The organism is Agrobacterium sp. DKPNP3 (assembly GCF_052686535.1).
This window is the reverse complement of record NZ_JBQYSN010000025.1, coordinates 1-52,965: the sequence shown is the minus strand read 5'-3', so window position 1 is coordinate 52,965 and position 52,965 is coordinate 1. Positions and strand designations below refer to the sequence as shown.

The 52,965-nt window shown below is 59.7% G+C and carries 46 protein-coding genes, 2 tRNA genes, 1 pseudogene and 1 riboswitch; of the genes and pseudogenes, 24 read left to right on the top strand and 25 right to left on the bottom strand.

Features of this window, described 5'->3' with window-relative positions; genetic code table 11:
- The 6 genes and pseudogenes from ACUTJJ_RS09705 to ACUTJJ_RS09680 all read left to right on the top strand — a co-directional run.
- A pseudogene (locus ACUTJJ_RS09705) lies at positions 1 to 206 on the top strand (pantetheine-phosphate adenylyltransferase); the annotation flags it as partial.
- Positions 207 to 234: 28 nt separating this feature from the next.
- Entirely contained in the window at positions 235 to 804 is a 570-nt protein-coding gene (locus ACUTJJ_RS09700; protein WP_209088201.1) for a peptidylprolyl isomerase, read from the top strand.
- 36 nt (positions 805 to 840) lie between these two features.
- Positions 841 to 1,350 (top strand): peptidylprolyl isomerase, encoded by a 510-nt coding sequence (locus ACUTJJ_RS09695; protein ID WP_445542006.1) that lies wholly within the window; start codon positions 841 to 843, stop codon positions 1,348 to 1,350.
- Positions 1,351 to 1,594: 244 nt separating this feature from the next.
- Positions 1,595 to 2,695 carry a tRNA preQ1(34) S-adenosylmethionine ribosyltransferase-isomerase QueA gene (gene queA / locus ACUTJJ_RS09690; protein WP_445542005.1) on the top strand — a complete coding sequence of 367 codons (1,101 nt, stop codon included), beginning with the start codon at positions 1,595 to 1,597 and terminating at the stop codon, positions 2,693 to 2,695.
- On the top strand, positions 2,695 to 3,825 hold the full coding sequence (tgt, locus tag ACUTJJ_RS09685) for a tRNA guanosine(34) transglycosylase Tgt (RefSeq protein WP_445542004.1): 1,131 nt from the start codon (positions 2,695 to 2,697) through the stop codon (positions 3,823 to 3,825). Before queA ends, tgt begins: the two co-directional genes overlap by 1 nt.
- 36 nt (positions 3,826 to 3,861) lie before the next feature.
- Positions 3,862 to 5,019, top strand: a complete 1,158-nt coding sequence (locus ACUTJJ_RS09680; RefSeq protein WP_445542003.1) for an aminodeoxychorismate synthase component I — start codon at positions 3,862 to 3,864, stop codon at positions 5,017 to 5,019.
- Positions 5,020 to 5,144: 125 nt separating this feature from the next.
- On the opposite strand, the gene ACUTJJ_RS09675 is transcribed toward ACUTJJ_RS09680, so the two are convergent.
- From ACUTJJ_RS09675 to ACUTJJ_RS09635, 9 genes are all read right to left on the bottom strand, one after another.
- Positions 5,145 to 5,948 (bottom strand): helix-turn-helix transcriptional regulator, encoded by an 804-nt coding sequence (locus tag ACUTJJ_RS09675; RefSeq protein ID WP_445542002.1) that lies wholly within the window; start codon positions 5,946 to 5,948, stop codon positions 5,145 to 5,147.
- A gap of 679 nt (positions 5,949 to 6,627) precedes the next feature.
- A complete protein-coding gene (locus tag ACUTJJ_RS09670) occupies positions 6,628 to 7,908 on the bottom strand; it encodes a type III PLP-dependent enzyme (protein WP_445542001.1) in 1,281 nt (426 codons plus the stop codon).
- The gene (locus tag ACUTJJ_RS09665) at positions 7,892 to 9,424 is read right to left on the bottom strand and encodes an AMP-binding protein (RefSeq protein WP_445542000.1); all 1,533 of its coding nucleotides are present in this window, start codon (positions 9,422 to 9,424) and stop codon (positions 7,892 to 7,894) included. Before ACUTJJ_RS09665 ends, ACUTJJ_RS09670 begins: the two co-directional genes overlap by 17 nt.
- Positions 9,421 to 9,684, bottom strand: coding sequence for an acyl carrier protein (locus ACUTJJ_RS09660; protein WP_296070205.1), 264 nt, complete (start codon positions 9,682 to 9,684; stop codon positions 9,421 to 9,423). Before ACUTJJ_RS09660 ends, ACUTJJ_RS09665 begins: the two co-directional genes overlap by 4 nt.
- A 98-nt stretch (positions 9,685 to 9,782) precedes the next feature.
- Positions 9,783 to 10,520, bottom strand: a complete 738-nt coding sequence (locus tag ACUTJJ_RS09655) for a hypothetical protein (RefSeq protein ID WP_445542007.1) — start codon at positions 10,518 to 10,520, stop codon at positions 9,783 to 9,785.
- A 306-nt stretch (positions 10,521 to 10,826) separates the two neighbouring features.
- Positions 10,827 to 11,954, bottom strand: a complete 1,128-nt coding sequence (locus ACUTJJ_RS09650; RefSeq protein ID WP_003495724.1) for an S-(hydroxymethyl)glutathione dehydrogenase/class III alcohol dehydrogenase — start codon at positions 11,952 to 11,954, stop codon at positions 10,827 to 10,829.
- Positions 11,955 to 12,104: 150 nt separating this feature from the next.
- On the bottom strand, positions 12,105 to 13,574 hold the full coding sequence (trmFO, locus tag ACUTJJ_RS09645; RefSeq protein ID WP_209088217.1) for a methylenetetrahydrofolate--tRNA-(uracil(54)-C(5))-methyltransferase (FADH(2)-oxidizing) TrmFO: 1,470 nt from the start codon (positions 13,572 to 13,574) through the stop codon (positions 12,105 to 12,107).
- 532 nt (positions 13,575 to 14,106) lie between these two features.
- Complete coding sequence (locus tag ACUTJJ_RS09640) at positions 14,107 to 14,250, bottom strand: DUF1127 domain-containing protein (protein WP_003515516.1); 144 nt, start codon at positions 14,248 to 14,250, stop codon at positions 14,107 to 14,109.
- 449 nt (positions 14,251 to 14,699) lie between these two features.
- A complete protein-coding gene (locus ACUTJJ_RS09635) occupies positions 14,700 to 14,846 on the bottom strand; it encodes a DUF1127 domain-containing protein (RefSeq protein ID WP_144574109.1) in 147 nt (48 codons plus the stop codon).
- 606 nt (positions 14,847 to 15,452) lie between these two features.
- Here ACUTJJ_RS09635 and ACUTJJ_RS09630 point away from each other — a divergent pair.
- Positions 15,453 to 15,535: transfer RNA gene (locus tag ACUTJJ_RS09630), tRNA-Leu, on the top strand.
- A gap of 227 nt (positions 15,536 to 15,762) precedes the next feature.
- Entirely contained in the window at positions 15,763 to 17,241 is a 1,479-nt protein-coding gene (gene tig, locus ACUTJJ_RS09625) for a trigger factor (protein WP_296070213.1), read from the top strand.
- Positions 17,242 to 17,375: 134 nt separating this feature from the next.
- Here tig and ACUTJJ_RS09620 read toward each other — a convergent pair whose 3' ends face one another.
- On the bottom strand, positions 17,376 to 18,365 hold the full coding sequence (locus ACUTJJ_RS09620; RefSeq protein ID WP_445541999.1) for a carbon-nitrogen hydrolase family protein: 990 nt from the start codon (positions 18,363 to 18,365) through the stop codon (positions 17,376 to 17,378).
- 437 nt (positions 18,366 to 18,802) lie between these two features.
- On the opposite strand from ACUTJJ_RS09620, the gene ACUTJJ_RS09615 reads away from it, so the two are divergent.
- Positions 18,803 to 19,453, top strand: a complete 651-nt coding sequence (locus ACUTJJ_RS09615; protein WP_445541998.1) for a hypothetical protein — start codon at positions 18,803 to 18,805, stop codon at positions 19,451 to 19,453.
- 246 nt (positions 19,454 to 19,699) lie between these two features.
- Here the strand turns inward: ACUTJJ_RS09615 and sthA are convergent, their stop codons facing one another.
- The 3 genes from sthA to ACUTJJ_RS09600 form a co-directional block, all read right to left on the bottom strand.
- Positions 19,700 to 21,103 (bottom strand): Si-specific NAD(P)(+) transhydrogenase, encoded by a 1,404-nt coding sequence (sthA, locus tag ACUTJJ_RS09610; RefSeq protein ID WP_445541997.1) that lies wholly within the window; start codon positions 21,101 to 21,103, stop codon positions 19,700 to 19,702.
- Positions 21,104 to 21,726: 623 nt separating this feature from the next.
- Entirely contained in the window at positions 21,727 to 22,260 is a 534-nt protein-coding gene (locus tag ACUTJJ_RS09605; RefSeq protein WP_445541996.1) for a DUF1003 domain-containing protein, read from the bottom strand.
- A gap of 110 nt (positions 22,261 to 22,370) precedes the next feature.
- On the bottom strand, positions 22,371 to 24,311 hold the full coding sequence (locus tag ACUTJJ_RS09600) for an LTA synthase family protein (protein WP_445541995.1): 1,941 nt from the start codon (positions 24,309 to 24,311) through the stop codon (positions 22,371 to 22,373).
- Positions 24,312 to 24,537: 226 nt separating this feature from the next.
- Here ACUTJJ_RS09600 and ACUTJJ_RS09595 point away from each other — a divergent pair, with 226 nt between their 5' ends.
- Positions 24,538 to 26,217 (top strand): NAD+ synthase, encoded by a 1,680-nt coding sequence (locus tag ACUTJJ_RS09595; RefSeq protein WP_445541994.1) that lies wholly within the window; start codon positions 24,538 to 24,540, stop codon positions 26,215 to 26,217.
- A gap of 281 nt (positions 26,218 to 26,498) precedes the next feature.
- On the opposite strand, the gene ACUTJJ_RS09590 is transcribed toward ACUTJJ_RS09595, so the two are convergent.
- On the bottom strand, positions 26,499 to 26,876 hold the full coding sequence (locus tag ACUTJJ_RS09590; RefSeq protein WP_445541993.1) for a glyoxalase superfamily protein: 378 nt from the start codon (positions 26,874 to 26,876) through the stop codon (positions 26,499 to 26,501).
- Between the two features lie 184 nt (positions 26,877 to 27,060).
- On the opposite strand from ACUTJJ_RS09590, the gene ACUTJJ_RS09585 reads away from it, so the two are divergent.
- Both ACUTJJ_RS09585 and bluB read left to right on the top strand, forming a co-directional pair.
- Positions 27,061 to 27,891 carry a TolB family protein gene (locus ACUTJJ_RS09585; protein WP_445541992.1) on the top strand — a complete coding sequence of 277 codons (831 nt, stop codon included), beginning with the start codon at positions 27,061 to 27,063 and terminating at the stop codon, positions 27,889 to 27,891.
- Between the two features lie 126 nt (positions 27,892 to 28,017).
- Positions 28,018 to 28,200, top strand: a riboswitch (cobalamin riboswitch).
- A 95-nt stretch (positions 28,201 to 28,295) separates the two neighbouring features.
- Positions 28,296 to 29,033, top strand: a complete 738-nt coding sequence (bluB, locus tag ACUTJJ_RS09580; RefSeq protein WP_445541991.1) for a 5,6-dimethylbenzimidazole synthase — start codon at positions 28,296 to 28,298, stop codon at positions 29,031 to 29,033.
- 183 nt (positions 29,034 to 29,216) lie between these two features.
- On the opposite strand, the gene ACUTJJ_RS09575 is transcribed toward bluB, so the two are convergent.
- Both ACUTJJ_RS09575 and ACUTJJ_RS09570 read right to left on the bottom strand, forming a co-directional pair.
- Positions 29,217 to 30,317, bottom strand: coding sequence for a DUF2865 domain-containing protein (locus ACUTJJ_RS09575; RefSeq protein WP_445541990.1), 1,101 nt, complete (start codon positions 30,315 to 30,317; stop codon positions 29,217 to 29,219).
- 135 nt (positions 30,318 to 30,452) lie between these two features.
- Positions 30,453 to 32,768: an NADP-dependent malic enzyme gene (locus tag ACUTJJ_RS09570; protein WP_445541989.1), complete on the bottom strand. Its 2,316-nt coding sequence runs from the start codon at positions 32,766 to 32,768 to the stop codon at positions 30,453 to 30,455.
- 229 nt (positions 32,769 to 32,997) lie between these two features.
- On the opposite strand from ACUTJJ_RS09570, the gene ACUTJJ_RS09565 reads away from it, so the two are divergent.
- Positions 32,998 to 33,837 carry a UDP-2,3-diacylglucosamine diphosphatase gene (locus ACUTJJ_RS09565; RefSeq protein WP_445541988.1) on the top strand — a complete coding sequence of 280 codons (840 nt, stop codon included), beginning with the start codon at positions 32,998 to 33,000 and terminating at the stop codon, positions 33,835 to 33,837.
- 298 nt (positions 33,838 to 34,135) lie between these two features.
- Here the strand turns inward: ACUTJJ_RS09565 and dgcA are convergent, their stop codons facing one another.
- Entirely contained in the window at positions 34,136 to 35,119 is a 984-nt protein-coding gene (gene dgcA / locus ACUTJJ_RS09560) for an N-acetyl-D-Glu racemase DgcA (protein ID WP_445541987.1), read from the bottom strand.
- Positions 35,120 to 35,262: 143 nt separating this feature from the next.
- Here dgcA and ACUTJJ_RS09555 point away from each other — a divergent pair, with 143 nt between their 5' ends.
- From ACUTJJ_RS09555 to ACUTJJ_RS09535, 5 genes are all read left to right on the top strand, one after another.
- Positions 35,263 to 36,423, top strand: coding sequence for an ABC transporter permease (locus ACUTJJ_RS09555; RefSeq protein ID WP_063948891.1), 1,161 nt, complete (start codon positions 35,263 to 35,265; stop codon positions 36,421 to 36,423).
- A 10-nt stretch (positions 36,424 to 36,433) separates the two neighbouring features.
- A complete protein-coding gene (locus ACUTJJ_RS09550; RefSeq protein ID WP_063948892.1) occupies positions 36,434 to 37,270 on the top strand; it encodes an ABC transporter ATP-binding protein in 837 nt (278 codons plus the stop codon).
- Positions 37,271 to 37,278: 8 nt separating this feature from the next.
- The gene (locus ACUTJJ_RS09545) at positions 37,279 to 38,649 is read left to right on the top strand and encodes an MCE family protein (RefSeq protein ID WP_063948893.1); all 1,371 of its coding nucleotides are present in this window, start codon (positions 37,279 to 37,281) and stop codon (positions 38,647 to 38,649) included.
- A 15-nt stretch (positions 38,650 to 38,664) separates the two neighbouring features.
- Positions 38,665 to 39,270: an ABC-type transport auxiliary lipoprotein family protein gene (locus ACUTJJ_RS09540; protein ID WP_063948894.1), complete on the top strand. Its 606-nt coding sequence runs from the start codon at positions 38,665 to 38,667 to the stop codon at positions 39,268 to 39,270.
- Between the two features lie 87 nt (positions 39,271 to 39,357).
- Positions 39,358 to 40,326 (top strand): alpha/beta hydrolase family protein, encoded by a 969-nt coding sequence (locus tag ACUTJJ_RS09535; RefSeq protein ID WP_445541986.1) that lies wholly within the window; start codon positions 39,358 to 39,360, stop codon positions 40,324 to 40,326.
- Between the two features lie 27 nt (positions 40,327 to 40,353).
- Here the strand turns inward: ACUTJJ_RS09535 and ACUTJJ_RS09530 are convergent, their stop codons facing one another.
- The gene (locus ACUTJJ_RS09530; RefSeq protein ID WP_063948895.1) at positions 40,354 to 40,791 is read right to left on the bottom strand and encodes a PACE efflux transporter; all 438 of its coding nucleotides are present in this window, start codon (positions 40,789 to 40,791) and stop codon (positions 40,354 to 40,356) included.
- A gap of 250 nt (positions 40,792 to 41,041) precedes the next feature.
- On the opposite strand from ACUTJJ_RS09530, the gene ACUTJJ_RS09525 reads away from it, so the two are divergent.
- The gene (locus ACUTJJ_RS09525) at positions 41,042 to 41,200 is read left to right on the top strand and encodes a hypothetical protein (protein ID WP_186376630.1); all 159 of its coding nucleotides are present in this window, start codon (positions 41,042 to 41,044) and stop codon (positions 41,198 to 41,200) included.
- Between the two features lie 152 nt (positions 41,201 to 41,352).
- A complete protein-coding gene (locus ACUTJJ_RS09520; protein WP_445541985.1) occupies positions 41,353 to 41,601 on the top strand; it encodes a hypothetical protein in 249 nt (82 codons plus the stop codon).
- Positions 41,602 to 41,720: 119 nt separating this feature from the next.
- On the opposite strand, the gene ACUTJJ_RS09515 is transcribed toward ACUTJJ_RS09520, so the two are convergent.
- The 3 genes from ACUTJJ_RS09515 to ACUTJJ_RS09505 all read right to left on the bottom strand — a co-directional run bounded on the left by ACUTJJ_RS09515 (position 41,721) and on the right by ACUTJJ_RS09505 (position 42,872).
- Positions 41,721 to 41,909 carry a hypothetical protein gene (locus tag ACUTJJ_RS09515; RefSeq protein ID WP_063948897.1) on the bottom strand — a complete coding sequence of 63 codons (189 nt, stop codon included), beginning with the start codon at positions 41,907 to 41,909 and terminating at the stop codon, positions 41,721 to 41,723.
- Between the two features lie 262 nt (positions 41,910 to 42,171).
- The gene (locus ACUTJJ_RS09510; protein ID WP_063948898.1) at positions 42,172 to 42,402 is read right to left on the bottom strand and encodes a hypothetical protein; all 231 of its coding nucleotides are present in this window, start codon (positions 42,400 to 42,402) and stop codon (positions 42,172 to 42,174) included.
- A 218-nt stretch (positions 42,403 to 42,620) separates the two neighbouring features.
- Positions 42,621 to 42,872, bottom strand: coding sequence for a hypothetical protein (locus ACUTJJ_RS09505; protein ID WP_296070260.1), 252 nt, complete (start codon positions 42,870 to 42,872; stop codon positions 42,621 to 42,623).
- A 323-nt stretch (positions 42,873 to 43,195) separates the two neighbouring features.
- Between ACUTJJ_RS09505 and ACUTJJ_RS09500 the strand changes: the two genes are divergently transcribed.
- Positions 43,196 to 43,594 (top strand): hypothetical protein, encoded by a 399-nt coding sequence (locus ACUTJJ_RS09500; protein WP_445541984.1) that lies wholly within the window; start codon positions 43,196 to 43,198, stop codon positions 43,592 to 43,594.
- 130 nt (positions 43,595 to 43,724) lie between these two features.
- Here the strand turns inward: ACUTJJ_RS09500 and ACUTJJ_RS09495 are convergent.
- Together ACUTJJ_RS09495 and ACUTJJ_RS09490 are read right to left on the bottom strand one after the other, a co-directional pair.
- Positions 43,725 to 43,800: transfer RNA gene (locus ACUTJJ_RS09495), tRNA-Lys, on the bottom strand.
- Positions 43,801 to 43,953: 153 nt separating this feature from the next.
- Complete coding sequence (locus ACUTJJ_RS09490; RefSeq protein ID WP_445541983.1) at positions 43,954 to 44,208, bottom strand: GlsB/YeaQ/YmgE family stress response membrane protein; 255 nt, start codon at positions 44,206 to 44,208, stop codon at positions 43,954 to 43,956.
- Between the two features lie 161 nt (positions 44,209 to 44,369).
- Here ACUTJJ_RS09490 and ACUTJJ_RS09485 point away from each other — a divergent pair, with 161 nt between their 5' ends.
- The 3 genes from ACUTJJ_RS09485 to ACUTJJ_RS09475 all read left to right on the top strand — a co-directional run bounded on the left by ACUTJJ_RS09485 (position 44,370) and on the right by ACUTJJ_RS09475 (position 50,667).
- Positions 44,370 to 46,997: a mechanosensitive ion channel family protein gene (locus tag ACUTJJ_RS09485; protein WP_445541982.1), complete on the top strand. Its 2,628-nt coding sequence runs from the start codon at positions 44,370 to 44,372 to the stop codon at positions 46,995 to 46,997.
- A gap of 162 nt (positions 46,998 to 47,159) precedes the next feature.
- Positions 47,160 to 49,673, top strand: a complete 2,514-nt coding sequence (locus tag ACUTJJ_RS09480) for a GcvT family protein (protein WP_445541981.1) — start codon at positions 47,160 to 47,162, stop codon at positions 49,671 to 49,673.
- Between the two features lie 160 nt (positions 49,674 to 49,833).
- Positions 49,834 to 50,667: a response regulator gene (locus ACUTJJ_RS09475; protein ID WP_063949114.1), complete on the top strand. Its 834-nt coding sequence runs from the start codon at positions 49,834 to 49,836 to the stop codon at positions 50,665 to 50,667.
- Positions 50,668 to 50,682: 15 nt separating this feature from the next.
- Here ACUTJJ_RS09475 and ACUTJJ_RS09470 read toward each other — a convergent pair whose 3' ends face one another.
- Both ACUTJJ_RS09470 and ACUTJJ_RS09465 read right to left on the bottom strand, forming a co-directional pair.
- Positions 50,683 to 52,239, bottom strand: a complete 1,557-nt coding sequence (locus ACUTJJ_RS09470) for a phospholipase D family protein (protein ID WP_445541980.1) — start codon at positions 52,237 to 52,239, stop codon at positions 50,683 to 50,685.
- Positions 52,240 to 52,329: 90 nt separating this feature from the next.
- The coding region (locus ACUTJJ_RS09465) for an NAD-dependent epimerase/dehydratase family protein (protein ID WP_445541979.1) at positions 52,330 to 52,965 on the bottom strand (636 nt) is incomplete at its 5' end.

Below are 52,965 nucleotides of genomic sequence, written 5' to 3'. Positions count from 1 at the left end.
GCACCGATCTCGACTATGAGATGCAGATGGCCGGCATGAACCGCCAGATGGCGCCCGATATTCAGACCGTGTTCCTGCCGGCAGGCACCTCGTCGCGACCCATTACAGCCACATTGGTCCGGCAGATCGCCGCCATGGGCGGCAATGTCGAAGCCTTCGTGCCGAAAGCCGTGCTTGAAGCCCTTAACGCCAAGCTGAAGCGCTGACTTCAGCCTTACATTTGGAGCCAATCCGATGAAACTCGTTCGATTTGCCTTTGCCGGCGCCCTGTTTGCCGGTGCGCTTGCCGCCAGCACCATCGCTTCGGCCGCCGAACTTCTGACCATCCAGCTGAAGGACGGCCCTGTTGTCATCGAGCTAGCGCCCGATGTTGCGCCCAAGCACGTGGCGCAGATCGAGGCGCTGGCCAAGAAGGGCGCTTATGACAACGTGGCTTTCCACCGCGTTATCGACGGTTTCATGGCACAGACCGGCGACGTCCAGTACGGTAACATGGAGAAGGGCTTCAACGCCCAGCGCGCCGGAACCGGCGGTTCCGACATGCCTGATATTCCGGCAGAATTCTCCAAGAAGCCCTTCACGCGCGGAACTGTCGGCATGGCCCGTTCCAGCGATCCGAATTCCGCCAATTCGCAGTTCTTCATCATGTTTGCCGACGGTCCGTTCCTGAACGGCCAGTACACCGTGGTCGGCAAGGTCGTGTCCGGCATGGAAGCCGTGGACAAGATCAAGCGCGGCGCCGGCGGCAACGGCGAAGTTTCCAACCCCGACCGGATGATCAAGGTCACCGTCGGCAAGAAGTAAGGTAGGGCAATAGAGCCCGAACAGAGGAGAATGACCATGGCCGAGATCAAGGATCCGGAAAACACCATCATCATGGAAACGACGACCGGCAAGGTCGTGATCCAGCTGCTTCCGGAAGTTGCGCCTGGCCACGTTGCCCGCATCAAGGAACTGGTATCGGAAGGCGCTTATGACGGCGTCGTTTTCCACCGCGTCATCGAAGACTTCATGGCCCAGACTGGCGACGTGAAGTTCGGCAAGAAGGGTTCGGAAAGCTTCAACCCGGCCCGCGCCGGCATGGGCGGTTCTGAAAAGGAAGACCTGAAGGCTGAATTTTCCGCCATTCCGCATGTGCGCGGCACCTGCTCCATGGCCCGTTCGCAGAACCCGAACTCCGCCAACTCGCAGTTCTTCATCTGCTTCACGGATTCCCCGTGGCTCAACAAGCAGTACACCGTCTGGGGCCAGGTCATCGACGGCATGGAAGCCATCGACAAGGTCAAGCGCGGCGAGCCTGTGAAGGATCCCGATTCGATCGTTTCGATGAAGCTCGCTTCGGCGGCTTGAGGAATACTGCATCACACCGCTCCGCAGGCGACTGCGGGGCGGTTCGAATGTTGAGACGGTGTCAAAACCTCTCCGCCGTCATCCTCGGGCTTGTCCCGAGGATCTAACGATCCCCGACGGCAACGTGGTTAGATCCTCGGGTCAAGCCCGAGGATGACGTCGAGGGGAGGAGGTCCCTTCACCAACAACGACCCGCCGGCAGTTTGCTGCGAGGCGGGTTTTGATATTTTCGAGAGCCCTTGCAATGCGTGTAGACCTGTTCGATTTCGACCTGCCCGAGGAAAATATCGCCCTTCGCCCGGCGAACCCGCGCGATAGCGCGCGCCTTCTGGTGGTCGATCCGAATGAAAATCGCATGGAGGACCATCGCGTCTTCGACCTGCCGTCCTTTCTGCGGCCCGGCGATGCGCTTGTCTTCAACGATACCCGCGTCATTCCCGCCCAACTGGAAGGCGTGCGCCTGCGCGAAGGTGCGCCGGAGACGGCGGTTTCCGCCACACTGCACATGCGTACCGATCAGTCCCGCTGGAAGGCTTTCGCCCGTCCCGGCAAGCGCATCAAGCAGGGTGACCGCATCCGTTTCGGTTACGGGCGCGACGTTGTTAATTCCTCCAGCGGGGCCTGCGGCCTTGCCCATCTCGAAGCCACCGTCGAGGAAAAGGGTGAGGACGGTGAAATAACGCTGCTGTTCGACGTGTCCGGCCCCGTTCTGGACGAGGCGATTGCCGCCGTCGGCCATATTCCCCTGCCGCCCTATATCGCGGCCAAGCGGCCGGAAGATGTGCGGGACCAGACCGACTACCAGACCATCTATGCCCGCGAGAAGGGCGCCGTTGCCGCGCCGACTGCCGGCCTGCATTTCACGCCGGAGCTGTTTGCCGCGCTCGACAAAGCCGGTATCGAGCGGCATTTCGTCACACTTCACGTTGGGGCAGGCACCTTCCTGCCGGTCAAGGCTGATGATACCGACGATCACAAGATGCATTTCGAAATCGGCCACGTCTCACAGGAAACCGCTGACCGGCTGAATGCGGTGAAGGCGCGGGGCGGGCGCATTGTCTGTGTTGGCACGACGTCGCTGCGCCTGATCGAAAGTGCTGCTGCCGAGGATTGCACCATCCAGCCGTGGTCCGACGCAACCGGCATCTTCATCACGCCCGGTTATCGCTTCCGCGCGGTCGATATGCTGATGACCAATTTCCACCTGCCGAAATCGACGCTGTTCATGCTCGTTTCGGCTTTCTGCGGTCTCGAAACGATGCGTGACGCATATAAGCACGCGATCGAAACGGGATACCGCTTCTATTCCTATGGCGATTCCAGCCTGTTGTTCCGGAAAAACTGATGCACGACAAATTCGTTTTCACCCTGAAAGCCACGAGTGGCGGCGCGCGTCTCGGCGAAGTCGCCATGCCGCGCGGCGTCATCCGCACGCCCGCCTTCATGCCGGTCGGCACTGTCGGCACCGTCAAGGCCATGTATCTCGATCAGGTGCGCGAGCTGGGGGCCGATATCATTCTCGGCAATACCTATCACCTGATGCTGCGGCCCGGTCCGGAGCGTGTCGCCCGCCTTGGTGGTCTGCATGAGCTTATCCGCTGGCCGCACCCGATCCTCACCGATAGCGGCGGTTTTCAGGTCATGTCGCTGTCCGGCCTGCGCAAGCTGGACGAGAAGGGCGTGACCTTCAAGAGCCATGTGGACGGTTCGCTGCATCACATGTCGCCGGAACGCTCGATCGAGATTCAGGGACTGCTGGATTCCGACATCCAGATGCAGCTTGATGAGTGCATCGCGCTGCCGGCTGAGCGCAAGGAAATCGAGCGCGCCATGGAGATGTCGCTGCGCTGGGCGGAACGCTGCCGCGTCGCTTTTGGCGAACAGCCGGGCAAGGCCATGTTCGGCATCGTGCAGGGCGGCGACCAGCCGGACCTGCGCATTCGTTCCGCCGAAGGGTTGAAAGAGCTTGATCTCAAAGGGTACGCCGTTGGCGGTCTTGCCGTCGGCGAGCCGCAGGATGTGATGCTCGGCATGCTCGATATCACCCTGCCGGTGCTGCCCACCGAGAAGCCGCGTTACCTGATGGGCGTCGGCACGCCTGACGATATCCTGAAATCGGTGGCGCGCGGCATCGACATGTTCGACTGCGTGATGCCGACCCGCTCCGGCCGCCACGGGCTGGCCTTTACCCGCCGCGGCAAGGTCAATATCCGCAATGCCCGCCATGCCGAAGATATGCGCCCGCTGGACGAACAATCCAACTGCCCGGCCTCGCGCGACTATTCCCGCGCCTATCTGCATCACCTCGTGCGCGCCAACGAGGCGCTGGGCGGCATGCTGCTATCCTGGCACAATCTTGCCTATTATCAGGAGCTGATGCAGGGTATCCGCAAGTCGATCGAGGAAGGCCGTTTCGCCGATTTTTATGCGGAAACGATCGAGATGTGGGCGCGCGGCGATATAGACCCGGTTTGACCCTTACCGCCCTTTCTCCTGTTTCGGACACTTTCCTTGGCACACGCGCCTTACGTTCTTTTCCGGGATGACACGACCGGCACGGTGACAGCCTTCACCGAGCCGGAGGAAATCATCGTCGCAGATGAGCCAGAGGCATTTTTTGCCGCGCTGAAGCGCATGGAAGAACTGCGCCGTGCCGGAAAATATTTAGCTGGCTATATGTCCTACGAGGCCGGCTTCCTGTTCGAACCAAAACTTGCGCCCTTTGCGACGGAACCCCGCAATGTGCCGTTCCTGAATTTCGGCGTCTTCTCCGGCCCGCAGCCGTATGAAGGCCGCTTTGCGCGGCCTGACGAGGTTCCGGACGCGGACGCGTTTCTCACCGATCCGGTACCGGCATGGACGCTTCCCGAATATCAGCAGCGTTTCGAGCAGTTGCACAACCATCTGCGCCGCGGCGACTGCTATCAGGGCAATCTGACCATGCCCGCTCATGCCCGCTGGAGCGGCGATCCGCTGACCGCCTTCTGGTCGCTGATCGAACGGCAGCCGGTGAAATACGGCGCGCTTGTCGATCTTGGCGGCCCGGTCATCCTGTCGCGCTCACCGGAACTGTTTTTCTCGGTTGACGGGCAGGGGTTCATCGAAACCCATCCCATGAAGGGAACGACGCCACGCGGGGCGGATGCGGAAGAGGACCGGGCGATCATCGCGGCGATGCTTGCCGATGAAAAGACGCTCGCCGAGAACCGCATGATTGTCGATCTGCTGCGCAACGATATTTCGCGCATCACCGAGGTCGGCAGCCTGCACGTGCCGCGCCTGTTCGATATCGAGACTTATCCAACGGTGCACCAGATGGTCAGCCACGTCAGGGCGAAGCTTCTGCCTGATGTGACGGTGGAAGACATCTTCGCCGCCTTGTTTCCCTGCGGCTCGGTCACCGGCGCGCCCAAAATGTGGGCCATGAAAATCCTACGGGACCTGGAAGCCACCCCACGCGACGCCTATTGCGGCGCCATCGGCGTGATATCGCCGAGCGGTGAGATGCGGTTCTCCGTGGCGATCCGAACGATGACGCTTTTCGATGACGGCCGCGCCACCTTCAACGTCGGCGGCGGCATCGTCTTCGATTCCGTCGGCGAGGCGGAATATGACGAGTGCTTGCTGAAATCCAAATTCGCGGTCGGGAACCGGCTGCTGCGGGAGTGACCGCGAAGGTTCTCTCTCATTCATAGAGTAATTTCAGCCGAAGCGTGTTTGCTTTGGCGTCGGACAATCCGGCAAAAACAAAAGAATGGAGCATTCTCGGTGGTCCTGTGATCACCGGAAACGGTCTAGATATCGAAGTGCGACAGAAACGCGATAAGGTCGGCTTGGTCATTGACGCCGATTTTGGAGAAAATCCGGCGGATATGGGTTCTTGCCGTCTCGTAGGAGATCGCCATGGTGGTTGCGATATCGCGCAACGATTGGCCGTGTGACAGCCTGGTTGCCAGGGCTTCTTCAGTGCGGGTCAGGCCGAAAAGCGCCTGCAGCGTGCCTTCCGCGGGTGTGCTTCTCTGATAGGGGTCGACTAGGATGACGTAGGTCTGGCATGAGGAGAACACGTCCTTTGCAATGCCGTGCGCGGGAGAAACATGGGCGACGATAGGGGTCGAGTTGGGCCTCCTCAACAAGACTGGACTGTTCATGCACTCTCCCGGTTGTGTGCATGCGCGATGAATGGCCTGTTCAAGCCGCGCCATGGACTGCCTGCATGTCGAAAAGATCCGGTTGCTTCGGATGCGAAGATCGTCGTCGAACAACCGGTCAGCTGCGCCGGTCACGCGGATGACGCCACCAAAACGATCCAGCATCACGACGGCTTTCCCGCCCAGCGAAAACGCTTCGAAAGCGGCATTGGACGCGCAGGAGGCCACATCGAGACTGAGAGCGACAGCGCTCGAGAGATCAGGGGAGAGGCGTAAGAGGCGCTTGATCTCCGCTTCCTGAAAAGGCCCCTCCGTCGCGGACCGGTGGAGTGAGAGCGTCCATTCGCGCGCGAATCCCTCAATTCGTAATGCGACGAACCACTTGAGACCGAAGGAACGGAGATTTTCCTGGTAGTAGGGGTTCCGTTCGATTTGCTCCGGCGTCATGAAATCCAAATCCGTCGCAAATCCCCTTTGCTGGATTATCGGGATCGAGGGCGAGCGTGCATCAATCTTGTGCCAGCTCTGTTGGACGTAGCGGTGGGCAATCTCCTGACACCCCGAACTCGCAGGCAGCGACGCAGCTGTTCCCTTAAGGGGCAGAAAGACTGCCCCCGTCGCGCCCGCCTGGCCGCACAGGTCGTCAAGTGCGGATTGCCACGTCCGGTGACCGAGGGCCGCTTCCGAGAGACATTTTCCGAGATGATCGCTTTCCCAAAAAGCGGACAAATCAACCACCAATAATAAAAGACAACATCAATAGTTTTTTGAATTTCTAGTCATTCGTTACGTACTCCATTTGGAGGACTTGGAGAACGCAAACGTTAAATAAGGTAATCTCAGAGAATATGTGGTTAAGTATTCTTAAATTCCATGTCTATCCTCACACGTTTCTGAGCTTCCGATTTGCATTATGCAGACAACCGCGCAGTTCCTGAAATTCCCTGAATCTTCAAGCGTAATATAAAATCAAGAAAAATATGAGAAATATCAGATCGAATTTATTCGTCGCCACATGTCTGATAGTTGCAGGCCTGTTTTTTATAGTCACGACGTCGATTTTATTAATTTCCGGTTTGTAGTAGAGTAAGTCATGTGGACGAACGCCGGGCGGACCGGATGGTGTTCAACCGCAGGCCCCAATCGCCTCGAACGCTCCATCCTCCACCAGCACCTCGGTTGCAGCCGGATGGCTGAGGAAGCCGGTGGGGCTGGCGCTGGCGCCGTAGGCGCCGGATTGCAGGATGGCGATGAGGTCGCCGGCTTTGAGGCTCGGTACGGCGGCGTTTCGGGCCAGTGTATCGAGTGGCGTGCAGAGCGGGCCGACGATGGTTACCGTCTCCTCATACGCCGCCTGCATCATGGCCGGTGCGACGATCGGGTAGTTGCGCTTGACGATCTGGCCGAGATTGCCCGACGCGGCGAGGTGGTGGTGCATCCCGCCATTTGTGACCGCGAACGTCGTGCCCCGCGATGTCTTTACCGAGTTCACTTCCGTCACATAGAGGCCGGCCGGGCCTGCGAGGAAGCGTCCGGGTTCAACGATGATATGGGCATCTGCAATCAGCGGATACGATTGAACGAGCGCCCTGAGGTCTGGGATGGCAGCGCCGACAGCCGCGAGGTCGAGCGGCGTTTCGCCGGCGAAATAGGGGATGCCGAGGCCCCCGCCGAGATCGATGGTTTCGAGCGGTTTGCCCAGGATGCCGGCCATGCGCGCCGCTAGCAGGATGGCGTGTCTCCATTGGGAGACAAGCATGTCGGCATCGAGGATCTGCGTGCCGCCGTAAATATGCACGCCGACGAGGTCGATATGGGTGTGGCTGAAGAGCTGCAGCACATTTTCGAGCTCTTCCTCGTCGAAACCAAAGGCGGTAGCCTTGCCGCCCATGCGCATGGCGCCGGCCTGGGCATCCGGCACCGGGTTGATGCGGATCGAAGCCTTGACGGGCTTTCCGATCGCTTCGATCCGGGCGATTTCCTCGGCGCTCTCGATGTGGATTTCACCGATGCCGCCCTCGATCACGTCGCGTAGCTCTTCTGTGCCTTTGCCGGGACCGGCGAAGATAATTTTTGCAGGTGCGACACCGGCCCTGATCGCGGCGCGGTATTCTCCGACGGAGGCGATTTCAGCACCCGCGCCTTCCTGCCGGAACAGCGAGATGATGGCAGGCAGGGGGTTGGCCTTCACCGAATAATAAATGTCGGCAAAGCCGCCGAGTGCTTCTTTAAGATCGCGATAGGCGCGACGCATGGCGCTGGCGTCATAAAGGAAGCACGGTGTGCCGGTCCTGGCGGCAATCTCCCTTACCGCCTGTCCGCCGATCATGAGATCGTTGCCGCTGATACCGAATTGCGCGGCCGCGAAGGCTGGGCCGTGGCTCTGGCTTTTATCCGTTGGTGCCATTATCCGTCCGTTCGCGCACCAGCGCGCGATAATCGACCTTGCCATTGGCTGTGACCGGCAGCTGCTCGACCAGTTCTATGGCGCGGGGAATCATGAAGGGGGCAAGGACCTCGGCGGCTTTTTTCAGTGCTGCCAGGATGTCCACAGTCTGGGTGGCGGCGGTCGCCACGGCATGCACCCTTTCGCCGGCAAAGGGATCGGGCAGGCCGATGACGGCAACCTGCTGGAACAGCCCCGTCGACATCAGGCTCTCTTCGACTTCGGTCGGGCTGATGCGATAACCTGACGATTTGATCATTGCGTCATCCCGGGCAACGAAGCTGAAGAAGCCGTCCTCGTCCTCCACCGCGAGATCGCCGGAATAACACACGGTCTCGCCCCCGAGCTCTGCGGCCAGGAAGGGATGAGGCCGCAACACCTTCGCCGTGTCTTCCGGCCGGTTCCAGTAACCGAGCGAAACGGTCGGTCCGCGATGAACGAGAATGCCGGGTTCGCCCGGTTTTGCCCTCTGTCCCTTGTCGGTGACGATGAAGATTTCACATTCGGGAATGGCCTTGCCGATTGAAGTCGGGCGCCTGTCGATTTCCTCAGGCGGCAGGAAAGTAGAGCGGAAGGCTTCTGTCAGCCCATACATCAGGTAGATTTTCGTGTCCGGCAGTTTTTCGCGCAGCGCCTTGACGGTTTCCTGCGGCACGCGTCCGCCGGAATTGGTGATGTAGCGCAGATGCGGCAGAGGCGTCTTTGCGAGCGACGCAGCCGCCCTCGTCAGGATCGCCCAGATGGTCGGCACGCCGGCAAGCCCGGTGATGGCATAGTCGCGCAGATCGCGGACGATCTCATCGCCCAGCCGGAAGCTGGAAATGATCGTGGTCGCCCCCTGTTCCACCGCGGTCAGCAACTGGTTCAGACCGTAATCGAAGCTGAAGGGCAGGAGGGACAGGATACGGTCGCGGCCGGTGATGTCGAGATAGGTGCGCACGATGCGGGTACCGGCGAGAAGATTGCGGTGCGACAGCATCACGCCCTTCGGCGAGCCGGTGGAGCCGGAGGTATAAAGAATGGCGGCAAGGTCTTCGCCGATGGCCGCAGACGGCCCGGCAGGCGCGGCGGTGCCGGCGGCAATCTCTTCCGCGGGAAGGACCGTGACATCGGGTAACTCGGTGAGCGCCGCCGTCAGCTCGTTCATCATCGAGGCGTCGCTGATAACGATCTTTGCGCCGCAATCCCTGATGATGTGGCGGACCTGCTGCGCCTTCAAAAGCGCGTTGACGGGCACGAAGACGCCACAGGCCATGCTGATGCCGAAGATCGACCAGCATTCCTCGATGCCGCGTGGCAGAAAGATGACGACCCGGTCGCCGCGTTGCAGGCCGGCGTGCTGCAATGCAGAAGCACAGCGCGCCGCCACTGCGGCAAATTCGCGGTAGGTCAGCGATCGGTCCTTGCGGACGACAGCTTGGTCTTCGCTTGCTGCGCGCGCGTCAAGAAGGTGGTGCAGCAGGAAAGGGGATGTCATCTCCTCCGTTCCCTGAGGACGAAGGCGACGAGATCGCCCGGCGTGGCGAGATTCTCAGGCGTGAAATGCTCGTCATTCAGAATGATGCCGAAGCCTTCGCCGAGGAAGACCATCAGTTCGAGGAAGCCGAGCGAATCGATGACGCCGCCGTCGAGCAGTGCCGTGTCCGATGAAAAAGGCGCGTGAGCGGGGAAGCGGTCGCAGAGGTAGGAATAGATGGTATCAGCAACATCTATGTCGTTCTTTTTTGCTGTCTGCACGCTTCTTCTCCGACGTTGGTCTTTCGTTGCCGCGGCCGATTGGCTTTTGCGATGAAGGGCCAGAACAGCGCATCACGGTAACGGGTTCGATGAGTTACTTAAGGTGGCAATAACACCAATTCTGAGTATGTTTCGTTAATAAAAAGTGGGTTCCATGCGCCTTTTACTTGTATCGGCGCGGATTTGGAGGCGGAAAGCCTGGCAGTTTTTTCGCCTGAGAGGCCCGCCATCGTCAGCGCCAGCCGGCCATGGCGAAGGAGATGGCGCGCGATCGCAGGAAGATGCCGTTGCGCAACTTTGCGGTCCTCGCAATGGATAAGGCGCGCGGAGGGCAGGCCTTTGGTTGTTGTTTTCAGGAAGACGAGAGGGTAGTGGCGGTTTTCCGCTTCCATCACGGCGACGATGCAGCCTAGACCGGCATGGTCATCCAGCATGTCCCGTGTTTCGGCGGGGAGGGCTTCCGGCCCGATGTCGGCAGGCGGACGCAACCTTGCACTTGCCGGGCGAAGCGCCGTAATCGGCAGCGGATAAAAAAGCGTGCAGTCGCTCACCGTCGCAAATCCCAGTCGCTCGTTGAGCCTGTGGGCCTCGGCGGAAGGGGTGAGATCGGTGAAGATGTCGTCCGCGTTGGAGGCGGCCATTTGCAGCATGCGCGGCGCAAACCAGCGGCAGGACGGCTCCACATACCAGCTGGAGAAGTTGACGACGATTTTGCCGGTATCGGTCAGGCGGCTTTTGATCGTCAGAAGCACGCCCACGGCGTCATCGCCTTTCATCAGCAATTGGCCGATCGGGCCAAGGCCGCGTCGATCGTGATGGTCACTGATGAGCGACAGGCCGCGGGACCAGATGGCTTCGGTTTTTGCCGGAAAACCTTTCGCCAACAGGGCGACGGCACTGACCCGGTTTCCGTTGTCGATCGGTACGATGTTCAGGGTTGCTCTCCGCTGGTCTTGCGTCCTTTGTGGGCGCAGGAGAGATTTTCAACTCTACCGCGTAGCATCGGCTTACGACGATAGATTTACTGCCCGGTTAATCGCAGTGGCTGCAGGCAATCACGTTTGCATGAACGGCTGGTGCATGAAACGCTGGTGCATGAAGGGAGGGCGCGCCGTTACAAGCCGCGCGCCCGCCTGCTGCTATCAATAGACGACGACGCCGCGAATGCTTTCACCCTTGTGCATCAGGTCGAAGCCCTTGTTGATGTCTTCGAGCGGCATGGTGTGAGTAATCATCGGGTCGATCTGGATCTTACCTTCCATGTACCAGTCGACGATCTTCGGCACATCCGTGCGGCCGCGCGCGCCGCCAAAGGCGGTGCCCATCCAGTTGCGGCCCGTGACCAGCTGGAACGGACGTGTCGAGATCTCCTGGCCCGCACCGGCCACGCCGATGATGACCGACTTGCCCCAGCCGCGATGCGAGGCTTCCAGCGCCTGGCGCATGACCTTGGTATTGCCGGTGCAGTCGAAGGTGTAATCGGCGCCGCCGATCAGGTCGCCGTTCCGCTTCGTCATGTTGACGAGATAAGGCACGATATCGTCGCCGACTTCCTTCGGATTGACGAAGTGGGTCATGCCGAACTTTTCGCCCCAGGCCTTGCGGTCCGGATTGATATCGACGCCAATGATCATGTCGGCGCCGGCAAGGCGCAGGCCTTGCAGCACGTTGAGGCCGATGCCGCCGAGACCAAAGACGATCGCCGTGGAGCCGATCTCGACCTTTGCGGTGTTGATGACGGCGCCGATACCGGTCGTCACGCCGCAGCCGATATAGCAGACCTTGTCGAAAGGCGCGTCGGGGTTGATCTTGGCGAGCGCAATTTCCGGCAGGACGGTGTAGTTGGAGAAGGTCGAGCAGCCCATATAGTGGTGAATCTTGTCCTTGCCGATCGAGAAGCGCGAGGTGCCGTCAGGCATCACGCCCTGGCCTTGCGTGGCGCGGATGGAGGTGCACAGATTGGTCTTGCGCGAGGTGCAGGAGTAGCATTCGCGGCATTCCGGCGTGTAGAGCGGAATGACATGGTCGCCCTTCTTGACAGAGGTAACGCCGGGTCCGACATCAACGACGATGCCCGCACCTTCATGGCCGAGGATTGCCGGGAAAAGGCCTTCCGGGTCAGCGCCAGACAGGGTGAAATCGTCGGTGTGGCAGATGCCGGTGGCCTTGACTTCGATCAGCACTTCACCGGCGCGGGGACCTTCAAGCTGAACGGTCATGACCTCGAGCGGTTTTCCTGCCTGAATGGCAACGGCGGCGCGAACGTCCATATTCGATCTCCTCAGTCTTTTAATATCAAAGTAGAAAGGTTTTGCCCGAGCGCGGCTGGCCGGGCAAGGCAAAATCCGGTGACCCGGAATGGAAAAAGGGCGTGTGCGGACACACGCCCCTTTATTCTGGCTGATAGACAAGAGGAAGGCCTATGGCGTTGCGTCGCTCTCTTGTTCTGTTGCGACTTCCATTGCGATGTGTTCCACGCCGAGCCACGCCGCGCAGTCCTTCAAGGCCCGCGCCGCAATCAGCTGGCGTTTCATGATCGTCTTGTCCTTGCCGCGGAAGCGCTTGACGCCCTCGGGTTTGACGATTGAGCCCGGCGCGAGTTCCGGGAACAGGCCGAAATTGATGTTCATCGGCTGGAAGGAGCGTTTGCCCGGCTCATCATCGGAGGAGAGGTGGCCGCCGGTGATGTGGTTGAGCAGCGAACCGAGGGCGGTGGTCGAAGGCGGAAGGCTCGGCGCCTCGCCCTTCTGTTCGGCGGCGGCGAAGCGGCCGGCAAGCAGCCCCACAGAGGCGCTTTCGACATAACCCTCGCAGCCGGTGATCTGGCCGGCGAAACGCAGGTCCGGGCGGGATTTCAGCCTCAGCGAGCGGTCGAGCAGGATTGGGGAATCGATGTAGGTGTTGCGATGCAGGCCGCCGAGGCGCGCAAATTCCGCGTTTTCAAGACCCGGGATCATGCGGAACACATCCGCCTGAACGCCGTATTTCAGCTTCGTCTGAAAACCCACCATGTTGTAGAGCGTGCCAAGCGCATTGTCCTGACGCAGCTGCACCACGGCATAGGCCTTGACGGTTGGATTATGGGCGTTGGTCAGACCCATCGGCTTCATCGGCCCGTGGCGCAATGTCTCACGACCCCGCTCGGCCATGATCTCGATCGGCAGGCAGCCATCAAAATAGGGCGTGCCTTCCCATTCCTTGAAACCGACGGTATCACCCGCAATCAGCGCGTCGATGAAGGCATTGTATTGCTGCTCATCCAGCGGGCAGTTGATATAATCCTTGCCCGTGCCACCGGGACCGACCTTGTCGTAACGCGACTGGTACCAGCAGATATCCATGTTGATGCTGTCGCGATGCACGATAGGGGCGATGGCGTCGAAGAAGGCGAGCGCATCCTCACCCGTCTCGGCCTGGATGGCGGCGGCAAGATCCGGCGAGGTGAGGGGACCGGTCGCAATGATGGTGTTGCCCCATTCCTTCGGCGGCAGGCCGTTCACCTCCTCGCGAATGATCGTCACCAGCGGGTGACCTTCCAGCTTTTTCGTCACGGCTTCGGAAAACCCGTCGCGGTCGACGGCAAGCGCGCCGCCGGCGGGCACCTGGTGTCTATCGGCGCAGGCCATTATCAGCGAGCCGGCAAGCCGCATTTCCGCATGAATGACACCGACCGCATTTGCCGTCGCATCGTCGGAGCGGAAGGAGTTGGAACAGACCAGTTCCGCCAGCGTATCGCCCTTATGCGCGTCCGTGCCGCGCACGCCGCGCATTTCATGCAGAATGACGGGGACACCGCTTTCGGCAATCTGCCATGCGGCTTCCGAGCCGGCCAGTCCTCCGCCGACGACGTGAATGGGAGAAAGGGTCTTGTCCTGCATGTCGATGTCCATAGGCGACCGCGGGGCAGAGGCTCCCGTGCGGCGGCTGTCATTCGAGTGAGTGTTCAGCACGGGTCCCGAAGGACGCTGCATGTTGCCGATGCACTAGCATGCATGGCCGGAGCCGCCAAATGTTTTTGGTTCGGTAGTCAGTGGCCGCGGCAGTTGAGCTTTACCGCGGCAGTTGAGCTTTACGATGAGGCCGAAGCCCGAAGCGCTCGTTTATGGGAGCGAGCTGGCGCCGTTTGTTTCTTCTCCCCGCCGGGGAGAAGTCCGCGGCAGCGGGATGAGGGGGCGAGGGTAGTGGTTTGCGGAGAGCTTGCCCCCTTCATCCGACCCTTCGGGCCACCTTCTCCCCGGCGGGGAGAAGGCGCATAAGGCGATGCCGCGGCCTTCCTCGTGATTCTCAACGCTGGGCGATGTTGAAGGCCGAACTCCAGCCCAAACCCCAGAATCAAAAACGGCGCCAGAGGCGCCGCTTTCTTTTACCTGTCGCTCAATCGTCGCGCCCTGGAGGTCGGGCAGCGGGACGATCGTTTACGCCTTAGCGGAACGAACGGGAAGCAACGTTACGGATGTCGTAACGTGTCAGGCCGATGTCGCTGAGCGCCTGGTTGGACAGGCTGCCGAGTTCGTTGATCGTGCGGCGGTAGGAGATCCAGTTCTTTGCGATGCGGATGGGGTTCATGGTCGTTTCCTCAATCTATCTCTGTTGATTTCGTCGGCCGGCTCAGCGGTTTCTCTGTGCTCTCGGCTGTTGAGGTTTATATATAGACATGAAGCCATGTTGTGCAGTGCAGAATTTAAGCGACTGCCATGCATTTGTGCACTATGTCGGCTAAATTTGCGGCTTGAGATGGCATCTGAACAAAATATGAGCGGAGATGCCTGCATTTCGGGCGCGTATGAGGGGTTGTGCAGTTATAGGAAAGCGTTGCCGCATCAAGGGCCGGTTGAGGCGGTCGCCCGATGCCGGATCGATGGCCTGGGCACCGATGCAGTTTTGCAATGTCACCCAAGCTTCGGCGGTCGCTACAGTTTCTTGTGGCCCAAACGAAAAAAGGCCGGAGGCGGGAGCCTCAGGCCTTTTGGGTCGTCTATCTGCCATCCGCCGCATAAGCGGCGGAGGCGACATTATTAGAAGCCGACGGCAGACTTGGCGACGCGGCGGATGTCCTGACGGCCGATGCCGAGGTCATTCAGTTCGCGGTCGCTCATGCGGCCAAGTTCGGTAACGGTCTGACGGTATTTGCGCCAGTTGGTAAGCGAGCGTGCAATGTTCATTTTCATCTTCCTCTTCGTGCGGTTCAGTCTCAACGGCCAGTCTTGGGAGGATTATGGTCCGGGGCTGAACTGATCTCTGTATGACCATGAATATAATCGGTTTAATCGAAACAAAAACAGACAAAGCAAGATGCCACCTATGCGCGGAACGCAGGGCAAGCCGCGATGTTCGCCGGATCGCGGCGATTCATGCATCATTTGTGACCATTTTATGGGGGTTTGGTGGCGGTTAGGTAATCGCGCCTTGCAGATTCAGGCGGGGCTCCCTTGGCGGCGCAAGAGGCGTCTGCGTCGGGAGCGACGCTGCAGAAAATTACCCCACGCAGACGCCATATATAATGTCAGCCCTCCGACCCGTATTGTGTCCCGTCTCGGCCGGGCACCCGAGGTGCAGCGGCGTCCAAATCTTCTATGCGTCGTTTTCGAATGGAATCGCCCGCCGCCCTGGCGTCGCCTCGATGCTTTTCGTTGCCGCAGGCGTTCATCGGAAGCGGCACGGCATTGCCATCTTCGCCCGGCGCATCAAGAAAAACCCGGAGGAAATAAAAGCAGGAGAACGGCGTGCTTGACCCTTCCTGAACATTGTGACATACCGCCGCCCAACGTGCGGGTATGGCGGAATTGGTAGACGCATTGGTTTTAGGTACCAACGCTTCGGCGTGGGAGTTCGAGTCTCTCTACCCGCACCACAAGCAAGGCATGGCTGTGCCACGCTTGCGCCAGAGTGCATCTTTAGAAGATGCGCGGGCTTTGGGGGTGTCCCTCTAGCTTTTCAGGTGCGGGCAGAACGGTGTCCGGCAGCTGCTTGTGTAATGATTTAAGAAAGCCACGGCCGGGAACCATGTTCCAGTGCAGTGCTCGAAAGTAAACCAACGGCTGTCTGAGCACCGCCGCCATGATGTGAAGGTTTGAGAAAATGCAGGTTATCGAAACGCTCGCTGAAGGGCTGAAGCGCGAACTGAAGGTCGTTATTCCGGCCGCCGACATGAAGGCCCGCCTGGACGAGCGCCTCGTCGACGCCAAGGACAAGGTTCGCATCAACGGTTTCCGTCCCGGCAAGGTGCCGGTTGGCCACCTGAAGAAGATGTACGGCAAGTCTATCATGGCTGACCTCGTCAACGAGCTGGTTCGTGAAAAGCCGACCGAGATTCTTTCCAGCCGCGGTGAGAAGTCTGCGACACAGCCGTCGATCTCCATGACCGAAGACGAGCAGGAAGCCGAAAAGATCCTGTCGGCCGAATCCGATTTCGAATTCACCGTTGCCTACGAAATCATTCCGGCCATCGAACTGAAGGCCAATGACGGCATCAAGGTTACCCGCGAAGTCGTGGAAGTGACCGAGGACGAGATCAATGAGCAGATCCTCAAGATCGCTGAAAGCGCTCGTACTTACGAGACCAAGAAGGGCAAGGCCGCTGAAGGCGACCGCGTCACCATGAACTATCTCGGCAAGGTTGACGGCGAAGCCTTTGACGGCGGCGCGGCTGAAGATGCCGAACTGGTTCTCGGTTCCGGCCGCTTCATCCCCGGCTTCGAAGACCAGCTGGTTGGCGTCAAGGCCGGTGACGAAAAGACCATCACCGTGACGTTCCCGGCCGATTACCCGGCTGCGAACCTCGCCGGCAAGGAAGCCAACTTCGACATCACCGTCAAGGACGTTGCTGCCGCTGCTCCGGTTGAAATCAACGACGAGCTGGCCGAAAAGCTCGGTCTCGAATCGGCTGAAAAGCTGAAGGAAATCGTCAAGGGCCAGATCGAAAGCCAGTACGGCAACGTGACCCGCCAGAAGGTCAAGCGTCAGATTCTCGATCAGCTCGACGAAATGTACAAGTTCGACACGCCGGCTGGTCTGGTTGATGCCGAGTTCGACAACATCTGGCGCCAGATCAACACCGATCTTGCCCAGTCCGGGAAGACCTTTGCTGACGAAGACACCACGGAAGAAGAAGCCCGCGAAGAATATCGCAAGCTTGCCGAGCGTCGCGTTCGTCTTGGCCTCGTTCTCTCCGAAATCGGCGAAAAGGCCGGTGTCGAAGTGACCGAAGAAGAAATGCAGCGCGCGCTGTTCCAGCAGCTGCAGCAGTTCCCGGGCCAGCAGAAGGAAATCCTCGATTTCTTCCGCAACACCCCCGGCGCTTCCGCTTCGCTGCGCGCTCCGATCTTCGAAGAAAAGGTCATCGACAAGCTGCTCACCGAAATCTCGGTAACGGACAAGACCGTTTCCAAGGAAGAGCTGCTGGCTGACGACGGCGAGGAAGCCACGGAAACCAAGAAGAAGGCGCCCGCCAAGAAAAAGGCTGCCGCCAAGGCTGACGACGCCGCTGAAGGCGAAGAAGCCGCTCCGAAGAAGAAGGCTCCGGCCAAGAAGAAGGCCGCTGAAGGCGACGCCGAATAATCTTCTTCAGCGCAAGCTGATTGAATGGAAAGGCCGTGGCGAAAGCTGCGGCCTTTTTGTTTGGGCAATGCCGTCGGGTCCGCTTTGCGCGGTGGACAGCGGAGCCAAACAGCGCCGCTGGCCGATATCGAGTGTTAAAATCGCTCCCGGCTCTCGCTTCTGGGATCATTATTCACCTGATGAGGCGCATAAAGATCGCCCCGGGCTTTTCGCCGCCATGGTCCCGCGGGATTTTCACGATCGATGGTAATGTCTGCTATGGCGATAGCCGGTAAACCATTCATCGGGCATTGCGCTGCCCATCGGCCATCCGGTGCAGCGATTCCCGAGGGAGCAACTGCGCTGTGAGCCGCCAGAGTGGAATAGCCGACCCAATAGGTGTTGCTTACGGCATGCCCCAATATCTCGGCGGCAAATGCCGAGCCGTTAGACGGGCCATCGCCTGCGGTGGAAAATAACACGCAGTCGACGTTCAGCCTCTCGTATTCCATGAATATCTCCGGGTAGTGCGCTTCCATGCCAAGCGCGCAACCGAAACGGAGGCCATCAATTTCAAACGTCACCGGTACGCTTCCCGGGGAATACATGAACGAGATTTTGGTGTTCGACAGCAGGCGTTCGTCGTAACGGGTTACAAGCTTGCCGCGCTCGGAGATGACATAGAGGCTGTTGTAAGGCCTATGAGGTGGCGTAAGCTGATGGACCGAACCGACAATCGTCCAAAGCCTCAGCTTGCGCGCCAGTTTTCGGATCGTTTCCAATTCTTCATACAAGGTTTCCCATTCAAAGCGCGTCCAGTCGGATGGACCGATTTCTCGTGGACCAGTCTCTGACATGATCCGTTTATGTGGCCAGCATGTAGCTCCTTCGCCAAAATGTATGATGCGAGCACCAGCTTTATGAGCCTCGCCCATAAGATTGCGTATCTCATTTCCGCAGGTCTTCAGGGCCGATACGTCGCGCGGGTCGTTGCACAGGGATGTCTGGGCGACCTCTAGCCGTATCGCGCTACTAGAGGAAATATCCGGTGTTGCGCGAATATGCCGAAGAGCAGCGGTATAGGATTCGCCGGTTTTGGCGGCGCGTGCTCTTACGCGACGTTTCAGATTGCCATTTTGCGTCATTGCCAGGCCTTTCAGGTCTCGGACGCAGTTCCCCAGCAACCTGCCCGAAACGATCGGACCGAGGAGAGTTGCCTGAGACAGAAGTCCCTTTGCCTCCTTAAAAGACCCTGCTGGGGAAGGTCGTGGAGGTTAGGCGCAGGCCACGCGCTAATACTATCAAATTCGAACAGCCGATTCGTCAAGCGGCAGGGCAGACACAGGCCGCCAAGGTCATCGATCACAATGCAGTGCAGCACGATTTTTTGCTGCATCTGCTCTTGTTCATCTCCCGTTCATCTGGCACCCTGCGAAGCATGATTTGCCTCGGCCGTATCAAGCGGTCGTTCGGGCATTATGCGCCGCTCTGCGGCCTCATCGCTGCCAGCTCATTGGCCTTACGCTTTTTGCCGTGCTTTCCGGGTTCCCCCGGTGCGCCCTTAATTTGCCAGGGGACAATCATGTCGCTCCGAACGGGTTTTGCCCTTTTTGTTGTTCTTTCCGCTTTCCTGGTGCCCGCTGCCCATGCCGAGGAAGGCGGGTTGATCTGGAAGCCGGTCAAGAATTCCGATCTGTCCTACACGGCGCGCATAGGCGCCAAGCTGCCGGTCGATACGCCGATCCGGGCGGGGCTGGAAATGGGCATGAGCGCGTCCAGGGGCGGGCAGTTGGTGGATACGCCGGTACGACTGTGGGGTAATGTCACGTTGCTGGCCGAACAGTTACCCGGCGTTTCGCTTGCCCGCGATGTTGGCGTCATCTTCAATGCGCTAACGGGTTCGAGCAGCATTTCCGTGACGTCGCAGCAGAAGCGCATCGTCACGCCGGAACTGGATATAGAGGCGAACCGCAATGTCACCATGCGGTATGACGGAACCGTGCAGCAATGGAACGGGCTGGATGTGTCGCAATCTCTGCGCCTGTCCCGCGCGGAAACCGGCACCGCCTTCGTGCTGACAGGGGCAAGCCGCAACAGCTTCAACGAATTCAGCAGTGGCGTGGCGGTCGAGCAGAAGCTGGGTGATCACCTGACGCTGCGGGGCACGCTCGATCAGGGTTATGCGGATCATTTCCGGCCGGGGGTGAGTGCGCGGTATAGTATTCGGTGGTGAGGGTTCGGGCGGGCGGTGGCACGCGTTTGCAGGGACCGCGAGATTAAGACAAGCGCGTTTCCTCCGTCATGCCGACTTGATCCGGCACCCAGCCACGGCGCGGATGCGCCGTGAAGACTCTTTTGCGATCAAAGACTTGTGCGCGCTGGATACCGGCTCAAGGCCGGGATGACGAGGTGGGGGCCATGCTTCTCAAAAGGCCGACGAAAAGACGTCGCCGTCTCAACCGCCACCGCCCGTGCAACCTCAATCCTTCTTGATCTCACCCATGCGGTTCCAGGCATCCAGCCCGGCGATCTTGTAAGCTTCCGCAAGTGTGGGATAGTTGAACGTATTCTCTACGAAATATTCCACCGTGCCCTTGAGGTTCAGCACCGCCTGGCCGATATGCACCAGTTCGGTGGCGCCTTCTCCGACGATGTGGACGCCGAGCAGGCGGCGGGTTTTCAGAGAAAAGATCATCTTCAACAGGCCGCTGTCGAGACCCATGATGTGGCCACGCGAGGTTTCGCGGAAATGGGCGATGCCGCATTCGTAGGGAATGCCGCGTTCGATCACTTCTTCTTCCGTCAGACCGCAGGTGGAGATCTCAGGCACGGCATAGATGCCATAGGGAAAGAACTGCGGCGGTTCGCCGGCGGGTGCGCCGACGGCATGGCGGGCGGCGATGCGGCCCTGTTCCATCGACGTGGAGGCGAGGCTTGGGAAACCGATTATGTCCCCGGCGGCATAGATGTTCGGTATAGAGGTCTGGAAGGTCTCTGGGTTGACCTTCAGACGGCCGCGGCTGTCGGCCTCCAGCCCACAGGCCGAAAGGTTGAGCGTATCGGTGGCGCCGACACGGCCGGCGGCGAAGAGCACGGTTTCGGCTTTCAGAACGCGGCCATTGCCGAGCGAGACAAGACATTTGCCGCTTTCGTCGCGTTCCACCTTCTCCGCCTTCTGGCCGAAGATTAGCTTCATGTTGCGGTCGCGCAGTTGATAGGCGAAATCCTCGACGATTTCCTTGTCGATGAATTCCAGCATGGTTTCGCGCGGTTCCACCACCGTTACCTGCGTATCGAGGGCGCTGAAGATGGTGGCATATTCGATACCGATGACGCCGGCGCCAACCACGATCATGGAGCGCGGCAATTCCTTGATTTCGAGGATCTCATCGGAATCGAGCACCGCTTTGCCATCAAAGGGGATATGCGGCGGGCGGTAGGGCCGGGTGCCGATGGTCAGCAGAATGGAGGTTCCGGTGACCTCCAGAACCTCACCATCGTTTTTCACCACCTTCATGGTGTTGGCATCAACGAAGCTTGCCGTGCCGCGAATGTGCTGCACGCGGTTACGGGCGAACTGGTGCTCCAGGACCTCCACCTCGTGATCCAGCGTGATGAGCAGGCGGCGGCGCAAGTCTTCCGCATCGATCTCCTGCTTGACGCGGTAGGCGCGGCCGTAAAATCCGCGTTCGCGCCAGCCTGTCAGATTGAGCGCGGTTTCGCGCAGGGTCTTGGAGGGAATAGTGCCGGTATGCACCGAGACGCCGCCGACGCGGCTGCCTTTTTCGATGACCAGAACCCTCTTTTCAAGCTTGGCGGCCTGAATGGCGGCCCGTCTGCCTGCCGGACCGCTACCGACAACAATGAGATCGAACTGGTGCATGAAAAACCCCGGAATAGACTGCATTAGGATTACCGGATGTCGCATCCGGCAAGGCGTGGTCGCGAATTGGTCGTGATGCCGTGTCGACGATGGGGAGTGATTCCCCCGTTTACCTTGCCCGCCAGAGTGCAATGCAACAAACGACTGCGTCAATCTGTAGCGCAAGAATCTGACGGATTCGTAACTGAGTGTGGATTTTCAGCGGGGTGTCCGTTCGCATCTGTCGTAGGGCGCGTGTGGCTTACCCCCTCTGCGCTGCCGGGCAGAGGGGGGTGAAACCTCATGCACTTCGGTCCACTTTCCAGTTCCAGAACCCCAACAGCTTCGTCCCGCCCAGCGCTGCCGGACGGGTGATCGCTAGAGAGCATCGGGCGATTGCCCGGCTGCGCTTCGGTTGGGTTGGTGTGGACAGGATGCGTTGCGCAACCGGGTCTTTCACCATGCCGTATCTCGCAAGGGCCGTGCACTGCGCCTTGCGAAATGGTCCTGTCGTCACGAACGCGCCACCGCCCCCATCAGAACCGTCCCTCGGTTTACGCCACGTCTGGCGACCACCCGGCAGGACTGGTGAGAAGATGACAGCGGTGAACCGGGTGGGGAAAAGCGGGCAAGAAATTTTCGCGTCAGTCGTCTTTTTTGCTGACGTGGCGGTGAAGTGCTGCGATCTCCTGGCGAAGGGCCGCGAGTTCGGCCAGCACTTTCACATCGATCTTTTCGTGCAGGGAAAGGACCTCGAGCTCGGCCTTCAGGTTCACCTCATAGTCCTTTGCGGCCTCGAAGCGGTCGCGGGCCGCCTGCCGGTTTTGCGACATCATGATGATCGGTGCCTGAATGGCGGCAAGCATGGACAGAAGCAGGTTGAGAAAGATGAACGGGTAGGGATCGAACGCGCGCGTCGTCAGGATGATCGTGTTGATCAGCGCCCAGAAGACCAGGAAAAAGCAGAAGCCGAGGATAAATCCCCAGGAGCCGCCCACCTTGGCGATATTGTCGGCCAGCCTGTCGCCGAAACTGGCACCGGCGGAAAATTCCGCGTTGGTGTCGCTCGAAATCAGCTTTTTCTGGTGTGAGAGTTCGAGGATACGCCGCTCGACCTCACCGATATCACGGGATGAGCGTTTGAAATGCGACGTGATATAGTCGGAGATGTCTGACACGGTGTGTCTCCGGTTCAAGGGGGGCCTCTGCCTTTCGAGATAAACCCGCATGGGAGCGGAATTCAAACGATTTCCACCACCATGCGGCCGAGGCGTCCCCGCCGAGACGGTCAGACAGCTGGCGTCGCTTCGTGCAACCAGTTGAAACCGGGGAAGAAGCGCTGCCGGCCAAATTGCTGGCCGAACATCATGTCGAATTGCAGCAGACGATAATCGCGCACCACCTCAGGCACCGCGTTTGGCGCAATCGACCAGTCGGGCAGGGCGTTACCGTCGGTCGTCACCAGCATGTGGCGGTCGATGACGGAGAACGCCTTTTGCACCTCGCCCAGCGTGCCGGTGTAAAAAGGATCGGAAAAGCCTGCGGTCTTCAACACATGGTAGGGCAGAAGCGCGGGGCTGATGGTGCCGATAGTCTTGCGCACGCCCTTCTTCGAGGACCAGACGACCAGCGGCGTTTCGTGTTCCTTCTTCATCACCTCCAGCGGCGCGCGGCGACTGGCCACCATGCCCGGCATGTAGCCGCTTTCCACGAAGGTCTGGCCGAGCGGCGGCAGATGATCGCCGAAGAGCACAATGATGGTCTCACGGTCGCGTTTCTTTGCCCAGCGCATCAGCTTCAGCAGCGCGTCGTCGGCTTCGGCCACGCCTTGAGAATAGGTGGCGAGCGCCTGCGAGGCGGAGGCGGAAAGATCGCCCGTCACGCCGATCGTATTGTCCGCATAACGGTCAGCCTCGTAAGGGCCATGTCCCTGCAGGGTGACAGCAAAGAGGAAGAGCGGGTTCTGCGCCTTGTCGGCGGTCTTCATGATCTCGTCCATCAGCGCGTCGTCGGAGGCAAAATTGCCGCGTTTTTCCATCGCGGGCAGCGTCTCTTCCGAGCGGAATTCCTCGAAGCCGAAGTTTTTATAGACCTGCTTGCGGTTCCAGAACCATTCCTGGAACGGATGCATGGCAATGGCGGAATAACCTTCGCCACGGAAGAAGCTGGCGAGCGAGGGTACCGGACGACGGATGTATTGCTGATAGGGAATGCTGCCATAGGGCAGGAAGGCGTTGGAGAAACCGGTCAGCGCCTCGAATTCCACATTGGCCGTCATGCCGCCGAATTCCGGCGAAAACACATGGCCGGACTGTTTGGCGCGGATCGTTGGCATGGGATCGGCCGATAGATGCACGTTTTCGAGCCGGGTTGGATCCCAGAGGGATTCGCTCATCAGCATGATGACGTCAGGGTAATCACCCTTGTTGGCGGCAAAAGATGCCGGTTCGGAGGTGAGTTCGGCGATGCTGTTTTCGCCGTAACCCTCCGGCGCCGAGACATTGGCCATCGGAATATTGAAGGCGAAGGCCATCAGGAAGCCGTTATGGCGGTAGTTTTCCTGCTGGTCCCACATCATCGGGATGATGTTGAGCCGGTCGCGCGCCCAGGAATAATGCGAGTAGTCCATCAGCGAGGCGAGGCCAGCGAGCACTGGAAGTGTCAGTGCAAGGCCCACGGCCCGCTCCCGTAACCGCAGCACCGGCGAGTGGCGGCGCGCCAGCAGCCAGAGGGCGGCAATAGCGCCGATCATGGCGCAAAGGCCGAGACCCACCAGCAGCGCTGTCAGCGGCTGCGCCTTCAACATGGTCGGCAGAAGCTCGACAATCTGCCGTCCGAACAAGAGGTCTGATGGATAAAGCGGATCGGAAAGGTAGGTCTGCTTCTGCGCGGAGATCAGCCCCACAAGGGCGCAAAGCGGTGCGACCACGATAAGTGACAGATAACGTCGGCCAAGCAGCGAATCCAGCAAAACGAGGAGGGCAAGCACGGCGGCGACCGTCGTCATGCCGGGGCGGGCCGACGAGGTGAGGAATGCGCCGATATCCGTCAACGAACCACGAGCGATCCATTCGAGCAAAATGACGAGCACCAGCGATGCAATCGCCAGATGGACAAGCGTGGAAGCGGTGCCCGCAAGCTTCGAAAGGCTCTTAAGTCCCGCAGGCGAAAAGACAAAACCAGCCTTTTCGGAAGCCGTTGTTTTTGGCGCCGAATGTCTCAAACCCATACTCCGGTATTTCAGGCGACACGGCCGATCCGGGGAGGTGAATCGGGTGTCGCAAAAGTGTCATGTAACTGTCACATAAGCGCGATGAACGCGACATGAACTTTAAGGAATGCGCATATAGGCGCGATAACCTTCGCGTGAGGGCGGCAGTGTCGAGAAGCGTACGAATGAATGAAGGGGGAATTGCTGCGTTGCGGAGCGATCACGGGCGCGGTATTGAAGGGACATGAGCGACAGACACGATATAGCGAACCATCTGCGGATTGCCGTCGGGCAGTTCAATCCCACTGTTGGCGACGTGGCGGGCAATCTCGCCAAGGCGCGTGAGGCAAGGGCCGATGCGGCAACCCAGGGTGCCGATCTTCTGCTTCTGACCGAACTGTTCATCTCAGGCTATCCGCCTGAGGATCTGGTGCTGAAGCCGGCTTTCCTGAAGGCGTGCCTCAAGGCTGTCGAGGAACTGGCAGCCGAGACTGCGGACGGCGGGCCGGGTATCGTTATCGGCTTTCCGCGACAGGGCGAGACCGGTCGGCACAATTCCGTGGCGCTTCTGGATGGTGGCAAGATCATTGCGCTGCGCGACAAGATCGACCTGCCGAATTACGGCGAATTCGACGAGAAGCGCGTGTTCTCCGAAGGGTCGATTTCCGGCCCCTATAATTTCCGCGGGGTGAGGATCGGTATTCCGATCTGCGAGGAAATCTGGAACGACATGGGCGTCTGCGAGACGCTTGCCGAAAGCGGCGCGGAAATCCTGCTGGTCCCGAACGGTTCGCCCTATTACCGCGGCAAGCTGGACGTGCGCCATCAGGTGGCGCTCCGACAGGTCATCGAAAGCGGGCTGCCGCTGGTTTTCGCCAACCAGCTTGGCGGACAGGATGAGCTTGTTTTTGACGGCGCCAGCTTCGGCTTCAATGCCGACAAGACACTTGCCTTCCAGATGAGCCAGTTCGAGGCGACGCTTGCCGTAACCGACTGGAAACGCACGGCGGATGGCTGGCGTTGCGAAAGCGGGCCGTTCTCGAAGATTCCCGAAGGCGAGGAAGCGGATTACCGCGCCTGCATGCTGGGCTTTCGCGATTACGTCAACAAAAACGGCTTCAAGAGCGTGGTACTCGGGCTTTCAGGCGGCATCGATTCGGCGATCTGCGCCGCCCTTGCGGTCGATGCGCTGGGTGAGGAGCGGGTGCGCTGCATCATGCTGCCTTACCGTTATACCTCGGAAGAATCGCTGAAGGATGCCGCAGATTGCGCAAAAGCGCTCGGCTGCCGATACGATATCGTGCCGATCATGGAGCCTGTGGAAGGCTTTCTCTCAGCCCTGTCAGAACTTTTCGAGGGCACCGAAGAGGGCATCACCGAGGAAAACCTGCAGAGCCGCACGCGCGGCACCATCCTGATGGCCGTTTCGAACAAGTTCGGATCCATGGTCGTGACGACGGGCAACAAGTCCGAGATGTCGGTGGGTTACGCCACGCTTTATGGCGACATGAATGGCGGCTTCAACCCCATCAAGGACCTCTACAAGATGCAGGTCTATGCCATTTCCGCTTGGCGCAACGCCCATGTACCGCCGGGCGCGCTCGGCCCTTCCGGCGAAGTGATCCCCGCCAACATCATCGCGAAGGCTCCATCCGCCGAATTGCGCCCCAACCAGACCGACCAGGATTCGCTGCCACCCTATCCGGTGCTGGACGATATTCTGGAATGCCTTGTCGAAAAGGAAATGTCGGTCGAGGAAATTCTGGCGCGCGGCCATGATATCGCGACCGTGCACCGGGTGGAGCATCTGCTTTATCTCGCCGAATACAAGCGCCGCCAATCAGCGCCGGGTGTGAAGATCACCAAGAAGAATTTTGGGCGTGACAGGCGGTATCCGATTACCAACCGGTTCCGGGATAGGTAGGGCGTTTTGGGAAGGCGCGTTTAACGCGGTACCTGCTGAATGAATTGGGTCAGCGCATTGAGAGACGGCGCGGCCTATTTCTTCTCCCCGCCGGGGAGAAGGTGGCCCGAAGGGTCGGATGAGGGGGCAACGTTGCCGTAACTCACTGCCCTTGCCCCCCATCCCGCTGCCGCGGACTTCTCCGCGGCGGGGAGAAGAAACGAGGGGCATGCGCTCGTTCCACAACAAGCCTTCGCGTTTAAGCAAGCGGCGCGGAGAAAACCCCGCGCCGTTCACTCGCCTTAAATAGCCTGCCCCACATCGATGCGGTTGCCGTCAGGGTCTTCAAACACAAAGGCCCTGAGGCCATACTCCTTGTCCTGCAAGCCCTTGATCATGCGCAGCCCATGTTTCTTGCAAAGCGTGTGCAGCGCATCGACATCGCTGACCATCATATGCGCGACGTTGAAGGGCGCGGCTCTGTGCGCCGGCTGCAATGTCAGGTGCAGCTCGGCATTGCCCTGTTTCAGGATCATGAAGCCGACGGGGTTGCCGTTTTCGAAGGTCTTTTCGAAACCGAGAACACCGACATAAAAATCATGGGCCTTTTCGATATTCTTGACAGGAAGCATTGCGGCGATCCGACCGAAGCGGATGCCGTGATCGGCGATGGTATTCATCGCGGAACCTCGGATCTGGGAGAAACGGGGAGGGCCGCGGACGGTGCCGGGGCACAGGCGTTTTTTCCGGTTTGAATTTGCAGGACGGTGCCTGCCGCCCTAGGATCATAGCCACGGCGGCGACGGATTCAAATGGAATGTCTGCGCCGTTGCGGTCGGAACATTGACAAGCCCGGGAGGCAGAATGCGCAGCTCCATCGAAATCTTCAACATCCGCACCCGGCAGATGCGGGTGATTTGGCAGACGCCTGAGCTGTTCGAAGCGCCGAACTGGTCGCCGGATGGGAAATACCTGCTGCTGAACAGCGAAGGGCTGCTTTACCGCCTGTCCCTTTCCGGTGACGCGTCGCCACAAAAGGTCGATACGGGTTTCGCGACGCAGTGCAACAACGACCACGGTATTTCGCCCGACGGTTCGCTTTACGCCATTTCCGATAAGGTGGAGTTCGGCAAGAGCGCCATCTATCTTCTCTCCTCGGCCGGCGGTGCGCCGCGGCTGATGACGAAAAACCTGCCTTCTTACTGGCACGGCTGGTCGCCGGATGGGAAAGGTTTTGCGTATTGCGGCATTCGCGATCAGGTTTTCGATATCTATTCCATGGACATAGACAGCGGCGTTGAAACACGCCTTACCCATGGTGAAGGCCGCAATGACGGCCCCGATTATTCGCCTGACGGTATGTGGATCTATTTCAATTCCAGCCGCACGGGGCAGATGCAGATCTGGCGAGTGCGGGTGGATGGCTCAGCCGTGGAGCGTGTCACCGACAGCCCCTATGGCGACTGGTTTCCGCACCCGTCACCAAAAGGAGACAAGGTTGTCTTCATTTCCTATGATGGCGACGTTTTCGACCATCCGCGCGATCTCGATGTACGCGTGCGGCTGATGGATGTGGACGGCGGCAATGTGGAAACGTTGTTCGAGCTTTTCGGCGGGCAGGGCACGATGAATTCGCCCAACTGGTCGCCGGATGGGGATGAGTTCGCTTATGTCAGGTACTTTCCGGTGGCGTGATGCGGTTCTGACGAGGCGGTGTACCCCCTCCCTTCACTCCGGCTCAGGGCCGGAATGACGGAGGTGGGGAGCACGGTCATATTGTCGCGCGGCCTTGGCGACACTTGCGTTCGCACGCTATTTTGCCCATAGCTTCAACGGTCAGGTGCCCGCCTTTGCGGCGGGAGAATCGGGAATCCGGTGAGAGACCGGAACGTGCCCAACGCTGTGAGGCGGATGCCCTTTTTCACATGCCACTGAAGTTATTCGGGAAGGCGAAAGGGGCGGATGAAGCCTAGTCAGAAGACCGGCCTGGCAAAATAGACCGAACCGCGCGGACGGCGGCAGGTTGATGGAAAGCGAGTCGTCGCTGCGAACCTTCCATGGTTTCGGCACCGGCCCGCCCGCATTGTTAGGGATAAACGATGCCGACCGAACCGCCCTTCACAACGCCACCTGACGCCAATCCGTTGGATCACTCGCTTTCACCCGCCCGCCCGTTTTCCAGCGACGAGCGCGAGGCGATCTACCGCGCCATCGAGACGCGGCGTGATGTGCGCGACCAGTTCCTGCCAGACCCGCTGCCGGACGATCTCGTCGAGCGCCTCCTGAAAGCGGCGCATGCCGCTCCCTCTGTCGGTTTCATGCAGCCATGGAATTTCACCCTCGTCACCGACGGCGCCGTGCGCCAGGCGGCATGGGTGGCCTTCAGCCGCGCCAATGAAGAGGCGGCGGCGATGTTTGAGGGCGAGAAGCAGGCGCTCTACCGCAGCCTGAAGCTTGAGGGTATCCGCAAGGCCCCGCTCAGCATCTGCGTCACCTGCGATCCGACACGGGGTGGCAAGGTGGTGCTGGGCCGCACCCATAATCCACGCACGGATGTCTATTCCACCGTCTGCGCCATCCAGAACCTCTGGCTCGCCGCCCGCGCCGAAGGCGTCGGCGTTGGTTGGGTCAGCATTTTCCACGACAGCGATATCAGGGCCATTCTGGATATTCCCGATCACATCGAGATCGTTGCCTGGCTGTGCCTCGGTCGCGTCGATACGCTTTATACCGAACCGGAGCTGGCGGTGAAGGGCTGGCGGCAGCGCGTGCCGCTGGAAGAGCTTGTGTTTCGTAACCGCTGGGGTGGGGGCGTAGACACGGAGGCCTGCGAATAGGTCGGGACATTGCCGTCATTTCTTCTCCCCGCCGGGGAGAAGGTGGCCCGAAGGGTCGGATGAGGGTGTAACGGTAGAGATTTTCGGAGAGCTTGCCCCTCATCCCGCTGCCGCGACCTTCTCCCCGGCGGGGAGAAGAAATACGCCTCGCGCGCTCGCCCCATTACACGCGCGCAAGAGATTTCACTGCTGCGGCTGGATGCCCTTCAGCGCCGGGTTCTTCAGGTCTATCTTGCCGGTCTGGTCCGGCAGGAATTTAGGTCCGATGATGCGGACTTTTGCATCGTTCGGGTCATAGTCGCGTTCGGGAACGGGTTGTTCAGGCGGCTTTGCGGCCTGCTGCTCGGCGGGCTTCGGAGCCTTGTCACCTTGCGGCGATGGAATGGTGGTGATGCTGGAATAGGGCTTATCCGCTTCCGGCCGGGACGCCTGTTCCTGCTTTTGCATCTCCTCGTGATAGGCGGCCATGTTGCAGGCGCAGCCGGGCGCTTTTGCGGAAGAATTGCGATAGGCGAAGGCGGTCGGCAGATCCCTGTAGGGTTTGCCGGTTTCAGCGGACACCATGTCTGCTGTTTCCTGATCCGTCATGGAGTGGAAATAAAGCTCCGTCTCCGTTCCCGGGCACATTTTCTGGCATTGCTCGGCCTGGGCGCGGAAATCAAGCGGCGATGCATTGGAGGCGATCGGGAAGAACGATCCGTCGCAGGTGCGCACGCAGAGCGTTCGAAGCCCGCCCTCGGCGGCGGCGTTGGGGTAAGGCGAAAGGCCCGCCTGTCCCGGCTCATCGCCATTCTGCCTGAAGGCATCGGGATACCGGGTCACATCGGGAGCCTGCGGCGGTTGCGTGTCCGTTTCCGGCATCGTCGTGCAGCCATTGGCATCGAGGGCGGCGAGAATGCGCTCGCGCCTCACGTCGACGTCGTCACTGCGCGCTGCCGCCATGGCGTCGTCGCGATCGCGGATGATCGCGTCACGTTCGGCCTCGGCATCCACCAGCGCATCGCCGATCTCGGCGCAGAGGCTGGCATTGGGATTGCCATAAACGATGACGCTGCCTGATGAGCAGCCATAGCTGCGCATGTCGTTCCTGATCTTGCGGATGACGATATTCTGGCGGGCGAGCGCATTGGCGTAACGCCGCACATCGGCCGTGTTGCCGATGACACGCGGCGGCTCGCGCAGCTGTTGATAAAGCGTATCGCAGACCTGATCCGCAAAAGCGGCGGCAGGAGCCATGAGAACCAGGGGAAGCAGGAGGCCGATGATGCGGCTGCGCCGGGTCAATTGTGCGATCCGTTTGATGTCCCCGGCCGGTGGCAGGGGTGTTACGCTTCAGGAAATCCGTGTTTCAGGAAGATAACATAAGCTGTTGCCGCAATGCGGCAACAGCATGTTCAAAACTGCGTTAATGCGCCTTCATCACACCGAAGGGTGCGAGGCCTGCACCACGGCAAAGGCCGCCATGTTGACAACGCCGCGCGAGGTGACGCTGGGCGACAGGATGTGGGCGGGCAGGGCCGTGCCGAGCAGGATCGGGCCGACATGCAGGCCTTCCGTCAAGGTGCGGGTGACACCCAGCGTGATATTGGCGGCATCGAGGTTCGGGAAGACCAGCAGGTTCGCCTCGCCGGTCAACACGCTGTTGGGCATGGCACGCTTGCGCAGCGCTTCGGAGAGTGCCGAGCCGCCCTGCATCTCACCATCCACTTCCAGTTCCGGCGCTGCCTGCTGGATGATCTTCAGTGCGCGGCGCATCTTGCGGGCGCTTTCCGAGTCACGCGAGCCGAAGTTGGAATGGCTGGCGAGCGCGATCTTCGGCGTAATGCCGAAACGACGGATTTCCTTCGCCGCAAGGATCGCCATCTCGGCCACTTCTTCTGACGTCGGGTCGTTGTTGACGAAGGTATCGGTGAGGAACAGCGCGCCCTGCTGGGTAATGAGAAGGCTGAGGCCCGCAAAGGAGCGCACACTTTCCTGCTTGCCGATGATCTGGTTCACGTCACGCAGATGCCGGTCATAACGGCCTTCCAGACCACAGATCAGCGCATCCGCTTCGCCACGCTTCACCGACAGCGCACCGATGACGGTGGAGTTGGTGCGCACGATGGTGCGGGCGGCTTCCGGGTTGATGCCGGCGCGACCGACGAGGGCGAAATAATCATCCACATATTCACGGTAGCGCGGATCGTCTTCCGGGTTGACCACGGCGAAATCCGCATGCGGGCGGATGCGCAGGCCGAAGCGCTTCAGGCGCGTTTCGATGATCTGCGGGCGACCGATGAGGATCGGGATGCCGGTGCCCTCTTCCAGCAGCACCTGGGCGGCGCGCAGTACGCGTTCGTCTTCGCCTTCGGCAAAGATGATACGCTTCTTTTCGGCAGCTTTGGCGGCGTTGAAGACCGGCTTCATGATGAAGCCCGAGCGCCAGACGAAGCGGTTCAGCTGGTCGAGATAGGCTTCGAAGTCGGTGATCGGCCGGGCGGCGACGCCGCTTGCGGCGGCAGCACGGGCAACGGCCGGCGCAATGCGCAGGATAAGGCGCGGATCGAAGGGCGAGGGGATGAGGTAGGTCGGGCCGAAGATCGGCGTTTCGCCGCTGTAAGCCTTGGCGGCCACTTCGGAGACTTCCTCACGCGCCAATTCGGCGATGGCCTGCACCGCGGCCATCTTCATTTCTTCGTTGATCGTTGTTGCGCCGCAATCGAGCGCGCCGCGGAAGATATAGGGGAAGCAGAGGACGTTGTTGACCTGGTTCGGGAAGTCCGAGCGGCCGGTGCAGATCATCGCATCCGGGCGGGCGGCACGCGCCTCTTCCGGCATGATTTCAGGCTTCGGATTGGCAAGCGCGAGGATGAGCGGGTTCTCCGCCATGCGCTCCAGCAGTTCCGGCTTCAGGACGCCTGCCGCCGACAGGCCGAGGAAGACATCGGCGCCATCAATGGTTTCAGCCAGCACGCGCTTGTCGGTCTTCTGGGCGTAAACTTCCTTCCACTCGTCCATCAACGTGTTGCGGCCGTCATAGACAAGGCCCTCGATGTCGTGCACCCAGATGTTTTCTTTCTTGGCGCCCATCGCAACAAGCAGGTTGAGGCAGGCAAGGGCCGCCGCACCGGCACCTGACGCCACGATCTTGACGCTGGACAGAGACTTGCCGGCCAGTTCCAGAGCGTTGGTGACAGCGGCGGCGACGATGATCGCGGTACCATGCTGGTCATCGTGGAAGACAGGGATGTTCATCTTCTCGCGCAGCTGGCGCTCCACCTCGAAACATTCCGGCGCCTTGATGTCCTCAAGGTTGATGCCGCCGAATGTGGGTTCCAGCGCCGCGATGGTGGAGACCATGTCGTTGATGCCGGGGGCATCGATTTCGATATCGAACACATCGATGCCGGCGAATTTCTTGAAGAGGACGGCCTTGCCTTCCATAACGGGCTTCGAGGCAAGCGGGCCGATATTGCCAAGGCCAAGAACGGCCGTGCCGTTCGAGATGACCGCGACGAGATTGGCGCGGGCCGTGTATTCCGCTGCCATTTCGGGGTTCTCGTGGATGGCAAGGCAGGGGGCGGCGACACCCGGCGAATAGGCGAGCGCCAGATCGCGCTGGTTGCCGAGCGGCTTGGTGGCCTGGATCTCCAGCTTGCCCGGGCGCGGGTAGCGGTGGAAAAAGAGCGCCTGTTCCTCGATGTCGGCCTTTGCCGTGTTGGCGGGCGTGTTGTTCTTATCGTGAGAGGTCATGTCTTCCACCGTCGTATCTGGTTTTATTTCGGCCCCCTGAATACAACAAACTTACCCGTGGTACAGCCGTTATTTGACCCCAGCTTATGCAAATGCCGCCATGGCTTATTCGCGTTTTCGTGAAAGCTTTCGTCATATTCCCTGCAAAAAACGGCCGCTGTCATGTTGCTGAAACACGAGTCTGGTTCTGAGAGGGAAGAAAGCCGCAGGGACGCAACCGAACAGGGGGATGATATCCGTGGCCGGTCAAATTGAAACCAGACAGTTCAGAACGCTTTTCATTTCAGATGTTCATCTTGGTTCAAAGGCAGCCAAGACGGATTATCTGCTCGACTTCCTGAAATACCACGAGGCCGAAACGATCATCATGGTCGGCGACATCGTCGATGGCTGGCGCCTGCGCCGCAGCTGGTACTGGCCACAGGGCTGCAACGACGTGGTGCAGAAGCTTCTGCGCAAGGCCCGCAAGGGAACCCGCATCGTTTATATTCCCGGAAACCATGATGAATTCCTGCGGGAGTTTCCCGGCATGCATTTCGGCGGCATAGAAGTTGCCGAGCGCATGATCCATGAGGCGGCGGACGGCAAGAAATACCTGGTCATCCATGGCGACGAGTTCGACGTGGTGGTGCGCAATGCCCGCCTGCTCGCTTATCTCGGCGACTGGGCCTATGATGCGGCGATCGCCATCAACGTCGCCATCGCCGCCGTGCGTCGCCGCATCGGCTTGCCTTACTGGTCGTTCTCGGCCTGGGCCAAGCTGCAGGTCAAACACGCCGTCAACTTTATCGGCGAGTTCCAGCGCGTGGTGGCGGATGAGGCGCGGCGCAACAATGTCGATGGCGTGATCTGCGGCCATATTCACCACGCCGTCATGGAAGACATGGATGGCATCCGCTACATCAACACCGGCGACTGGGTGGAAAGCTGCACGGCGATTGCCGAGAATGCCGACGGCACGTTCGAGCTGATCACATGGATGCAGACGAGCGAAGTCATTGCCGAGCAGACATCGGATGAGATGGAGCCGGTGAATATTCCGGGGCTGATTGGCAAGCACGCGGCGTGATTGGGTTTTTTGGCCAGGCGGATGGTAGGCTCGCCTGCAAACGACGTGTTTCGCAAAAATCGTAGCATCCGCATACCGTCGTCCCGGCCCTGAGCGGGGATCCAGGGCGATCAAGTCTTTGATCTCGTACGACTTGGTTATCACGGCGCAGACGCGCCGTGGCTGGATGCCGGATCAGGTCCGGCATGACGGAGGTGAGGCTGGGAGCCTTACCCAGTGACCTTCCGGTGAGGCACCATAGAGATTTTGCGAAGACAACCTGTCGGCTCCAACCCCGCGCGGACGCTGAGCTAGGGTGTTACCCCCACAATTCCGGCCGTGCCGGATAGACCAGCGACCCTTCATAAACCAGCCCCGGTTCTCGGTCCTCAGCCAGCAGCAGCGGCCCGTCGAGATCGGCAAAGGCTGCGCCTTGAGCAGCCAGCACAGCGGGCGCCATGCCGAGCGAGGTGCCGAGCATGCAGCCGACCATGATGGTGAAACCGAGCTTTTCGGCCTCTGCCTTCATGACAAGCGCTTCCGTCAGGCCGCCGGTCTTGTCGAGCTTGATGTTGATGGCATCGTAACGGTCGCGCAGGCCGACGAGGTCCTTTGTCGAATGCACACTTTCGTCGGCGCAGATCAAAACCGGATGGTCGATGCGGGCGAGAATCGCGTCCTTGCCGGCAGGAAGCGGCTGTTCGATCAGCGATATCTTCAGTTCTGCTGCAAGCCGCAGATAATACTCGATGTTGCCGTCGTTCCAGCCCTCATTCGCATCGATGATGATACGCGCCTCGGGTGCGGCTGCGCGGACGGCGCGCAGGCGGGCCTCGTCGTCGGCTGTGCCGGTCTTGATCTTCAGCAGCGGGCGGGTGGCATTCTCCGCCACCTTTGCCGCCATGGTGTCGGGATCGGCAAGCGAGATCGTGTAGGCAGTGACGAGCGGCTTCGCCGCCTGTCCTAAAACCTGCTCGGCGGCGCTCTTGCCGCTCATTTTTGCTTCGAGATCCCACAATGCGCAATCGACGGCATTGCGGGCCGCACCCGGTTTCATCGCCTGCTGCAAGTCCTGCCGTGTCAGGCCGCCGGCGATCTGCTCGGCAATCGACTTGATATCGGCGATGACGCCCTCAATGCTTTCGCCATAACGTGGGTAAGGCACACATTCACCTTTACCGGTAAAGGAACCATCCCGGATGGTGCACGTTACGACATCCGCATGCGTCCGGGTGCCGCGTGAAATGGTGAAGCTGCCAGCAACGGCGAAACGTTCTGTTGTGGCTTGAAGGTAACGGGGCATGTTTTTTCACTTCCTGATCGGTGTCAAACGACACATGACGCCAAATTTATCGCGAATTGTCGGCTGTCACTGTGGCTTGCCGTGAGCCAAAACGTTATTAAACCCTTAAGAATCTCGTGACGGCTGCACTCGCTCGGAGCATTATGCAAGAACAGGACACACGGCAACAGGCGAACCCGGCCGCAATTTCCGCAGACGATACCGTCTCCGGCGGCGCGTCGCGTTTTGTGCTGAGCGGTTCCTGGCGCAACAGCAATCTCTCCGGCATTTTCCCCATTCTCGACAAGATCGAGAAAGACGCATCTTCCAGCGCTGCGGAAATCGATCTCTCGTCCGTGGAGGCGATCGACACCACCGGCGCCTGGATCATCCAGCGCCTGCGCCGCGATCTTGAAGCGAAGGGGGCCACCGTCACCGTAACGGGAAACGACCAGATTGAAGAGGTCATTTCCCAATTGCCTGAAAAGGTGGAGATGGAAGGCGAGGCTCCCAAGAAGGTGGGGCTCGCCGAGCGCATCTTTGCGCCGATCGGCCAGGCCGTCGTCCAGAACGGCGCGGATTTCCTCGCGGGGATGTATATTCTCGGCTCGGCCGTGCGCGGCGCGCAGATGAAGCTCGGGCGGGGACGCGGCGTTTCGCCAGCGGCGATCGTCAACCAGATCGACCATATGGGCGTGCGCGCCGTGCCGATCATCATGCTGATGTCCTTCCTGATCGGCGCGATCATCGCCCAGCAAGGCGCGTTCCAGCTCCGGTATTTCGGTGCCGAAGTCTTCGTCGTCGATCTCGTTGGCATTCTGCAATTGCGTGAAATCGGCGTTCTCCTGACCGCGATCATGATCGCCGGTCGCTCCGGCAGCGCGATCACCGCTGAAATCGGCTCGATGAAGATGCGCGAGGAAATCGACGCGCTGAAGGTGATCGGTCTCAATCCGGTTGGCGTGCTCGTCTTCCCGCGGCTGGTGGCGCTGACGATTGCGCTGCCGCTTTTGACCATTCTTGCCAATTTTGCAGCGCTTTTTGGCGCGGCCATCGTCACGCTGCTTTATTCCGGCATCACATTTGAAGTGTTCCTGTCGCGCCTGCATGGGGCGGTGGAGGAATCGACCATTGCGGCCGGCATGATCAAGGCGCCGTTCATGGCGCTGATCATCGGCATCGTCGCGGCCGTGGAAGGCATGAAGGTGGGCGGTTCGGCGGAATCGCTCGGCAAACACGTCACCTCGTCGGTGGTAAAGTCCATCTTCGTCGTCATTCTGGTGGATGGCCTCTTTGCCATCTTCTACGCAGCCATCGATTTTTAAGGAGGGCGCGTTGGAAACTCTGGACCAGAAGCCGCAAGAGACAAAAACCGCAAAGGATGGCCGCGAGGCAGTGCTTTCCGTCGAGGGCGTGACGGTCGGCTTCAACGGCCGCAACGTGCTCGAAAATCTCGATCTCGACGTCTATCGCGGTGAAATCCTTGGCTTCATCGGTCCATCCGGTGCCGGCAAATCCGTGTTGATGCGCGCGATCCTGAGGCTTCTGCCGCGGCAGGCGGGTGCGATCCGCATTCTCGGCACCGATTACGACAAGGCCAGCGAAGACGACCGCATGATGCTAGACCAGCGGCTCGGCGTGCTGTTCCAGCAGGGCGCACTGTTTTCCGGCCTGACGGTGAAGGAGAACATCCAGCTGCCGATGCGGGAATATCTCGACCTGCCGAAGAAGCTGATGGACGAGCTGGCCTATCTCAAGATCGAGATGGTCGGCCTGAAGCCCGATGCGGGTGACAAATACCCGTCGGAACTCTCAGGCGGCATGATCAAGCGTGCGGCGCTCGCCCGGGCCTTGTCGCTCGATCCCGACCTCGTTTTCCTCGATGAGCCGACATCCGGTCTCGATCCCATTGGGGCGGCGGAATTTGATATGCTGATAGCGCGTTTGCGCGATTCGCTTGGCCTGACCGTTTATATGGTGACGCACGACCTCGACAGCCTGTTCTCCGTCTGCGACCGCATTGCGGTGCTGGGGCAGAAGAAAGTGCTGGTGGAAGGGACATTGCAGGACATGTTCGCCTGCGACGACCCGTGGGTGCAGTCCTATTTCCGCGGCAAACGGGCACGCTCTGTCGTTCTTCCGGACGGCAAACACGAAAATCCGGTGGAGTAACGGGAAGCATGGAAACCAAGGCGAACTACACCATAGTCGGAATTTTCACGCTGATCGTGATCGCCGCCGCATTCGGCTTCGTTTACTGGATGGCGGAATTCGGCCGTGGCGGCCCAACGGCGCAGCTTGTCGTGCGCATTCCGGGCTCCGCCAACGGCCTTTCGGTCGGCTCGCCGGTGCGGTTCAACGGCATTCCCGTTGGTACGGTGCGCGGGCTTGCTATCGACCGCGACGATCCGGCCTATTCCATCGCCTTTACCGAAGTGCAGGCCGATGCCCCGGTTTTCCCGTCTACACGCGCCGTGCTTGAAATTCAGGGCCTGACCGGGGCAGCCTATATCGAGCTTTCCGGTGGCAACAAGGATGGCGAGCGCATTCTGCAGAAAGCCGTCGAAAGCGGTGTTCCGGCCGAGCTGACCGCCGATCTTTCGAGCGTCACCAACCTGCTTGCCACCGCCGACAAGATTTTGAAACGAGCCGATGGCGCGATCGGCGAATTACAGGGTTTCGTGCAGGATGCGCGTGGCCCGCTGACGCAGACGGTGCGCAATGCCGAGAAATTCTCCGATGCGCTGGCAGCCAATTCCGATGGCATCAAGAATTTCATCGCGAGCCTGAGTTCGCTGTCCACGACGGTCCAGTCGGTCTCGGTGCGCCTCGACGGCACGCTGAGCGCGGTCGAGGACCTTGTGAAGGCGGTGGATGCCGGCAAGATCGATTCCATCCTGTCCAACGTCGACAAGGTCACGAAGGATGTCGCGTCCGCTTCCAGCGACATCCAGGGCATCATGGACACGGTGCAGAGCACAGCGAAAAACTTCGAGGCGGCGAGCACGGAAGTGCAGACGGTCGTCAAACGCGCGGATGAGCTTCTCGCCTCCGTCGATCCCGCCAAGGTGGGCAACGTGGTCGATGACGTGTCGTCGGCAACGGCCGATGCGCGTGACGCCGTCGCGAACTTCAAGCGGATTGCCGACGATGTTGGCGCCCGTCGCGCCGATATCGACCAGGCGGTATCCGACTTCACTGAGATGGGCCGCAAGCTGAACCTTGCCTCCAGCCGCGTCGATGGCATTCTTGCCAAGGTGGACGGCATGCTCGGCACGGATGATGCCAACTCGCTGTTTGCCAAGGCGCGCGAGACGCTCACCTCCTTCAAGGCGGTGGCCGACAATCTCAATGCCCGCATCGGCCCGATTGCCGACAATCTGACGCGCTTCTCCAGCTCTGGCCTGAAAGATTTCCAGGCGCTGATCGGCAGCACGCGCCAGACGGTCGATAATCTCAACAACGCCATCACCAACATTGACCGCGATCCGCAACGGTTGATTTTCGGCGGCGAAACCGTGAAACAATATGATGGCAGAACAAGGCGCTAAGAGGGGTATGGGCCAATGAGACTATCGATGAACGGCCAGATGCGTCGCGCCTTCGTTCTTGCACCGCTGCTCGCCGCGATGATGGCGGGTTGTGCTGGCGCGCCGAAAAACGATACATTCGATCTCTCCGTGTCGCCGGCTGCGGTGACGCAGGGGCCGTCGCTGAAAAGCCGTCAGCTGCTGATTGCCGATCCGACGGCGCTGAAGGCGCTCGACAGCGAGAACATCGTGGTGCGTCTCTCCGGCTCCGAGGTGCAATATCTCGGCAACTCCCAATGGAGCGACCGTCTGCCGCGCATGGTGCAATCCAAGCTCGTGGAAGCCTTCGAGGATACAGGCAAACTCGGCGGCGTCGGCCGCCCGGGGCAGGGCCTCGCCATCGACTACCAGGTCGTGAGCGATATCCGCGCCTTCGAAATCGATACCGCTCGCAACGTGGCGAATATCGAAATTTCGGTGAAGCTGCTGAATGATCGCAACGGCACGGTGAGGGCGCAAGAGGTGTTCCGTTCCAGCGCCCGCGTCAGCGGCTCCGGCAACGCCAATTTCGTCAAGGCACTCGACCAAGCCTTCGCCGCCGCCACCCGCGAGATCGTGGCCTGGACGCTGAAGTCGCTCTAACGCGGGCATTGCCGCCCGTTGATTTTCTCCTATGCTGAGTGCGCCGGATTTATATTCGTCCGGTCACTCTCATAGGCTGGGATTTTGATGCGCTTTTCAGGCTTCTTATTTTCACTTTTTCTTTTTTCAGTCGTTTCCGTTGAGTTCTCCGCGGCGGCTGGCTTTCGTCTTATTGACCAGCCGTCCGATGGTGACGCACCGCCGCTCAAGGCCGCGCTTTGGTCGCCATGTCCAGATATGCCTGCCGAGGTCCGGGTTGGGCCTTTTTCTTTGTCTGCGACGCGCGATTGCGCGATCCCGGAGGGGACTTATCCACTCGTGGTCATATCGCACGGTTTCGGTGGCAGCGCTTTCAGTCATCGCGACACTGCGACAGCTCTGGCGGATGCAGGCTTCATCGTAGCGGCGATAAATCATGCGGGCGATAGCGTACTCAATATGGAGCGAGCCGGGGATTTAACGGCGTTGACGCAACGGCCTGCGGAAATCTCCCGTTTGCTCGATCATATGCTCGGCAGCATGGCCGAGGGCCGTTTCATCGATCGCGGACGGATCGGTATTTTCGGATTTTCGCGCGGCGGCTACACGGCATTGACGCTTGCCGGCGGCATTCCTGATTTTGCAAAGGCCGGGGTGCCATGCCCTGACCCGCGTGCGCCAATCTGCGCGCAGATGCTCGATAAGGATGCAGGTTCCGGGCCAAAGGCAAGAGACGGGCGGGTGAAAGCAATCGTTGTCGCCGATCCGCTCAACGTTTTCCCATCCGCGTCTGATGTGGCTGAGGTTCGTATTCCCATCCAGTTCTGGAGCTCGGAGCATGGTGGCGACGGCATCGCGCCTCAGGATATGACTCGATTGCGGGACACTTTGCCGTCAGCTCAGGATTTTCGGGTCGTGAAGGGGGCCGAACATTTCTCTTTTATCGCGCCGTGCCCGGCCGAGATGAAAAAAGCCGCGCCTGAAATTTGCGCCGACGCTGCGGGTTTCGACCGCCCGGCATTTCATCGCAGCTTTAACACCGCTGTCGTCCAATTCTTCAACGCCTCGCTGCGCTGAGCTTTTGCAACAAGGGATAGACGCCGCTCAGGCGGCGTCCTGCTGTGACTTCCATTCCGGCAGGGGGAAGACGCGGTCGTAGCTCCAGTTGAAGACGAACGCATAGACCACGTAAAAAAGCGCGAACGAAATATCCATCACGAGCGCGTGGACGAGGCTGATGTTCAGATACCAGGCGATGAACGGCATCAGCACGATCAGCAGGCCTAGCTCGAACAGCACCGCATGGGCGACCCGAAGGGTGGGCGTTTTCAGTGTCGTGCCCTTCAGGCGCTGCATGGCATGGTCGAAGCCGAGATTGTAAACGTAGTTCCAGACCGTCGCGAGCGTGGCGCTGACAAGCCCGACGACGCCGATGTCTTCCATGGGCATGCCAAAAAGCAGTGCGCCAAGCGGGATGACAAGCAGAAGGCCGATGATTTCGAAGCTGAGGGCGTGGCGGATACGATCTTGCAGGGAGCGCATTGCATTCTCCGGTTTTTGACCGGGCCGTCCCGCATGCTGTTGCCGATATGGCCGAGGTCGTCCTCGCGCTCGCTGATATAGAGCCTTGGGGCCGATATTTCAAGCAAGGGCTATGGGGGCGGGGCGTTCTGCGTGTTTCTTCCCAACCGATGAGCAGAAGACATTAGCGCATTTCTGCCTTGTGCCAACGAAAGCGTGATCGGAACAAGAGCAGCTCATTTTCGTTATCGCTAACGGAAGGAGGCGCGCAATGCAGCACAATACCTCTGAAGGAAGAACCATAAAGGCCGCCAATGTGGCGACGGTTTCAACCTATACGCCAAATCTCATATCCCTCAAGGGAAGTTACGTGGCGATGATATTTCGCCGGCCGCTTTGCCAAAACCCGCTGGATTTGCGGAAGAAATAAGGGCGTGGACCTTGCCCAATGGCCGTCGAAGGCCAGTGATGAGCACGACTGCCGACCAGGAATGATAGTTTTAGATGTCTCTAAAGTGTGATTTTCAATCCGGCTTGTCTCCACATAGACTGGAGATGCCATAAAAGCGAAGGGAGAATGACATGAAATCAGTTCTCATAATCGCCGCTGTCCTTGGTTTTTCAGCCAGTGCAGCGCTCGCGGAATGCGCAGGTCATGAAAAGATCAATGCTTCCGTTCCTGCCGTCGACCGTGAATTTAAAACCGCAAGCATCGTTCCGCCGACCGACCCGGCAGAAAAACCGGTCGTTGTCCTGAAAAAAACCGACCGCCTGCCGGGAGCGGTTGCCGCGACCGGCGAGCCAGAGGCTGCGATGCAGCGCATGCAGTAAACCAACATGACATTCGTTAGAACCTGAAATCCCGTGCGTGATGAACATCTGCACGGGATTTTCGTTTCAGCGCCCTGAGGACGTCCTTCGCCGATATAGGCGTCATGTCGCCCGTCGCCTCAGCTGTCCAGCTTCAATGACAATTGTTTCGGCCCGTCATTCTTTTTCAGAACATAAAGCGGGCGGGTAATGATGACTTCCGTTCGCCGCTGTAACTCGCGTCGCCGTTCGAGCGCGCGCTCCCGCAGGTCACGCGAGCGGGCAACGACGGAAAGGGCATTTTCTATGGCTGCGTCTGATGTGTTCATCGCTGACCTCCATAATGTTCACTTTATGTTCTCATTATTGGGTGCTTATGTCAACACTATGGCAGGGCCGGTGAATTGGCCGGCGCCCCGTTGCCATGGCGCCCAGCCGCGCCTCGCCTTGTAGAGGTATGCATAAGTGCGGTGCAGCTTAGCCCGCGCGACGGCCCGGCAGTGTCGACGGGGACACTCCGGTGCTGCAGCTTCAACTTCAAGGAAGATGTCTTGGGGACGGAGAAACGTCCTGAGAGGCTTTTCGGGGAATTCAGGAGAGGGGGCGTTGATCCGCCACAGGAGCGGCGGCGGTGGCCATGAGATCGGTCAGATGCTCGCTGGCGAGTGCAACGATGGCGAGGGCAGCCTGCTGGCGGTTCCAGCCGGCGTCTTCGGCTTTTTCAATGAGCCCCCGAATGGAAGGCTCCAGCGCGAACTGGCATTCCGCCTGATAGTCCATGGTGTCGATCGACAGCGACGGGGAATTGATAGCGGCCCGCATCTTTTGGTCTCCCTGTTTTCCGGCACGCCACCAAGCGCCTTGCCATAAAAGCAAGACGCAAATCGGAACATGCACATTCAGAGCCCGGTGACATCAGGACGCCTTGAAGGGCTTCCCGCATATCACTGGCAGCGAATCCCCCAGCAGGCGGACGTTAGCGGCAAGTCTTTATTGCTGTCAACGAGCGCCCGGTGGCAATTGGGTGGCAATACTCGTTTTCAGAGCCTGCGGTTACGGAACGGCTTGCGCCGCCAGATCAGGAGCGCCATCACGTACAGCGCAAAAAGCACGAACCATGTGACCGGCAGAACCATGAAAAGCGCGGCGTAACCGCAATTTCCCTCAAAGCAGGAGCCGAGAAGACCGGAATCGGCAAGGGCGGCCGATATCAGGGTCGCAAATATGCCGCTTCCGACCGCGCCGACGATGAAGAGCAAGATGTTGATGAGCAGTCTCATGACTCCGATCATAGGGATGAATGAGACAGCTTTGGGGAAGCGCGCGTCGTCGCGATCTAATTGATGAAACTTATTGCCGCTCCGACCGAGGACGGCGCTTTTTCTCAAATTGGCTGGGGCTGTAGGGAAGGGGCTATCGCTAGGATCGGATCAGATAAAGCCAGGCTTTATATCATGATCTTAAATAGAGATGGAATTCTCAGGTGCAATTATGTTGCTGATGCTCGAAGAATTATTTACGGTGAATAATATTTCTTAATATTGCTTATTTGTATTTTCAGGGTTTCGATTTGGATAAAATATTTTCCCCCTTCATCAGATTTTCTTGCTTTATTATGCTGCTTTTTGTCGCTGCATTGCTTGCCGGCATTCCGATGCAGGCTGTCGCGCAGTCGCGGGGCTGCAAAGACCCAACACCTGCCTCCAACATCAACGAGATGTTCGATGCGATTTTCGCCTGCTGGCAGCCGCCGGAGGATGCGGAAGGGCTGGTGGTCACTTTGCGGTTTATTTTGCACAGGGATGGGCAGGTGCGAAACAAGGTCGTCGTCGTTGGTGTCAGCCCGCAGGAGGATAGTCCAAGACGGAAAGCTTTCATCGACTCCGCCATCGAGGCGGTGAGACGAGCGGAGCCGGTGCCCTTTACCGAGGAGTTTGGCAGTCGCATCGCCGGCCGGCCGATTGAGCCGCGCTTTCTGGGTTCGCCCAGGCGGGCATCGACAAACAATCTTTAGCTGCCTTTGCACATCCGTTCACGCAAATGCGTGCCGTAGGCCAAACCGGAATTCACGTGCGGTGTCGAGAAGTCGCGATGAGGCGACGCCTTAACATGTCATCACAGCATCTTGATATCTAAGGAGGAAATGGTGGGTGATGTAGGGCTCGAACCTACGACCCGCTGATTAAGAGTCAGCTGCTCTACCAACTGAGCTAATCACCCGACCGGCACCGTGTGGCGGTGTGAGGGGGCGTATAAAGGGGAAGTTTGGGCTTGTCCAGCGCGTAAATGAAATTTATTCGTTTTTTGTGACGAAAAAATTTCAGCCGCGCTGGAAAAGCCTGGGAATCCGGGGTTTTACGGAATTATGCTTATTCAGCCGCGTCTGAAGGCCCTGCCAATGGCGATGAGGATACAGGCGCCGATGAAGCCGGCGATGAGATAACCGAGCCAGCCGGTCAAAACGATTCCAAACACCGCAAGGATGGCGTTGGCGATGACGGCGCCGACGATTCCAAGAATGATATTCATGAAAACACCCATATTGCTTTTCATGACTTGTTCGGCGAGCCACCCCGCGACACCACCGATGATAATGGCTGCAATCCAGCCGATGCCAGCAGATTCCATGATTTCCTCCCATGTTGCTGCATATTGAAAGGTGATGATTCTCGTGGTGGAAAGCAAGGCAAACGGCGGAAAACCTCATCCAATGCGGCTGGTTTTCCGCGCTGCAGGCGCTAAATAGCCTGAAGCAGCATGGTAAGACGAAAGGCATGGATGTGCGGTTGATGTTTGGCGGATGGATGGGCGACAGGCGGGTGCTCCGCGAGCGGTCGGCACGTGGTCGGCGGGCTGGCGCTTTGGCGGCCGTTTTGGTTGCATTGTTTGCGTTGTTCAGCGCCCTCGGCGTTGCGCATGTATCTGCGCAGGAGGCAACGCCCGCAGCATCCGGTGCCATTCAGCCATCGACCATCGAGCAGGCAAAAACCGATCTCGAAAAATGGAAGTCGGATCTCACCTTCATTTCGGGGCAGGTGGAGGCCGGTGGGCGCGATGATGCGCAGCTCGTCGACCTCAAGGGCCGGGCAGACGGTATCGCCACCGATGCTGCCGCCACCAACGCCAAGCTTCGCGGCCGTCTGGACCAGATCAAGACGCGGCTGGACGCGCTGGGTGCCGCCCCGGGCGAAGGACAGCCGCCGGAAGCAAGCATGGTGACGGAAGAGCGCAACCGGCTGACGGCGGAGCGGGGGGAGGTGAACGCCGTGGCCGGCGAGGTTGAGGCCACTGCCAACAATGCCGCACAGATTTCCAACAATATCACCGCCGTCCGGCGGGCTCTTTTTGCCGCAACGCTTTTCAAGCGTACCGAAGTGTCCGCGCAGACGCTCGGCGATGCGTCGTCCGCCTTCCTGACGGAGCTCACCAACCTCAACAGTGCCTTCAGCAGCTGGGCGACCTATGTCTGGAATTACAAGCGGTTGCCGATGTTCGGGGCCGTCACGCTGTCGATCATGGCTGCGCTTCTGTTCCTGGTGGGCGGCTACCGCCTGTTCGGTAGCCGCATGGAGCGGCGGGCGTTTACGGGGGAGCCGTCCTATTTGAGGCGCCTGTCGGTGGCTTTCTGGTCCACCATGGTGCAGTCGCTGTCGCTGTTTCTGTTCCTCGTTACCTCGGCCTTCTTCCTCGATAATTTCAACGTGCTGCGGTCCGACATCGCGCCGATCCTGTTCGGGGCGATGGCGGTTACCGGTTTCGTCTATTTCGTCTCGCGCCTGAGCTACGCGATCTTCGCGCCGACGCAGCCGGAATGGCGATTGCTGAAGGTTTCCAACAAGGGCGCACACACGCTGTCTTCGGCGGTGCTGCTGATGGCGCTCGTCAACGGTCTCGATTATCTCTTCGGCACGATCAGCGAGACGCTTTATTCGCCGTTGATCGTCACCGTCGCCAAAAGTTTCGTTGCCTCGATCATCATCGGTCTCATCCTGCTTACCGTCTCGTTCCTGCGTCCGGTGATCGGTGAGGGGCAGGATTCAGACACCGGCCATCAGCGTCTGCCGCGCTGGCTGGTCATTCTCCTGCGTGTCGGCGGCCTTATCCTGATCGGTGCCTGCCTGACGGGTTATGTCGGGCTTGCGCGCTTCCTTGCCACGCAGATCGTCGCGACGGGTGCCGTGCTGGCGACGATGTATATCGGCATTCTATCCGGCAAGGCGATTTCACGGCAGGGCGCGTTTGCGGAGTCGCTCGCTGGCCGCTATCTTGCCCGGCGTTACGGGCTGGGTGTTGTTCCGCTGGATCAGGCCGGCCTCGTTGCCGGCCTCGGCATCTATGTCGTCGCTCTCGCCTTCGGCGTACCGCTGATCCTGTTTTCCTGGGGTTTCCAGCCGGGCGATATCGAAAGCTGGGCCTACCGCCTGTTGACCGGTATTACCGTCGGCAATGCATCGATCTCGCTCATCGGCATTTTCGGCGGCATTCTGGTGTTTGCCATTGGTTACATCATCACCCGCTGGTTCCAGAAGTGGCTGGACAGCAACGTCATGGCGCGCGGGCAGGTGGATGCCGGGGTGCGCAACTCGGTCAAAACAGGCATTGGTTATCTCGGCATCGCTGTTGCGGCCATCTTCGGCGTGTCTTCGGCTGGCCTCAACCTCTCAAGCCTTGCGCTCGTCGCGTCCGCTCTTTCGGTCGGTATCGGTTTTGGCCTGCAGAACATCGTGTCGAACTTCGTGTCGGGCCTTATCCTGCTCGTCGAGCGCCCCTTCAAGGTGGGGGACTGGGTGGTCACCGGCACGACGGAGGGCACTGTCAAACGCCTTTCGGTGCGTGCCACCGAAATCGAAACCTTCCGTGGGCAATCGATCATCGTGCCGAACTCCGAGTTCATCAATTCCTCCGTCGGCAACTGGACGCACCGCAACCGCATCATGCGTGCGGAAATACCGGTTTCCGTGGCTTACGACTCCGACCCGCAGAAGGTGATGGATATTCTGCTGGAACTGGTGCGGGCGCAGCCGCCAGTGCTGCGCAATCCAGAGCCGCATGTGGAATTCCTGCGCTTTGGCGATTTCTCGCTCGATTTCGAACTGCGCTTCCATCTGGCCGACCTTTCGAACGGGCTGGCCGTGAAAAACGCCTTGCGCATCGCCATCCTCCAACGCTTTCGCGACGAAGGCATCGCCATTCCGTTCCCGCAGCGCAACCTCAATATCCACGTGGAGGGCGACGCCAATCCACAGATGCTGGCTGCACTGCTTTCGGAAGAGGGCGACAAGGCGGTGGTTGCTCATACGGGGGCGGCGGCCTCACCTGTCGCGGATGCGAGCGAGGCCAAGAAAGACGCCAAGACGGATGACGCGGTCACTTCCGAAAAAGCAACAGCCGACAAGGTGTCCCGCCGCGGTTCATGATCGCGGCGGCGCGCGCCGTCTGTGGTCGCAATTTCTTCCCTGTCGCAGCACCCTATGGCCATGTCGCAATCAGGCGGCTGAACAACCCGCAAGCGCTTCATATTCCTCCCATCCAAAGCTGGCGGAATAAGGCGAGGCCAGCGCTTTTCAGGGGTTCTGTAAATGAAGACACATGCACGGGCGGTGGTGATCGGTGGCGGCGTTGTCGGCGTCTCGACGCTTTATCATCTGGCCAAGAAGGGCTGGAGCGACAGCGTGCTCATCGAGCGCAAGGAGCTTACCTCCGGTTCCACCTGGCACGCGGCCGGGCTTCTGCCGCTGTTCAACATGAGCTACTCGGTTGGCCAGATCCACAAATATTCCGTGAAGTTCTATGAGGAACTGCAGGAAGAGACCGGCATGAATGTCGGCTTCTCCAAGGTCTCCAACATTCGTCTCGCCCGCACCAAGGATCGCTGGGACGAATATATGTATTATGCCGGCATCGCCGAGACCATCGGCGTGCGCGTCAACATGCTGACGCCGGAGCAGGTGAAGGAAATCTGGCCGCTGTGCGAAACGGACGGCCTGCTTGGCGCCATCCAGCATCCTGACGATGGCTATATCCAGCCAGCCGATCTGACGCAGGCGCTTGCCAAGGGCGCGCGCGATCGCGGCGCCACCATCTATCGCAACACGACAGTCACCGCCATCGAGCAGCTTGAAGACGGTCACTGGAAGGTGACGACGGACAAGGGCGAGATCATCGCCGAACACATCATCTCCTGCACCGGCTCGTTCGCGCGCAAGACCGGCGAGATGGTCGGCATCAATATTCCGGTCATCCCGGTCGAACATCAATATATCGTCACGGAACCGCATCCGGCCATTCAGGAACGCCGCCGTCAGGGCCTGCCGGAAATGGGCGTGTTGCGCGAATCCGACTCGGCCTGGTACATGCGTGAAGAAGCGGGCGGCCTGATCCTCGGTCCTTATGAAGTCGGTGCGCCGGTCTGTTATGTCGACGGTCCTTCCGACGACAGTGAATATGAACTGTTCCAGGAAGAACTGGACCGCCTGATGCCGCATATCGAAACCGCCATGGTGCGTGTTCCAGCCTTCGGCGAAGTCGGCATCAAGAAGGTCTATAATGGCGCGATCGCCTATACGCCTGATGGCAACCCGATCGTCGGTCCTGCCCCCGGTCTGAAGAATTTCTGGCTGAACGAAGGCCATTCCTTCGGCATCACCGCTGCCGGTGGCGCCGGCTGGCAGCTGGCGGAATGGATCGTCGATGGCGAGCCGACGCTCGACCTCATGGGTGTCGATCCTCGCCGCTTCGGCCCTTACGCAACGGAAGGTTACCTCATCGCCAAGAACGAGGAAGCCTATGCCAACGTCTTCACCATGCATTACCCGGATGAAGAACGCTCCGCCGCCCGTCCGCTGAAGACGACGCCGGTTTACGACCGCCTGAAGAAACTCGGGGGCGTGTTCGGCTCCGTTTACGGCTGGGAGCGCGCCAACTGGTATGCGCCGGAAGGTTACGCGCTGCGTGAGGAAGATCTTGGCGTCGGCGCCGATGTCATCACCAGTCACAACCATGCGCCGGCTCTGGATGATGGCCGCATTGTTGAAAAGTGGTCGTTCCGCCGCTCGAACTATTTCGAACATGTCGGCAACGAGGTGAAGAACGTTCATCAGAATGTCGGCGTGCTCGATATGTCCGCCTTCGCCAAGATGGAGGTCTCCGGCCCCGGTGCGCGGGCATGGCTCGACAGCATTCTCGCCAATGCCATTCCAAAGAAGCGTGGCCGCATCGCGCTCACCCATCTGCTGACGCCAACCGGCGGCGTGAAGGCGGAATTCACCGTTTACGAGTGGGCGCCTGGCCGTTTCTACATGGTTTCGGCCGGTGGTCTGGAAGCGCATGACCATGACGTGCTGTTCCGCCTGGCACCGACCGATGGTTCGGTCGTGCTGCAGCCGATCACGCAGAAATATGGCGTGCTGGTTCTGGCCGGTCCGAAGTCGCGCGACCTGTTGAAGAAGCTGACGCGCACCAGCCTTGAGAACAAGGACTTCCCCTGGCTTACCGGCAAGCAGATTTCCGTCGGCGTGGCGACGGCGCACGCGCTGCGCGTCAACTTCGTCGGCGAACTCGGCTGGGAACTGCACCACCCGATCGAGATGCAGAACTACATCTTCGACCGGTTGATGGAAGCCGGTGCGGAATTCGGCATCAAGCCCTTCGGTATCCGCGCCATGGTCTCCATGTCGCTCGAAAAATCCTACCGCAACATGGGCCGCGAGCTTTCGGTGGAGTACAACGCCTATGAATCCGGGCTCGATCGCTTCGTTCGGCCGGAAAAATCCTTCATCGGCCGCGATGCGCTGGTGGCTTACAAGCAAGGCGGCGCGAAGTGGGTCTTCTCGACGCTGACCGTATCCGGCAACACGGATGTGGATGCACGCGGTTCGGAAGCGATCTTCGACGAAAACGGCACGCTGGCCGGGCGCGCCACCAGCGGTGGCTTCGGCTGGCGTCTCGGCAAGTCCATCGCGCTCGCCATGCTCAAGCCGGAATACGCTGCTGTCGGCACAAAGCTGAAGATCCGCATTCTCGGCACGTCCTACGATGCGGAAGTGGTGGAAGAGAGCCCCTTCGACACGGATAATGCGCTGCTGCGCGCTTGATTAAATGCCCCTTCCCGAAAATGAAATACGGCCCCTTGCGGGCCGTATTTCCGTTTAGGTAAGCATTTGCTCAACTGGTGCTTTAGGGAAGCCGCTATTAATCATTCCGAAAAATGAGCCTGCTATGTTCCACCGACATTTCGATGGGGGTCGGGACAGAATGAATTTCCTGGGCATAACGGGCATGCAATATTCGGGCGTGCCTTTCACCAATAGCCGGATTTTGCTGGCGGAAGACAGCAATGTATTCACGCAGATGGTGAGCAGGCGGCTGAACGAGATGCTCGGTGTATCCGTGGAGCTATGTCGCTCTTTCGAAGAGTTGCAGGCCTGTTACGAACATTCGTCCGAGCCGGTGACGCTTGCCATTTCCAACATCAACCTGCCCGGAGCTGAAAAGGGTGAGGCGCTGGAATATCTGATCGACCTTTCGATCCCGACCATTGTTTTCACCAGCACATTCCACGAGGCGACCCGCGAAACGCTGATCGCCAAGGATGTGGTGGATTACATCCTGAAGGACAATGTGTTCGCCGTCGACATGCTGACGGAATCCGTCTGTCGCTTCCTCACCAACCACCGCCATCACGTGTTGATTGTCGATGACAGTCCAACCGCGCGGGCGCTGCTTTCAAGCCGTCTGAAACGATATAATTTTCGCGTCAGCCTTGCCGACAGCGGCGCGAAGGCGCTTGATATCCTCAAGGCGAATCCCGATATCGGCCTTGTGGTGACCGACTACAACATGCCCGATATTGACGGCTTCGAGCTGACGAGGCGCATCCGCACCTTCCGTGGGTCGCATGAGCTGCGCATTATTGGCGTGTCCTCCTCCACCAACCGGCTGCTTTCAGCACGCTTCCTCAAGGCGGGCGGCAATGATTTCATGCTGCGGCCATTCATCGACGAAGAGTTCTATTGCCGCGTCAACCAGAACCTGGACACGCTGGTGCAAATACAGCTGGCAAAGGCAGGGGTGCGGCCGGCTGCCTGAGCTGGACGCTCGTCTTCAAAGCTGCGATTCCAGCGGCAGGAAGCGCATGATGCCGGCGACGATCCGCCGGCTGATGGCGGCATCGGGTTCCCGACGGAGTGTCCTCGACTGTCCCTGTTCTTCGGTGACCCAGACGATGTGTTTGCCCTTGTCGATTTCGAGTTCAAAACTCATCGTGCGGCGGATTTCATCGGCGAAAATCTTGTCCATGCACGCAACGAGGGCGGGGGAGTTGAACACCACGCCCATTTCCGTATTGAGCGAGGCAGAGCGCGGATCGAAATTGAGCGAACCGATATAACCGGTCTCTCCATCCCGCGTGAAGGCCTTGGTATGCAGGCTTGCCTGGCCCGAGCCGCGCAGGGTGAAGTTTGATTGATCCGCTTGCGCACGCAATTCGTGCAGCCGCACCCCGGCGGTGAGAAGCGGTTTGCGGTAGCGGGCGTAACCGGCATGCACGGCGGCCACATCGGTTGCTGCCAGCGAATTGGTCAGGATGGCGACCGACACGCCGCTTTCGGCGAGCCCTGAAAATATCCCCACACCCTGTTTGCCGGGAATGAAATAGGGGGAGGTGATGTGAAGGCTGTCGCTCGCGGCCTGCATCAGCGGCAGCAGGCTCTCCATGAGAAAGTTGTGACCTTTGCGGCGTTTTCCCGCCGCCTTCTCCGGCGGATCGGCCAGCACATCCGCCGCCTCGACCCAGTGCAGGCGATCCGACATCAGGAAATGATCGCGGCCATGTTGGCTTTCGACGCGCTCGAGATAGGGTTTTGCTGCCTCGCTCTTTGGCAGGGCGTCCAGCTCCCGCCGCAACTTGGCAAGTTTGTTGGGCCGGCGTGCGAGCAGCGACCGGACCGGAACGGCAACGGCGCTGTTCCAGTAGTCGTCGAAGATTTCGGTGGCATCGGCAACGATGTCGCCGAAACCGAGAATGTCGAAATCGTGGAAATTCGCCCGCTCGGCGGCATCGAAATAGGCGTCGCCAATGTTACGGCCGCCAACGATGACCGCGCGCCCGTCGGCAATCCATGCCTTGTTGTGCATGCGCCTGTTGACGCTGCGGAAACGCAGAACCAGCTCGACCCCGCGATAGAGAATGTTCTCCCGCGCCCTTGTCGGGTTGAACAGGCGAAGTTCGATGTTGGGGTGGCTGTCGATGGCGTGGAAGATGCGATCCGACATGGAGACGCCGAGATCATCGAGCAACAGCCGCACCCGCACCCCGCGATCGGCGGCGGCAATCACCTCCCGCATCATCAGCCGTCCGGTAAGATCGGCATTCCACATGTAATACATGAGATCGAGGCTGCGCCCCGCCGCCCGCGCCGAGGCCACGCGCACCGCAAAGGCATCGAGATTGGAATGCAGGAGGCAGAGCGCGTTCTTTTCGTTCCAGCCGTTCTTGATCGATTGCCAGTGCCGGTCCAGCGCCGCTTCCTCCTCCGCCACGGGCAGGGCGGTGGAGGGGCGTTTCGGAATGGCCTTCTCCCGCTGTTTGCCGATGACGACAAACAGGCTCGGCCCGATGAGCACGAGAAGAATGATGATGAAGACCGTAAATGCAGTCACTTGTTTTGATCGCTCCCGGCCCGAAGAGTATCAGGCGCAGTGAAAACGCGCGAGGGGGGAAAGCGTTCACGGTGGCGGTGCCTTGGTACGCTATTCGGATTTCCTGTTGATAGTCGCACCCACAGGCAGCACCTCCAGACTGCGGCGGGTGAGTTGGGCGAGCACCTCTTCGAAGCCATAACGGGAGGTCCAGCCGAGCGATTTTTTGGCCTGCAGAGGCGAATAGATGCGGTCGATGGTTGCAGGCAGTTCCCATCCCCTCTGTGCAAAAGCGTCGGCGAGGGCGGGCATCCGCTGCCGCAGGATCGAGGCTGCGTCGCGTGAGAGGTCGTTGCAATCGCAAGCGGCAAACGGCGTTGCCCCCGATATGATATGGCGCTGGAAATCGTCGCCCGCATTGGTGAGTGCCAATAGATGGGCGTCGGCCACATCGCGGATATCGACGCCGCGATGCAGCCTGTAAGCCGCCATCACATCAGCAGGCTCCGGGAAGCTTCTTGACATGCGCAGAACGCGTACGGCGAGATGCGGACCAGCGATTTCCTCCAGCGCCTGCTCGGCTTCGAGCTTGGTGCGGTGGTAAATGCTCTTTGGCCGGGGTGGTGTGTCTTCGTTTATGAAGGTGCAGGTTTCGGCGGAAACGGCGTCGCCATAGAGCGCGGTGGTGCTGGTAAAGACCAACCGTTGTACGCCTGCTTCCACCGCCGCTGCCGCCAGCATGCGGGT

Bases quoted from the DNA above. Each gene is read 5' to 3' on its own strand.
- ACUTJJ_RS09700 (WP_209088201.1), top strand. From the start codon at position 235: ATGAAACTCGTTCGATTTGCCTTTGCCGGCGCCCTGTTTGCCGGTGCG.
- ACUTJJ_RS09695 (WP_445542006.1), top strand. From the start codon at position 841: ATGGCCGAGATCAAGGATCCGGAAAACACCATCATCATGGAAACGACG.
- queA (WP_445542005.1), top strand. From the start codon at position 1,595: ATGCGTGTAGACCTGTTCGATTTCGACCTGCCCGAGGAAAATATCGCC.
- tgt (WP_445542004.1), top strand. From the start codon at position 2,695: ATGCACGACAAATTCGTTTTCACCCTGAAAGCCACGAGTGGCGGCGCG.
- ACUTJJ_RS09675 (WP_445542002.1), bottom strand. From the start codon at position 5,948: ATGACGCCGGAGCAAATCGAACGGAACCCCTACTACCAGGAAAATCTC.
- ACUTJJ_RS09670 (WP_445542001.1), bottom strand. From the start codon at position 7,908: ATGGCACCAACGGATAAAAGCCAGAGCCACGGCCCAGCCTTCGCGGCC.
- ACUTJJ_RS09665 (WP_445542000.1), bottom strand. From the start codon at position 9,424: ATGACATCCCCTTTCCTGCTGCACCACCTTCTTGACGCGCGCGCAGCA.
- ACUTJJ_RS09650 (WP_003495724.1), bottom strand. From the start codon at position 11,954: ATGGACGTTCGCGCCGCCGTTGCCATTCAGGCAGGAAAACCGCTCGAG.
- trmFO (WP_209088217.1), bottom strand. From the start codon at position 13,574: ATGGACATCGACATGCAGGACAAGACCCTTTCTCCCATTCACGTCGTC.
- ACUTJJ_RS09640 (WP_003515516.1), bottom strand. From the start codon at position 14,250: ATGAACCCCATCCGCATCGCAAAGAACTGGATCTCCTACCGCCGCACG.
- ACUTJJ_RS09635 (WP_144574109.1), bottom strand. From the start codon at position 14,846: ATGAACATTGCACGCTCGCTTACCAACTGGCGCAAATACCGTCAGACC.
- tig (WP_296070213.1), top strand. From the start codon at position 15,763: ATGCAGGTTATCGAAACGCTCGCTGAAGGGCTGAAGCGCGAACTGAAG.
- ACUTJJ_RS09620 (WP_445541999.1), bottom strand. From the start codon at position 18,365: ATGACGCAAAATGGCAATCTGAAACGTCGCGTAAGAGCACGCGCCGCC.
- ACUTJJ_RS09615 (WP_445541998.1), top strand. From the start codon at position 18,803: ATGTCGCTCCGAACGGGTTTTGCCCTTTTTGTTGTTCTTTCCGCTTTC.
- sthA (WP_445541997.1), bottom strand. From the start codon at position 21,103: ATGCACCAGTTCGATCTCATTGTTGTCGGTAGCGGTCCGGCAGGCAGA.
- ACUTJJ_RS09600 (WP_445541995.1), bottom strand. From the start codon at position 24,311: ATGGGTTTGAGACATTCGGCGCCAAAAACAACGGCTTCCGAAAAGGCT.
- ACUTJJ_RS09595 (WP_445541994.1), top strand. From the start codon at position 24,538: ATGAGCGACAGACACGATATAGCGAACCATCTGCGGATTGCCGTCGGG.
- ACUTJJ_RS09590 (WP_445541993.1), bottom strand. From the start codon at position 26,876: ATGAATACCATCGCCGATCACGGCATCCGCTTCGGTCGGATCGCCGCA.
- ACUTJJ_RS09585 (WP_445541992.1), top strand. From the start codon at position 27,061: ATGCGCAGCTCCATCGAAATCTTCAACATCCGCACCCGGCAGATGCGG.
- bluB (WP_445541991.1), top strand. From the start codon at position 28,296: ATGCCGACCGAACCGCCCTTCACAACGCCACCTGACGCCAATCCGTTG.
- ACUTJJ_RS09570 (WP_445541989.1), bottom strand. From the start codon at position 32,768: ATGACCTCTCACGATAAGAACAACACGCCCGCCAACACGGCAAAGGCC.
- ACUTJJ_RS09565 (WP_445541988.1), top strand. From the start codon at position 32,998: ATGATATCCGTGGCCGGTCAAATTGAAACCAGACAGTTCAGAACGCTT.
- dgcA (WP_445541987.1), bottom strand. From the start codon at position 35,119: ATGCCCCGTTACCTTCAAGCCACAACAGAACGTTTCGCCGTTGCTGGC.
- ACUTJJ_RS09555 (WP_063948891.1), top strand. From the start codon at position 35,263: ATGCAAGAACAGGACACACGGCAACAGGCGAACCCGGCCGCAATTTCC.
- ACUTJJ_RS09545 (WP_063948893.1), top strand. From the start codon at position 37,279: ATGGAAACCAAGGCGAACTACACCATAGTCGGAATTTTCACGCTGATC.
- ACUTJJ_RS09540 (WP_063948894.1), top strand. From the start codon at position 38,665: ATGAGACTATCGATGAACGGCCAGATGCGTCGCGCCTTCGTTCTTGCA.
- ACUTJJ_RS09535 (WP_445541986.1), top strand. From the start codon at position 39,358: ATGCGCTTTTCAGGCTTCTTATTTTCACTTTTTCTTTTTTCAGTCGTT.
- ACUTJJ_RS09530 (WP_063948895.1), bottom strand. From the start codon at position 40,791: ATGCGCTCCCTGCAAGATCGTATCCGCCACGCCCTCAGCTTCGAAATC.
- ACUTJJ_RS09525 (WP_186376630.1), top strand. From the start codon at position 41,042: ATGCAGCACAATACCTCTGAAGGAAGAACCATAAAGGCCGCCAATGTG.
- ACUTJJ_RS09520 (WP_445541985.1), top strand. From the start codon at position 41,353: ATGAAATCAGTTCTCATAATCGCCGCTGTCCTTGGTTTTTCAGCCAGT.
- ACUTJJ_RS09515 (WP_063948897.1), bottom strand. From the start codon at position 41,909: ATGAACACATCAGACGCAGCCATAGAAAATGCCCTTTCCGTCGTTGCC.
- ACUTJJ_RS09510 (WP_063948898.1), bottom strand. From the start codon at position 42,402: ATGCGGGCCGCTATCAATTCCCCGTCGCTGTCGATCGACACCATGGAC.
- ACUTJJ_RS09505 (WP_296070260.1), bottom strand. From the start codon at position 42,872: ATGATCGGAGTCATGAGACTGCTCATCAACATCTTGCTCTTCATCGTC.
- ACUTJJ_RS09500 (WP_445541984.1), top strand. From the start codon at position 43,196: ATGCTGCTTTTTGTCGCTGCATTGCTTGCCGGCATTCCGATGCAGGCT.
- ACUTJJ_RS09490 (WP_445541983.1), bottom strand. From the start codon at position 44,208: ATGGAATCTGCTGGCATCGGCTGGATTGCAGCCATTATCATCGGTGGT.
- ACUTJJ_RS09485 (WP_445541982.1), top strand. From the start codon at position 44,370: ATGTTTGGCGGATGGATGGGCGACAGGCGGGTGCTCCGCGAGCGGTCG.
- ACUTJJ_RS09480 (WP_445541981.1), top strand. From the start codon at position 47,160: ATGAAGACACATGCACGGGCGGTGGTGATCGGTGGCGGCGTTGTCGGC.
- ACUTJJ_RS09475 (WP_063949114.1), top strand. From the start codon at position 49,834: ATGAATTTCCTGGGCATAACGGGCATGCAATATTCGGGCGTGCCTTTC.